The sequence below is a fragment of the Streptomyces sp. NPDC031132 genome (assembly GCF_055570595.1).
In genome coordinates this window covers 110,640-160,500 of record NZ_JBVIGX010000012.1, presented here as the reverse complement: position 1 = coordinate 160,500, position 49,861 = coordinate 110,640, and the positions used below count along the sequence as shown (strand labels likewise).

At 70.1% G+C, this 49,861-nt stretch carries 40 protein-coding genes and 1 tRNA gene (1 of these 41 running past the window's edge); 14 read left to right on the top strand and 27 right to left on the bottom strand.

The features are described from left to right. Positions 1-156: 156 nt before the first annotated feature. Together ACZ49B_RS20190 and ACZ49B_RS20185 are read right to left on the bottom strand one after the other, a co-directional pair. Positions 157-423 carry a protealysin inhibitor emfourin gene (locus tag ACZ49B_RS20190; RefSeq protein WP_468307610.1) on the bottom strand — a complete coding sequence of 89 codons (267 nt, stop codon included), beginning with the start codon at positions 421-423 and terminating at the stop codon, positions 157-159. Positions 424-712: 289 nt separating this feature from the next. Beyond that, positions 713-1,339 (bottom strand): flavodoxin family protein, encoded by a 627-nt coding sequence (locus tag ACZ49B_RS20185; protein ID WP_468307607.1) that lies wholly within the window; start codon positions 1,337-1,339, stop codon positions 713-715. A 257-nt stretch (positions 1,340-1,596) separates the two neighbouring features. On the opposite strand from ACZ49B_RS20185, the gene ACZ49B_RS20180 reads away from it, so the two are divergent. Continuing rightward, entirely contained in the window at positions 1,597-2,781 is a 1,185-nt protein-coding gene (locus ACZ49B_RS20180; protein WP_468307604.1) for a zinc-dependent alcohol dehydrogenase, read from the top strand. Between the two features lie 78 nt (positions 2,782-2,859). Here ACZ49B_RS20180 and ACZ49B_RS20175 read toward each other — a convergent pair whose 3' ends face one another. From ACZ49B_RS20175 to ACZ49B_RS20155, 5 genes are read right to left on the bottom strand one after another with little or no spacing between them, the layout of a single operon-like run. After that, complete coding sequence (locus ACZ49B_RS20175; RefSeq protein WP_468307601.1) at positions 2,860-4,299, bottom strand: MATE family efflux transporter; 1,440 nt, start codon at positions 4,297-4,299, stop codon at positions 2,860-2,862. A 2-nt stretch (positions 4,300-4,301) separates the two neighbouring features. Continuing rightward, positions 4,302-5,330: a cysteine synthase family protein gene (locus tag ACZ49B_RS20170; protein ID WP_468307598.1), complete on the bottom strand. Its 1,029-nt coding sequence runs from the start codon at positions 5,328-5,330 to the stop codon at positions 4,302-4,304. Positions 5,331-5,379: 49 nt separating this feature from the next. Further along, on the bottom strand, positions 5,380-6,744 hold the full coding sequence (locus tag ACZ49B_RS20165; protein WP_468307596.1) for a type III PLP-dependent enzyme domain-containing protein: 1,365 nt from the start codon (positions 6,742-6,744) through the stop codon (positions 5,380-5,382). Continuing rightward, a complete protein-coding gene (locus ACZ49B_RS20160) occupies positions 6,741-7,766 on the bottom strand; it encodes an ornithine cyclodeaminase family protein (protein WP_468307593.1) in 1,026 nt (341 codons plus the stop codon). The genes ACZ49B_RS20165 and ACZ49B_RS20160 overlap by 4 nt, the downstream gene beginning before the upstream one ends. A 33-nt stretch (positions 7,767-7,799) precedes the next feature. Further along, the gene (locus tag ACZ49B_RS20155; RefSeq protein ID WP_468307590.1) at positions 7,800-8,795 is read right to left on the bottom strand and encodes a TauD/TfdA family dioxygenase; all 996 of its coding nucleotides are present in this window, start codon (positions 8,793-8,795) and stop codon (positions 7,800-7,802) included. 383 nt (positions 8,796-9,178) lie between these two features. Between ACZ49B_RS20155 and ACZ49B_RS20150 the strand changes: the two genes are divergently transcribed. The 4 genes from ACZ49B_RS20150 (at position 9,179) to ACZ49B_RS20135 (ending at position 14,101) form a co-directional block, all read left to right on the top strand. Beyond that, entirely contained in the window at positions 9,179-10,735 is a 1,557-nt protein-coding gene (locus ACZ49B_RS20150) for an ABC transporter substrate-binding protein (RefSeq protein ID WP_468307588.1), read from the top strand. Positions 10,736-10,854: 119 nt separating this feature from the next. Then, complete coding sequence (locus ACZ49B_RS20145) at positions 10,855-11,745, top strand: ABC transporter permease (protein WP_468307769.1); 891 nt, start codon at positions 10,855-10,857, stop codon at positions 11,743-11,745. Then, complete coding sequence (locus ACZ49B_RS20140; RefSeq protein WP_468307586.1) at positions 11,742-12,587, top strand: ABC transporter permease; 846 nt, start codon at positions 11,742-11,744, stop codon at positions 12,585-12,587. Before ACZ49B_RS20145 ends, ACZ49B_RS20140 begins: the two co-directional genes overlap by 4 nt. Next, entirely contained in the window at positions 12,584-14,101 is a 1,518-nt protein-coding gene (locus tag ACZ49B_RS20135; protein ID WP_468307583.1) for an ABC transporter ATP-binding protein, read from the top strand. The genes ACZ49B_RS20140 and ACZ49B_RS20135 overlap by 4 nt, the downstream gene beginning before the upstream one ends. Positions 14,102-14,236: 135 nt before the next feature. Here ACZ49B_RS20135 and ACZ49B_RS20130 read toward each other — a convergent pair whose 3' ends face one another. The 3 genes from ACZ49B_RS20130 to ACZ49B_RS20120 all read right to left on the bottom strand — a co-directional run bounded on the left by ACZ49B_RS20130 (position 14,237) and on the right by ACZ49B_RS20120 (position 16,957). After that, positions 14,237-14,731, bottom strand: coding sequence for a hypothetical protein (locus ACZ49B_RS20130; RefSeq protein ID WP_468307580.1), 495 nt, complete (start codon positions 14,729-14,731; stop codon positions 14,237-14,239). 483 nt (positions 14,732-15,214) lie between these two features. Continuing rightward, positions 15,215-15,436, bottom strand: coding sequence for a hypothetical protein (locus tag ACZ49B_RS20125; RefSeq protein ID WP_468307577.1), 222 nt, complete (start codon positions 15,434-15,436; stop codon positions 15,215-15,217). A gap of 465 nt (positions 15,437-15,901) precedes the next feature. Further along, positions 15,902-16,957: a COX15/CtaA family protein gene (locus ACZ49B_RS20120; RefSeq protein ID WP_468307574.1), complete on the bottom strand. Its 1,056-nt coding sequence runs from the start codon at positions 16,955-16,957 to the stop codon at positions 15,902-15,904. 314 nt (positions 16,958-17,271) lie between these two features. On the opposite strand from ACZ49B_RS20120, the gene ACZ49B_RS20115 reads away from it, so the two are divergent. Together ACZ49B_RS20115 and ACZ49B_RS20110 are read left to right on the top strand one after the other, a co-directional pair. After that, entirely contained in the window at positions 17,272-17,772 is a 501-nt protein-coding gene (locus tag ACZ49B_RS20115) for a hypothetical protein (protein ID WP_468307572.1), read from the top strand. 111 nt (positions 17,773-17,883) lie between these two features. Then, positions 17,884-17,960 (top strand) — tRNA-Met (locus tag ACZ49B_RS20110). 160 nt (positions 17,961-18,120) lie between these two features. On the opposite strand, the gene ACZ49B_RS20105 is transcribed toward ACZ49B_RS20110, so the two are convergent. The 5 genes from ACZ49B_RS20105 to ACZ49B_RS20085 form a co-directional block, all read right to left on the bottom strand. Next, a complete protein-coding gene (locus tag ACZ49B_RS20105) occupies positions 18,121-18,729 on the bottom strand; it encodes an RBBP9/YdeN family alpha/beta hydrolase (RefSeq protein ID WP_468307569.1) in 609 nt (202 codons plus the stop codon). Continuing rightward, on the bottom strand, positions 18,726-19,097 hold the full coding sequence (locus tag ACZ49B_RS20100; RefSeq protein WP_468307566.1) for a hypothetical protein: 372 nt from the start codon (positions 19,095-19,097) through the stop codon (positions 18,726-18,728). The genes ACZ49B_RS20105 and ACZ49B_RS20100 overlap by 4 nt, the downstream gene beginning before the upstream one ends. Beyond that, positions 19,097-20,068, bottom strand: a complete 972-nt coding sequence (locus tag ACZ49B_RS20095; RefSeq protein WP_468307564.1) for a quinone oxidoreductase family protein — start codon at positions 20,066-20,068, stop codon at positions 19,097-19,099. Before ACZ49B_RS20095 ends, ACZ49B_RS20100 begins: the two co-directional genes overlap by 1 nt. 69 nt (positions 20,069-20,137) lie before the next feature. Next, positions 20,138-21,196, bottom strand: coding sequence for a beta-keto acid cleavage family enzyme (locus ACZ49B_RS20090; RefSeq protein ID WP_468307561.1), 1,059 nt, complete (start codon positions 21,194-21,196; stop codon positions 20,138-20,140). A 345-nt stretch (positions 21,197-21,541) separates the two neighbouring features. Then, positions 21,542-22,567 carry an AraC family transcriptional regulator gene (locus ACZ49B_RS20085; RefSeq protein ID WP_468307559.1) on the bottom strand — a complete coding sequence of 342 codons (1,026 nt, stop codon included), beginning with the start codon at positions 22,565-22,567 and terminating at the stop codon, positions 21,542-21,544. A gap of 223 nt (positions 22,568-22,790) precedes the next feature. Here ACZ49B_RS20085 and ACZ49B_RS20080 point away from each other — a divergent pair, with 223 nt between their 5' ends. Beyond that, the gene (locus ACZ49B_RS20080) at positions 22,791-24,284 is read left to right on the top strand and encodes a long-chain-fatty-acid--CoA ligase (protein WP_468307557.1); all 1,494 of its coding nucleotides are present in this window, start codon (positions 22,791-22,793) and stop codon (positions 24,282-24,284) included. Positions 24,285-24,697: 413 nt separating this feature from the next. On the opposite strand, the gene ACZ49B_RS20075 is transcribed toward ACZ49B_RS20080, so the two are convergent. The 4 genes from ACZ49B_RS20075 to ACZ49B_RS20060 all read right to left on the bottom strand — a co-directional run bounded on the left by ACZ49B_RS20075 (position 24,698) and on the right by ACZ49B_RS20060 (position 29,790). Next, positions 24,698-25,117 (bottom strand): hypothetical protein, encoded by a 420-nt coding sequence (locus tag ACZ49B_RS20075; RefSeq protein WP_468307554.1) that lies wholly within the window; start codon positions 25,115-25,117, stop codon positions 24,698-24,700. A 10-nt stretch (positions 25,118-25,127) separates the two neighbouring features. After that, positions 25,128-25,589 (bottom strand): MarR family winged helix-turn-helix transcriptional regulator, encoded by a 462-nt coding sequence (locus ACZ49B_RS20070; protein WP_468307551.1) that lies wholly within the window; start codon positions 25,587-25,589, stop codon positions 25,128-25,130. A gap of 138 nt (positions 25,590-25,727) precedes the next feature. Continuing rightward, positions 25,728-26,051 carry a hypothetical protein gene (locus tag ACZ49B_RS20065; RefSeq protein ID WP_468307549.1) on the bottom strand — a complete coding sequence of 108 codons (324 nt, stop codon included), beginning with the start codon at positions 26,049-26,051 and terminating at the stop codon, positions 25,728-25,730. 475 nt (positions 26,052-26,526) lie between these two features. Next, the gene (locus ACZ49B_RS20060) at positions 26,527-29,790 is read right to left on the bottom strand and encodes a bifunctional cytochrome P450/NADPH--P450 reductase (protein ID WP_468307547.1); all 3,264 of its coding nucleotides are present in this window, start codon (positions 29,788-29,790) and stop codon (positions 26,527-26,529) included. A gap of 187 nt (positions 29,791-29,977) precedes the next feature. On the opposite strand from ACZ49B_RS20060, the gene ACZ49B_RS20055 reads away from it, so the two are divergent. Then, a complete protein-coding gene (locus tag ACZ49B_RS20055; protein ID WP_468307543.1) occupies positions 29,978-30,649 on the top strand; it encodes a PAS domain-containing protein in 672 nt (223 codons plus the stop codon). Positions 30,650-30,681: 32 nt separating this feature from the next. On the opposite strand, the gene ACZ49B_RS20050 is transcribed toward ACZ49B_RS20055, so the two are convergent. The 5 genes from ACZ49B_RS20050 to ACZ49B_RS20030 all read right to left on the bottom strand — a co-directional run bounded on the left by ACZ49B_RS20050 (position 30,682) and on the right by ACZ49B_RS20030 (position 38,172). Then, positions 30,682-33,084: a glycoside hydrolase family 65 protein gene (locus tag ACZ49B_RS20050; RefSeq protein WP_468307540.1), complete on the bottom strand. Its 2,403-nt coding sequence runs from the start codon at positions 33,082-33,084 to the stop codon at positions 30,682-30,684. Then, complete coding sequence (locus tag ACZ49B_RS20045) at positions 33,081-33,824, bottom strand: beta-phosphoglucomutase family hydrolase (protein WP_468307538.1); 744 nt, start codon at positions 33,822-33,824, stop codon at positions 33,081-33,083. The genes ACZ49B_RS20050 and ACZ49B_RS20045 overlap by 4 nt, the downstream gene beginning before the upstream one ends. 116 nt (positions 33,825-33,940) lie before the next feature. Next, positions 33,941-35,413: a glucose-6-phosphate dehydrogenase gene (gene zwf / locus ACZ49B_RS20040; protein WP_468307537.1), complete on the bottom strand. Its 1,473-nt coding sequence runs from the start codon at positions 35,411-35,413 to the stop codon at positions 33,941-33,943. An 11-nt stretch (positions 35,414-35,424) separates the two neighbouring features. Continuing rightward, positions 35,425-36,468, bottom strand: a complete 1,044-nt coding sequence (gene gnd, locus ACZ49B_RS20035; RefSeq protein ID WP_468307534.1) for a phosphogluconate dehydrogenase (NAD(+)-dependent, decarboxylating) — start codon at positions 36,466-36,468, stop codon at positions 35,425-35,427. A 537-nt stretch (positions 36,469-37,005) separates the two neighbouring features. After that, positions 37,006-38,172, bottom strand: a complete 1,167-nt coding sequence (locus ACZ49B_RS20030) for a S8/S53 family peptidase (RefSeq protein ID WP_468307533.1) — start codon at positions 38,170-38,172, stop codon at positions 37,006-37,008. A gap of 112 nt (positions 38,173-38,284) precedes the next feature. On the opposite strand from ACZ49B_RS20030, the gene ACZ49B_RS20025 reads away from it, so the two are divergent. Beyond that, on the top strand, positions 38,285-39,238 hold the full coding sequence (locus ACZ49B_RS20025; RefSeq protein WP_468307530.1) for a hypothetical protein: 954 nt from the start codon (positions 38,285-38,287) through the stop codon (positions 39,236-39,238). 393 nt (positions 39,239-39,631) lie between these two features. Continuing rightward, positions 39,632-40,552, top strand: coding sequence for an endonuclease/exonuclease/phosphatase family protein (locus ACZ49B_RS20020; RefSeq protein WP_468307528.1), 921 nt, complete (start codon positions 39,632-39,634; stop codon positions 40,550-40,552). Between the two features lie 383 nt (positions 40,553-40,935). On the opposite strand, the gene ACZ49B_RS20015 is transcribed toward ACZ49B_RS20020, so the two are convergent. From ACZ49B_RS20015 to ACZ49B_RS20005, 3 genes are all read right to left on the bottom strand, one after another. Continuing rightward, positions 40,936-41,496 (bottom strand): GNAT family N-acetyltransferase, encoded by a 561-nt coding sequence (locus tag ACZ49B_RS20015; protein WP_468307526.1) that lies wholly within the window; start codon positions 41,494-41,496, stop codon positions 40,936-40,938. Positions 41,497-41,692: 196 nt separating this feature from the next. Next, positions 41,693-42,055, bottom strand: a complete 363-nt coding sequence (locus ACZ49B_RS20010; RefSeq protein WP_468307523.1) for a hypothetical protein — start codon at positions 42,053-42,055, stop codon at positions 41,693-41,695. Positions 42,056-42,203: 148 nt separating this feature from the next. Beyond that, the gene (locus tag ACZ49B_RS20005) at positions 42,204-43,979 is read right to left on the bottom strand and encodes a BCCT family transporter (protein WP_468307522.1); all 1,776 of its coding nucleotides are present in this window, start codon (positions 43,977-43,979) and stop codon (positions 42,204-42,206) included. A 1,639-nt stretch (positions 43,980-45,618) separates the two neighbouring features. On the opposite strand from ACZ49B_RS20005, the gene ACZ49B_RS20000 reads away from it, so the two are divergent. From ACZ49B_RS20000 to ACZ49B_RS19990, 3 genes are all read left to right on the top strand, one after another. After that, on the top strand, positions 45,619-46,086 hold the full coding sequence (locus ACZ49B_RS20000) for an alpha/beta hydrolase (RefSeq protein ID WP_468307767.1): 468 nt from the start codon (positions 45,619-45,621) through the stop codon (positions 46,084-46,086). A 58-nt stretch (positions 46,087-46,144) separates the two neighbouring features. Continuing rightward, positions 46,145-47,242, top strand: coding sequence for a serine hydrolase domain-containing protein (locus ACZ49B_RS19995; RefSeq protein WP_468307520.1), 1,098 nt, complete (start codon positions 46,145-46,147; stop codon positions 47,240-47,242). Between the two features lie 610 nt (positions 47,243-47,852). After that, positions 47,853-49,861: the 5' portion of an N-acetylmuramoyl-L-alanine amidase gene (locus ACZ49B_RS19990; protein ID WP_468307517.1), read on the top strand. 13 nt of this gene lie beyond the right edge of the window; 2,009 of the gene's 2,022 nt are visible here — the first part of the coding sequence; it begins with the start codon at positions 47,853-47,855; its stop codon lies off the right edge, out of view.

Below are 49,861 nucleotides of genomic sequence, written 5' to 3'. Positions count from 1 at the left end.
ACAGAGGAGGGAAAGAAGACTCCCCCAGGAGGCCAACCCACCTCGTACGGCGCCACCCCGGAAGCTCCCCCCCCCCCCCCCCCGCCCCCCCCCGCCCCCGCCCCGGGACCCCGTCGGGCCGCCACACCGGTGGTCACGGCCGTGCGGGTGGGATGGTCAGGCGCCCTCGCCCAGAACGGTGGCGATCAGCTGCCGTTGTTCCTCGGTGAGGTACGGATCCCGTAATTCCACCAGCTTGCCGTCGACGTGGACGACGTAGCTGAACCCGTCCGGCACGGGTTCCCGGGCCGGGGGGCACTCGCCGCTCAGGGCTCGCTCGGCCAGCCGCTCCAGTTCGGCGCCGTCGCTCCGGTACTCCGTGTCGAGGGAAGCGGTCCGTTCCCTGCCCGCGAAACCGCCGGTACGAGTGACGGTGATCAGCATCGCGAAACCTCCTTGAGTCGAGCGCCGCGTGCGGCCGGCCGGGCCGGCCGGGTCAGGCGGCGCACGGGATGGGCACCCTCTCGCCTGCCCCCGAAAGGCCCACATGTGCCGCTGCGCACGGCATCGGCGAGAGATGTCCGAAAGTGGCCGCCGCCGGACCACCGGGTGTATCGAGTGCAGGACGCTCGGCAGCCCGTAGGAGGCGGAGTCGCCCTCCCCGATCGGGAATCGGGCCTCAACGTTCACTCCGCATCGCGCGACTCGGGGGTCGAACCCGGATGGATCGGTGTCAGGAGGAGGGAGGGTAGGGCGCGGACTTCAGCTGTCGGGCGAGGTGGGCGGTGTTGGCGGCGAGTGTCTTCGTGGTGGCCGCCGTCTTCTCCGGGGTCTTGTCGAGGTCCTGGTAGTCGGTGCCCTGCATGGCCTCGCCGACCCAGTACGTGACGGCGTTCGGCGCGAGGGAGAAGCCGACGTCGCTCAGGCCCTGGAAGAGGTCGGCGCTGACCTTGTGCGCGCCGTCCTCGTTGCCGACCACACAAACCGCCGCGACCTTGCCGTACGTGAGCATGCGGCCCTCGTCGTCGCTCTCGCCGAGCTCGGCGTCCAGACGCTCCAGGACCAGCTGGGCGATGCTGGAGGGGTGGCCGAGCCAGATCGGCGTGGACAGGATGAGGATGTCGGCGCCCAGGATCGTGTCGCGGATCCCGGGCCAAGCGTCGCCGTTGCCCATGTCGGTCTTCACACCCGGCTTCACGTCGTGGTCCGCGATCCGGACGGTGGTGCCGGTGACGCCGTGCTCGGCCAGGGCGGCCAAGGTCTGCTCCGCGAGCAACTGCGAGCTGGAGGGTGCGGGGGAGGGGGACAGGGTGCACACGAGCGCGACAGCGCTCAGCGGGGTCTTCGATGTGGTGTCCATGATCCCCGGCTACCCCCGAGAACCAGCCGCATCCCGTGTTTCGACGGATATGTCCACGGAGCCCAGTTTCCGGATGCGATGGCGGGTAGACGCCGGGCATGGACGACGTCAGACCCCTCGCAAGGGCGACCGGAGCGTCGAGCGGCATCGGGTTCGAAGGGCTGCCGTAGCGCCCTCACCGGGTCCGGTCGGCACGCGGAAGGCAGGCGATACCGAGGCGGACGAAGAGGCAGAGACGAAAAGACGGAGGAGACCTCATGAGGGCACTGACATGGCACGGCAAGAGGGACGTGCGCGTCGACACCGTCCCCGATCCCACCATCCGGGACGGTGACGACGTGATCGTCAAGATCACGACCACCGGTCTGTGTGGCTCCGACCTGCACCTCTACGAGGTCCTCGGTGCTTTCCTCGACCCCGGCGACATCCTGGGCCACGAGCCCATGGGCGTGGTGGAAGAGGTCGGTCCGGACGTCACCGCCCTGAAGCCCGGGGAACGGGTGGTGATCCCCTTCAACATCTCGTGCGGGACCTGCTTCATGTGCAGCCGGGGGCTGCATTCACAGTGTGAGACGACCCAGGTCAAGGAACACGGCACCGGCGCCTCGCTCTTCGGCTACACGAAGCTCTACGGGCAGGTGCCAGGCGGTCAGGCCCAGTTCCTGCGCGTTCCGTTCGGCAACGAGCTGCCCGTCCGCGTCCCGGACGGACCGGCCGACGACCGCTTCGTCTACCTGTCCGACGTGCTGCCCACCGCGTGGCAGGCCGTGGAGTACGCGGCCGTTCCGCCGGGTGGCAGCGTTGTGGTCCTCGGACTCGGGCCGATCGGGGACATGAGTTGCCGCATCGCGGCCCACCGGGGCGCCGGTACGGTCATCGGGATCGACCTCGTCCCCGAGCGCCTGGAGCGCGTCCGCCGACGCGGCATCCACACACTGGACCTCCTCGAGTGCGGCGACGGACTCGTGGACGCCGTGCACGCCCTGACCGGCGGGCGCGGGCCGGACGCCGTCATCGACGCCGTGGGCATGGAAGCCCACGGCAACCGCATCGCCGCCGCCGCGCAGGGCATGACCACACTCCTGCCGGACGCCCTCGCGGCCGCCGTGATGAAACGCGCCGGAGTCGACCGCCTGTCCGCGCTGCACACGGCGATCGAGCTCGTCCGACGCGGCGGCACCGTTTCCGTCTCCGGGGTGTACGGAGGCGCGGCCGACCCACTGCCTCTGCTCACCATGTTCGACAAGCAGCTCCAATTGCGCATGGGCCAGGCCAACGTCCACCGCTGGGTGGGCGACATCCTCCCGCTCCTCACGGACGGCGACCCCCTGGGTGTCGACGGCTTCGCCACGCACCGGCTGCCCCTGGAGGAGGCACCGGCTGCGTACGACATGTTCCAGAAGAAGCGCGACGGCGCCGTCAAAGTGCTCTTCTCGCCCTGAGCCGCGCGGTGGGGCCCACCGCGCATCCGCTCCGGCGAGCCTCGTACCGCCGGCCGCTCCTGCCTTGGGGGGCGGGTGTCAGACGGTGGCGGGGAGGGCTGCGGCTGCTTCGCGTCGGTCGAGGGAGTGGGTGTAGCGGCGCAGGAGGAGGATCGCGGTGGTGGCGAGGCCGGTGAGGAGGCCGAGCCAGATGCCGAGCGTGTCGAGCCCGGCGGCGTAGGCCAGCAGCCAGGAGGCGGGCAGGCCGACGGCCCAGTAGCCGATGAGGGTGATGCGGAAGCCGCTCTTGGTGTCGTCGAGGCCGCGCAGCAGTCCGACGCCGATGTTCTGGGCGCAGTCGAAGAACTGCAGGAACGCGGTGACGATGAGCAGGTGGGTGGCGATGGTGAGGGCCTGGCCGGTGCCCGGGTCGAGGAACGGCGCCAGGACCAGGGCGGGGACGGTGACGTAGAGGACGCCGACCACGGCCATGACCACGGCCGCGCAGGCGAGCGCGGTGTTCTTGATGCGGCGGGCGTCGTCGTGGTTGCCGAGGGTGAGTTCGCGGCTGACGTTGATGGACGCGGCGTGGGAGAGGCCGACGGCGACCTGGAAGACGATGTAGACGAGCTGGTTGACCGCCGTGTGGGCGGCGAGCGCGTCGGGGCCGAACGAACCGGCCATCAGGGCGGTCAGGGAGAAGAAGCCGGCCTCGGATCCGTAGGTCGCGGCGATCGGGATGCCGAGGGCGATCAGGCGCTTGACCACGGCGGGATCGACCTTGGCCATGTTGAGGGAGAGCAGCGGTGCGAGCTCCTTGTCCTTCTTCGCGGAGAGGTAGAGCGCGAAGAAGGTCAGGAGGTGGACGGTGGAGGTGGCGATGCCGACGCCGGTCAGGCCGAGCCGGGGCAGGCCGAATGCGCCGTGGATGAGGATCCAGTTCAGGCCCGCGTTGACGACGACCGAGGCGATGGTGATCTGCAGGAGGGCCTGGGGGCGCCGCATGCCGACGGTGAACTGGCGGACGGCCTGGAACCACAGGCAGGGCAGCAGTCCGGGGGCGAGGGCGTAGAGGACGTTCTGCGCGAGGTCGGCGACGGCCTCGTCCTGGCCGAGCAGGGACAGGGCCCGGCCTATGAGGATCATGAGGACGGCGCCGACGATGCCGGCGAGGGTGGCCACGGCCATGCTCGCCCGGACGATCGCCCGGACTTCCTCGTGCGCTGAAGCCCCTTCTGAGTCGACGCCCGTGCCGGCAGCGTCCTGGTTCTGGTCCTCGTCCCTGTCGGTCCGCTGTTCGGCGCGGGCCGCGGCGGCGGCAATCTGGTTGCCGACGGACGTGACCAGGCCGACGCCCATGGTGCGGAGCTGGTTGAAGATGACGATGGCCAGTCCGCCGGCGGCGAGCTCGGTGGTGCCGAGGAAGCCCATCATGATCGTGTCGGTGGTGGTGAGGGCGACCTGGGCGAGCTGGGTCAGGATCAGGGGGACGGCCAGGGCTGCGAGGGCGCGGCTGTCGCGGAGGAGGATGGTCAGCATGGTTACCGGTTCCCCCGGAGTTTGGTGAGGAGTTCGTCCACTTCCCGCTCGGTGTCGGGCCTCAACAGGTCGCGTTCGCGCATCCATTCGTCGTTGAAGACGGTGTCCATGTACTTCTCGCCACCGTCGTTGACGAGAGCGACCATGGTGCTGCCCGGCGGGAGCGAGCCGAGGCGGGTCAGAGCTTCGTAGACGACGCCACCGGCCGAGCCCCCGATCAGCAGGCCGGTGCGGGCGACCGCCCGGCAGGTGGCGAAGGCCTCGACGTCTCCGACCTTGACGCCTTCGTCGAGGAGGTCGAAGTCGACCAGGGCGCCGAGTTCGGCGCCCTCCGGGGTACCGGTGCCGGACTGGTGGTAGTCGTGGGCGGGGCCGCCGAAGGCGATGGAGCCCTTCGGCTCGACGCCGACGACGCTGAACCCGTCGATGAGTTTGCCGAGCTCGCGGGCGGTGCCGAACAGGGCTCCGCCCGTGCCGACGGCGGCGACGAGGACGTCGATCTTCCCGTCGAGGGCTTCGACGAGTTCGTGGGCCACGGGGAAGTAGCCGACGCCGTTGGCGGGGTTGTTGTGCTGCTCGGTGAAGACGGTGTTGTCCTGGCCCCGGGCCATCTGCGCGGCGAGTTCCTCGCGGGCGGCGGTCGCGAGTTCCTCCGTGCCGTCGTCGACGACGTAGACCAGCTCGGTACCGAGCGCCTTCATCCCGCGGAGCTTGTCGACGCAGGCGTGGTTGTCGACGACGGCCGTGAAGGTGTAGCCGCGCTCCGCGGCGATGACCGCGAGGCCGAGGCCCGTGTTGCCCGAGGTGGACTCGATGATCCGGCCGCCGGGGCGCAGTTCGCGGGCTTCCTCGGCGGCGGTGACCATGGCACGGGCCATGCGGATCTTCGCGGTGCCGGTCGGGTTGAACATCTCCAGTTTGAGAAGCAGTCGGCTGCCGGTTTCGGAGGTGGCCAGTTCCAGCAGGGGCGTGAACCCGATGAGGTCGGATACGCGGGAGACCACGGCGGGCCGCTGCAGGGCTCCGGACATCGATGACTCCAGGAAATCGTGGGGACGGCGTGGAGGTGCGCTTGCGCGCTCAGGTGAAGTGGCGGTCCAGGCGCCAGCGCGGCCGGTCGCCCTCCGTGCGGTCGATGACGACCTTGGGAGGGAGGGCCAAGTCGTGGAAGGGGGACTCGTTGGAGTCCATCTGGTAGCCGGCCGTGTTCGGATAGACCAGCAGGTCGCCCACGCGGGGGCGGCGGGGGAAGCCGACCTTGCGCCAGGTGAGCATGTCCGATTCCAGGCAGGTCGCCGCTCCCACGCTGGCCGGATACAGGCCCGCCGGCGCATCGGCGTCTTGGGAGACGAGGCGGGGGTCGGGCAGGTACTCGCTGTTGAACCACTGCTCGGACAGGCTCAGGCTGGTCCCGTCCACGGTCAGGAGCTGGTAGCCGTCGCGGTCCTTGACGCCCTGGATGGTGAACACGCTCGCGCCGGCCCGGTCCAGCAGGGCCCGGCCCGGTTCCAGGAGCAGGGTGACACCGGCGTCCTTGAGGATGTCCGCGAGAGCGTGCTCGCGCCCGTCCGGCCGGGCGGCGAGGAGGGCTGCCAGGGCCTGGGCGCCGGGCCTGGGGCAGTGGTAGGGGTAGAAGTCGGAGGTGTGGAAGGCCTTGCCCGCGTGGTAGTGGCGCTTGTCGTGCCCTTCCAGGAAGGCGTGCCAGCTGTCGGCGTCGGTGTAGCTGATCGGCAGGCCGCCGCCGATGCTGACCCGCCCGGCCTCGAGTCCCTGGACGCGGGCCTTGAGGCACAGGTCCGCCAGGTGCGCGGCGAGGTCGGCGCGGGGCTGGATCGCGTAGCCGGACAGGTGGAAGCTGAAGCCCTCCATCCGTACGGCGTCACCGGCCTGGACGCAGCGTTCCAGGGCGGTGGTGAGCTCGGCGTCGTTCATGCCGAACCGGCTGTGCGGCTGCTCGGGCGGCAGTACGCGCAGCAGGATCCGGGCCGGACGGACCCGGCCGCACAGGACACCGGTGAGGAGGGTGTCGAGTTCGTCGAGGGCGTCGATGGCGATGAGCGCGCCGTGCTGAACGGCGAGCCGCAGCAGGGCGGGATCCTTGGCCGGCCCGGTGAGCACGAGGTGCTCACCGCGGACACCGTGGCCGAGGGCCTCGCACAGTTCGGCGGCGGAGGCCACGTCCACACCGGCCCCTGCGGCGGCGGCCCGTTCGACGAACACGGCCGCCTTGTTCGCCTTCTTCGCGAAGTACACGAAGCCGTCCACCCCCGCCACGGCCAGCGATTGGCGCATGGCGGCGAGATTGGAGTCGAAGGCGTCGGGGAGCAGGAAGTGGAACGGACCGCCGAAGGCATGCGCCAGCTCCGGCAGCAGCCCGGACTCCAGTACCCGGTCGGCCGCCGGGTCCGGGTGGACCGGCAAGGTGGGCCAAGCCGTCGGGTTCACTGCCACAGCGGTACCTCGGTGCCCAGGTTCTGGGCGAGGGCGAGCTGGGCGAAACGGTGCCCGAGTGCGATGTCGGTGACGACGAGGCCGCTGTTGTAGGCGAAGATTCGTTCCTGCGCGCTGTGCCGCCCGGCCGTCAGTCCGGCGACGATGGGCGGGAACTCGTCGTCCACGGCCGGGAGTTTGCCTTCGGCGTCCGCCATGTCGGTGCCGGTCACGTTCATCTGCGCCTCGCTGGTGGCGATGATGCGGTCGGCGCGGTGCAGGGTGGAGGGAGCCAGCCCGTGACCGACGAGGATCGTCAGCGCGCCGGGCTTGAGCCAAGTCGACTCGACGGCGGCGGGGGTGTGCCCGCCGGCGGTGGCGACGATGACGTCCGCGTCGCCCGCGGCGGCCCGCAGGTCGGTGACGACCTCCACGTCACGGTCGGGGAAGTGCGTACGCAGCTGCTCGCGGACGGCGGCGATGCCCTCGGAGTGCGTGCCGAAGAGCATGAGGCGGTCCAGGTCCGGGAGCGTCGTGAGCAGGAACGGCAGCGCGAGCCGTCCCTGAGTCCCCGTCCCGATGACCAGAGCGGACCGGGTGCCGGGGGGCGCGCACTCGCGGGCCAGGAGGGCCGAGACGGCCGGTGTGCGCAGCGAGCCGATCCGGGAGCAGTCCATCATCGCGACCGGCAGGCCTGTGACGTCGTCGTACAGGGTGAGCGAGGTGTAGTAGTGCTGATCGGCACGGCCCTTGTCCAGGCCGTGCTTGTAACTGGTCTTGATGGCAACGACGTTGCGGGTGCCGTCGCGGCCGAGCATGGCGTAGGAGACCGAGTGTCCGTCCTGCGGTTTGACGGTCAGTTTCCGGGGGTTGTCGGACTGGCCGGCGTGCAGGGTGCGGTAGGCGCCCTCCACGGTGTCCACCACGTCGGCCAGGGATATGTCGATCCCTGCGAGGTCGGAGGTGGACAGGATGCGCAGGTGGGTGTCGTCGCCCGATAACGGGGTGCCGATGGGGGCGGCCGTCGTGTCGGTCATGAGAGGTGACTCCTCCGGTGCGGGGGCGGGTGTTCAGCTCGCGTGCGCTTCGAGAGCGGCCTGACCGTAGCCGTGCTCGGCGGCCTCGGCGAGAGGGCGCGTACGGCGCCCGGGGACACGGACGGAGGCGCGCTTGAGCCAGCGGTCGGTGCCGTCGTAGCGGGCCTGGAAGGGGACGCGGCCGTGGACGACGAGGTCGTTGTCGACGACCAGGATCTCGCCCGGGCTCAGGGACACGGCGACCGAAACGTGGGCCAGTTCGGCGGAAAGCCGGTGGTAGGCGGCCCGGTAGTCGTCGCCGGCGTCGTAGAGGGGGGTGTAGGCGGGGTCGAAGCGCAGGGTCATGCCCTCGTCGGCGGCGAACAGGGCGGGTACCGGCGGCGGGGCCTGGTCGGCGAAGCCCTGGGCCGCTTCGTAGGCGTCGTCGGGGAGGATCGGCAGGACCGGCTGGGACAGGAGGTCCACGTCCGCGTCGGCGAGGCGGGCCTTGCGGATGCTGGCTGCGGTGGTGGCGATGTTGTCGTGGTTGCGCATGCAGCCGAGCATCAGCAGGTGGGCGCGGCCGGGGTGGAAGGCGTCCTCGGTGTGGGGGCTGAGGAGCACTGTGCTGGAGGCGCCGGTCTGTTCGGTCTCGTGGCCGGGGGAGGGGAGGATGTTGTGGACGAAACGCCCGTCCTGCTGGCCCTCCCAGGCGATGGGGTTGCCCATGACCGTGGCCAGGAGCAGCAGTGCGATGTCGTACAAGGCGCCGCTGTCTCCGGCGGTGGCCCAGCTGGAGGGGGTGGGGCCGACCGCTTCGTCGTCCAGGGGCAGACCGCGCAGGACGAACAGCCCGTCCGCGGTGTCTACGGGCCGGCAGTGCTCGCGCAGGGCGTCGCTGAGTTCGCCTGCCCGCTCGGCGACCCGTTCCAGCAGCGCGGGCGACGTCGCTGACGTGCCTAATTCGGCGAGGATCTTGTCCGCCTCCCGGCAGAGTTCGTCCACGCTGCGGGCGTCGAGCTGACGGACGGGGGCGGTTGCCGTGCTCATGGCAAGATTCCGTTTCCGTGGGAGGGCAGGGGGAGATCGGCTGGGTGGGCCGGGTTCATCAGGCGCGCCCAACGGGCCGCGAGAACATGACGGGCGGGACTGATCGGCCGCGCACTGAGGGCGGCGTCGAGCTGCTTCCACCGGCGAACGCTCCGAACGCTAGCACTAAAATTAGGTAAGGCAAACCTTACTAAATGGTCACCCTTGGAGCTGACGGAGTGTCAATAGCCGCGTGTCGCCATGCAATTCAAAACCAGCTGATGCGGCGTTGAAATTCAGACATCCGTTCCATCCCGCCCGCACCTCTTGCGGCCATGGTTGTCATTAGGGTAGGCAAACCTAAGCAACTTCCAGTGTGCTCTGAACGTGGATCGAGGACGTACGTGAACTTAAACAGGCGCCATGTGCTGTGGGCCGGCGGAGCGATGAGCGCGGCCGCCCTGCTGGCGGCATGCTCGGGCGGCGGTTCCGGTACTTCGTCCAAGCCCGCCGCCGCTGACGACGCCAAGCCCAAGCCGGGCGGCACGCTCCGCATCGGCGCTCTCGGCCGCGCAGGGGCCATCACCCGGGATCCGCACGGTACTCAGAGCAACGAGAGCGACTACCTCGTCATCGCCCTCGTCTACGACACCCTCACCGTGCCCGGCGCCAAGCCGAACACCGCCCCGCGCCTGGCCGCCTCGTGGGAGCCGTCGGCGGACCTGAAGACCTGGAAGTTCAAGATCGCCAAGGGTGCGGCCTTCCACGACGGAAGCCCGGTCACCGCCGAGGACGTCGTCTGGTCCCTGCGCCGGCTGCGCAACACCCCCTCGGGCGCCGCCCGCCTGCCCGGCATCGAGGCGGAGAGCATCACGGCCGAGGGGACCGACACCGTCGTCCTCGTGTCCGACTACGCCAACGCCGAACTCCCGCTCCTCACCCGCCTGACGACCTTCGTCCTGAAGAAGGACACGGCGGACAGCGCGCTGGAGAAGGCCCCGGGCACCGGCCCCTTCAAGCTCGACTGGTACCGCGGCGGCAACGCCCGTCTGGTCAAGAACGACAAGTGGTACGGCGGCACCGTGAACCTCGACGCCATCGAGGTCACCATGTTCGAGACCCCCCAAGCCATGGCCAACGCCCTGCTGAGCGGACAGATCGACGTCGCCTCCAACGTCGGCGCCGTGGCCGCCCGCACCGCACAGACGCGCAAGGACGTCCAGGTCCTGCGCCGCCCCAACGACATGGCGATGCCGATCATCATGCGCACCGCGACCGGCAGCCCCTTCGCCGACGTCCGGGTCCGCGAGGCCATGCGCCTGGTCGTCGACCGCGGCGCCATGGTCAAGCAGGTCCTCTCCGGCTACGGCACCGTCGCCAACGACGTCATGGGCACCGGCGACCCCGACCTCGCCAAGGACATCCCGCAGCGCAAGCGGGACCTCGAGAAGGCCAAGAAGCTCCTGGCCGAGGCCGACTTCGACCTCTCCAAGACCTATGACCTCGTGACCACCGAGGACATCCCAGGCCTCGCCGAATCGGCCACGCTGTTCGCGAACCAGGCCCGCGAGGCCGGGATCAAGATCAACGTGGTCAAGCAGGAGTCGGGCGCGTTCTGGGACAAGACCTGGAAGGCGGGCGACTTCTACACCACCTACTGGGGCACCAACGACTCGGTGGTGTTCTTCGCCTCCAAGACCATGGTCAGCGAGGCCGGACAGAACGAGGCGGGCTGGGCGGATGCGGCCTTCGACGCCGCCTACCGCAAGGTCATCGGCACCGCCGACGAGGCGCAGCGCGCCCAGGCGCTGAAGGAGCTGCAGCAGATCGAGTTCGACAAGTCCGGCTACCTGCTGTGGGGCATGGCGGACGGCATCGACCTGGCGGCCGCGAAGGTGAAGAACCTGCCCAAGCTCGCCGGCTACGGCCGCGTCCAGCTCGAGAACGTGTGGCTGGCTTGAGCCACAAGGACGAAAGCACGGCGGCCGTCCCCACCCCAGGTGCGGGGGCGGCCACCACGCCGCGCCGAGGCCTCGCCACCGCGACGCACGTGCTCGGCGCTCTCGCGCGCCGTGTTCTGATGCTGGCCGTCCTCCTGGGTCTGGTCTTCGCGGCGGTGGAACTGCTGCCGGGAGACGCCGCGAGCGCGAGCTCCGAACGCGGGGACAGCGCGGCCGACGTCGAGGCCCGGCGTCACCTGCTGGGTCTGGACCGGCCCGTGTGGGAACGCTTCTGGGACTGGACGACGGCCCTGCCCACCGGTGACCTCGGCACGTCGGCCCGCGGACAGGAGGTCACCGACCTGCTCACCGACCCCTTCCCCAACACCCTGGCGCTGGGCGCGGCCGCCTTCGTCCTGACCGTGCTCGCCTCCCTGGCCCTCGGCTGCTGGGCGGCCTCCCGTCCCGGAAGCCTCGCCGACCGGGTCATCGGTCACACCGCGACGGCCGCCTTCGCCGTCCCCGAGTTCGTGGTCGCGGTCGGCCTGCTCCTGGTGCTGTCACTGTGGACGGGCTGGCTGCCCGCCGTCACTCTCACCGGTGCCGACGGATCCCCCGCCGACTGGACCATGCTCGTCATGCCGGTCCTGGCCCTGGTCATCCCGCAGACCGGCTGGAACACCCGCATCGTGCGAGGGGCGCTGGCCGACCAGGCCCGTACGCCCCACGTGGAGGCCGCCCACCTCGACGGACTCCCGGTTCACCGGGTGGTGCTGCGCCACGCCCTGCCCGGCGCCGTACCTGCCATCGCCACCGGCATGGCGACATCCACCGGCATGCTCCTCGGAGGTGCCGTGGTGGTGGAGACGCTCTTCAACTACCCCGGAATCGGCAGTGTCCTGGCCGGCGCCGTCGCCTCCCGCGACACCCCGCTCATCGCCGGAGTCGTCGTCTGCGCCGGCGCCGCCATCAGCCTCGTCCTGCTCGCCGCCGACCTCGTACGCGCCCGCACCCTGGGAGACCGCCCATGACCGCCGGCACCCTTGCAGACGCACCCGCCAAGGCCGGCACCCGCCGCTTCCGGCCCGCCCTCGTCCCCGCCCTGGTACTGATCGCCCTCGCGGTGGCCGGACCCCTGCTCGCCGCCCACCCCCTCGACGCCCCCGTGTACGCCCCGTACGCCACCGCGGGCGACGACGGCCCGCTCGGCGGCGACCAGCTCGGACGCGATGTCCTGTCCCGGCTCCTGCACGGCGGCACCATACTGATCGGCAGTGCCGCCCTCGTGTCCGTACTGGTGACCCTGGCCGGCGTGGTCATCGGCTGCTTCGCCGTCCTGCACCCCGTCCTCGGCCGCACCGTGGAACGCGCCGCCGACGTCTCGATCCTCCTGCCGCCCGTCCTCGGCATCATGCTCATCGCCCTCGCCTGGCCCGGCGGCGGGCGCTGGGCCGTCACAGGCGCCGCCATCGTCCTCGGCACCCCCTACGCCGTACGCATCGTCGCCGCGTCCGCGGCCCCGCTGGCCGGCGCCGGATACGTGGAAGCAGCCCTCGCCCGTGGGGAAAGCCTGCGCCACATCGCGCTGCGGGAGATCCTGCCCAACCTGCGCTCCACCGTCGCCGCGCTGTTCGGCCTGCGCTTCGTAGAAGCCGTGTACGTCATCTCCATGGCCGCCTTCCTCCAGATCGGCCCCCAACCCCCGGCCGCGGACTGGGCGTTGATGATCCGCGAGAATGCCCCGGGCATCCTCCTCAACCCCTGGGCCGTCATCGCCCCCAGCCTGGCCATCGCCGCCCTCGCCATCAGCGTCAACCTCGCCTGTACCTCCCTCGCGCCCCGCTCCGTACGCAAGGCGGTCACCACCTCATGAACACCCCCGCACAGCAGGCCGCCACTGCCGGAACCGGCGAGGCCACCGGTGTGCACACACGGCTGGCCGCCGCCACCGGGCTCGAAATCCGCATCCCCGCCGGGCCTGTCCTGCTGCGGGCGGCCACCCTGACGGTCACGGCGGGCCGGATCACCGCCCTCACCGGCACCTCGGGCTCCGGCAAGACCACCCTGTTGCGCGCCCTGACCGGACACCTCCCCGACGGCGCCTGCGTCACCGGCGGCACGCTCACCGTCCTCGGACACGACCCGACGGCCCTGACCGCCGAGGAACTGCGCCTGCTGCGCCGCACCCGCCTCGCCTACGTCGGCCAGGACCCCGGCTCCGCCCTCAACCCCCGGATGAAGGTGCGCGACCTCGTCGCCGAGACGGCACCCGGCCGCCTCGACCGCAAGGCCGTCCTGGAACTCCTGCGCGAAGTCCGGCTCCCCGTCGACGACGGCCTGCCCGACCGGCGGCCCACCGCACTGTCCGGCGGGCAGCAACGCCGTGTCGCGCTCGCCCGCGCGCTGGCCCGTAGCCCGGAGATCCTGCTGCTGGACGAGCCCACCGCCGGTCTCGACTCGGCGCTGCGCGACGAGATGGCCGGGCTCTTGCGCCATCTCGCCTCCGGCCACGGCCTGGCCATCGTGATGGCGTGCCACGACCCCGAACTCGTCGCCGCCTGCGCGGACGACACGGCATCGCTCAGCGCACCCTCCGTCCCCCGTCCTCGCAGGCCCCGCGACACCGGCGACGAGAACGAGGGCAGGCCCGACCCGCAGTCGGCGCCGGCGGCCGCAGGCCTCACCGCGCACGCCGTCGACGTCGCCTTCCGCAGCCGCGCAGGTGTCCAGCAGGCACTGTCCGGAGTCGACTTCACCGCAGAGCCGGGGAGCCGCACCGCGATCGTGGGCCCCTCGGGCTCGGGCAAGACCACCCTGCTGCGGGTCCTGGCCGGACTGCACCGGGCCGACCGCGCCACCCTCACCCTTGACGGAGACCCGCTGGCCCCACACGCACGCAAGCGCCACCGCGCCCAGCAGCGCCGCATCCAACTCGTTCCCCAGAACCCCCTCGACGCGCTGAACCCCTCACGCACCGTCCGCGCCCAACTCGATCGCCCCCTGCGCCTGCACACCGACCTCACCGCAGCCGGCCGCACCGCCCGGATCGCGGAACTCCTCGAACAGGTGGGGCTGCCGACCGGCTTCCAGGCCCGCCATCCGACGGAACTCTCCGGCGGCCAGCGCCAGCGCGTCTCCATCGCCCGCGCCCTGGCCACCGCGCCCGACGTCCTGCTGTGCGACGAGATCACCTCGGCACTCGACCCCGGGACGGCGACGTCCGTGATGGACCTCTTGACCCGCTTGAACACAGAGCAGCGGATGACGGTCGTGCTCGTCTCCCACGAACTGCACCTGGTCGCCGCCTACACCGACACGGTCCACCTGCTCCACGGAGGCCGCCTCACCGCGTACGGCCCCACCCGCGAGCTGTTGCCGACAGCCTGACCCTGGTCAGGGCGCCCTGCTCCGGGCGACTTCGGTCCTGGTGTGCAGGGCGTCGGCCCGGCCGGCAGGACGCACCCGGCGGTGACGAGCAGGCCGCCGCGGAGGGCGCGGGAGGGCACAGGGCGTCCGACCCGGTCAGCGGTTGGTGTTGAGGAACCCGATCGCGACGGCGCCCCACCAGCAGGCTTGGGACAGGAGCGCCGTGGCGCCACCCCAGGCCATCAGCCCGCGACCGACCGGCCCGGTGGCTTCGGCGAGGCGGCGGCCGAGAAGGCCCGCCTGGAGACCGTTGAGGGTGAGCAGGCCCACCAGCGCGATCTTCGCCTGGGTCAGCAGGGAATGGAGGTCCGGGTGGAGCATGAGCCCGCTCACGACCAGGCCGCCCAGTCCGGCCCAGATCGGGACGTGGAGCCGGGACGTGGCGGAGATGACCTCGTCGAGTGAGCAGCGGCCGGTGGCCCACAGCAGGCCGTGGTAGTCGGCGGCGAGCACCGCGCCGAAGCCGAGTATCAGCGAGGCGAGGTGGACGAAGAGCACGGTGGTGTGCAGTGTCTGGTCGGTGCGCACGTGGACGGAGAACCACAACCCTGCCGTCAGAACCAACATCGCCACCAGGCCGGCTGCTGCCACGGTCCACCACGAGTCGTACAGACCCAGGGGACGGGAAGGCGTTCTGGCAGGCACCGAGGCGGCAGCGGGCGACAGCATGGGAGGACTCCGAGGGCGGGTATGACGGTGGGCTTGCACAAACCCACGTAGAGGCGAGGTAAGGCTTACCTAAATCTCGCCTGGCGTCAATGCGGGCTCACAGCTCGGACACGGACGGCCCCGGACCCTGCGCAAGCGCGCAGCCACGCAGGCCCACTCCGAAGCACACTGGCCGGCGACCTGCACGCCGCCCCCGATCCTCCGGCTCCCGGCTGGGGCGGGATGCGGCTTACATCTGCCTCATCCCTGGATGTCCGGCTTTCGCGGCAGTACGCTTCCGCGCCCGTATCCGAGTTGTCTGTCCGATGCCCGCTGAGCGTTGATCGAGCCCGGGCAGAGGGAGGACCCGGAACTGCGGGTCGCGGGAGCGAGACCGGCGCAGGCGGCGACGTGGCCGGCGGTGACTCAGGCGTAGCTGAGGACCACCAGCAGCGCCGTGCACTCCGCGAGGAGCTGCGCGGCGAGCGCGACCTGTCGTACGCGCAGAGCGGGCGCCGCCAAGGCGACCACGAACATCACGGCGCCGATGCCGACGCCCCAAGCGAACACCCACCCGGGCAGCCCCTCGGCGCACTGCTCCCCGGACGTCGCGCAGCCCGACGGCCGATAGAACGTCAGGGTCACCATGACTGCCGCCAAGACAGCTGGGATGAAGAGTGCGGCCGACAAGCCGGCCCAGAAGCGAGAACGGTCTCTACTTGTGGCCATCGCCTGGGCCGGGGTCGTCGCAGAAGGAGAGGCTGGGTTCATGCCCTGATCCAACACGGTCAGCAGGTCTGTCACACCCGTCTGCCTACTCACCGGCAGGTGCGCACCGTACTCAGACCCCGGGCTCCAGGGCGTCGTCGCGCTGGTGGACCGGCAGGTGGTCTGAGGGACAGGCCGGCTGCCGCTCCCTGCTCGCAGCCCCAACCCGGTTGCCCCCGATCTGCACGCAACGACCGGGCTCCCGCGCGCTGGTGTCGTCCCGTCACCTCGTTCGTGGATTCGGGCACCCGAGGCGTACGTCGGCACTTCGGTGTGCCGCACGTCGCGGCACGGACGGAAGCGGGACGGGCGGAAGCGGGACGGGAGATGCCTTCCCGCGGTGCATCAGGCGTGCGTCGCGGCGCCCCGCACACGCGGCAGCGCCGCACCGTCCAGCGGACCCGAATGACCCGAAGAGGCCCTCTTGACCGTGAAGTGCACCTGAAGTACGCCCGTCCACACGAGCGCCGAACCCAGCAGGTGGAGCATCACGACCAGCGAGGGCAGGGCCGTCAGCGACTGCACGATCCCCACGAGGCCCTGACCCAGGAGCACGGCGAGGAAAACGGCGGCCTTGCGGCGCGCGGCACCAAAGCCGTCCCGGCGCAGCGCGGACAGCAGCACTGCGGCCAGGGTCAGGACCGCCCCGGCCAGCACGCTGTGGACGACCGTCACGGCCGTCCAGTTGAACGGCATGCGCGCCACGTCGGAGGAGTCACCCGCGTGCGGTCCGGAACCGGTGGCGAGCGTACCCACGACGACCAGCAGGGACGTCACCGCGACCAGGGCCGCCGACAGCGACCGGATCCGCGCCGCGGGCCGCGGCGCGAGCGGGGCCGGCACGCAGGGCCGGCCGCTCTCGCCGCCCTGGCTGCTCTCGTCACCTTCGCCCACCGCGCCACCCTCAGCACCGCCGGCACCGGCATCGGCGTACGCCGCGTGCCACGTGTACACCGCGGCGGTGAGCAGCAGTGTGGCGGCGAGGAAGTGCGCGGCGACGATGTACGGGCTCAGTCGCATCCATACGGTCACTCCGCCGACGACCGCGTTCAGCACGACGATCCAGAACTGCGCCCAGCCTCCGCGCAGCACCGCGGGCATCGGCTTTTCCTGGAGGCGTGCGGTGACGATGACCCAGCCCACCACCGCGCACAGCGCCCCGGTCAGGAGCCGGTTCCCGAATTCGATGGCGCCGTGCACTCCCATTTCCGCAGTGGGGGCCAGCGTCTCTCCCGTACACATGGGCCAATCGGTGCAGCCGAGACCGGAGCCGGTGACGCGGACGATTCCACCGGTCACGATGATCGCGATACTCGCCACGACCGAACCCAGGGCGGCCAGTCTGACGCTTCTCGCGCCGAGCGAGTACCTGTCGGCAAGCCAGGAGAGGGGAGTTCGCACGATCGGCCTTCCTGTATTTCGCTTTTACGTGCCGTGGCGCGGAACCCCAGCCTACGCCGCGCGTTCACCCCGGCCTGACGGGGCGTCGCACGATAGGGAGCGGAAGAACGGGCGGAAACCCCGCGCGAGGCGGCGCGGGTGGAGGAGGGCTTCGCCGCCGCGCTCGTGTTCGCAGACCGTGTTCGGCCGGATCCGGCCACGGTTCGCGAAGATCCAGCGAGGTGTTCCGGTGGCCGGTAATTTCGGTCTGGCGTGAGACTTCCGATCAGCCGTTCGAGAAGTGCGACTTCATCATGCGCGGAGTGCGAGGATCGATGGTGTTGACGGCGGTCTCGGGATCGGCCTCGGGGCATGACCCCGGAATCCTGCTCTTTGTCATCCTGTTCGGCTTCATCGCCCTCGCCGTTTGCGGCGGGTACCTCGTCGTCGCAACCACCCGGCGCGGCAACCGGGCCGGCACGGCCTGGGGCCAGTGGCGGGACGTGGCCCTGGTCTGCGGGTGCGGAGCTCTCGCCTTCTACCTGTGGGGATGCCTGCACCTCTTGTTCCTGGACGAGACACGCCAGTTCGATGCCTGCCTGGAAGCGGGCGGGCCGCAGAAAGTGGCGCGCGTGGACGCGTTCGAGGGGGACTTCGTCCCCTTGCGCCTGCTGTGCCGCATCGACGAGGGCGGCAGCTACTCCGCGGGCGTACCGGGCTATGTCAATCCACTCGTCGCCGTCCTGTCCATCGGCGCCGTGGCCACGGGCGCTCTCGCCACGGTCCAACGTACTCAGCTCAAGAAGAAGCCCTCGATGACGGAAAGTGGGCGCTGAGCCGGGCCTATCGCGTGGTTCCGTCCCCGGGGGAAGGACGTGGCGCTACTGGGTGAAACTGGGGCTGTGTAACGGGTGAGGCGCTGCGTGACGTAGTCTGGGGCTCATCGACGCGGGGTGGAGCAGCTCGGTAGCTCGCTGGGCTCATAACCCAGAGGTCGCAGGTTCAAATCCTGTCCCCGCTACCAACGCACCGGCCCCCTCGGCATCACGCCGAGGGGGCCGGAAGCATGTGGGCGTAGGTGAGGGAGTCGCCGGCCCCAGCCCATCCGCCGTAGAGCGGCCGCGAAGTCCGGTACCTCGTGGTGCAGTTGCCGGGCGCGGCGCGGTGTGCGGGAGTGCTGCGGGCTACGAGGGGGGCCGCGGAGCCGTGGGGCACCAGCCGCGTTCGAGTGCCTCCACGAGTTCCTCGGCGCGGGGCCACGGACCGTGTCCGGAGGCGGGGTTGAGGTGTCCGACGGGGCCGAGTTCCACCAGGCGGCTCCCCCATTCCCGCGCGGGTGCGGCGACGCGCCCGGCGGATCCCAAGGGATCGTTCGAGCTGGCCGCGACGATGCTGGGGAAGGGCAGCGGTTTCCGGGGCACCGGTGTCCAGCCGTGCATCGCCAGCTCGTCGGGGGAGGGGTAGCCGTCCGGCAGCGGCGTCCCGAAATCCGGGGGAGTGGCCAGCAGGGCGCCCCGGACGTCCGCGTCGTGCCACTGGGCCCACTGCACCGTGGTCATGACGCCCGCACTGTGGGCGACGATGATCACGGGCCCGGTGGCCTGCACCATCACCTCGACCACGTTGGCGACGTGGGCGTCGCGGCTGAGCCGGTTGTGCACCAGCGGGGGAACGGTGCGGACGGTGCGGCCCGCATCGCCGAGCCGCTTGGCCAGAACGGTCTGCCAGTGGTCCTGGACGTGTTCCCGCATGCCGGGAACGATCACGATCGTCGCCGCCCTGGTCCCGGTCATGAAGACGCCTCCGGTTCCTCGGCCTCCGCCGTCGCGGCGGGCGCGGTGAGGCGGTCGAGATCGTGTGCGTACCGGCGGCGGCCGATCAGGAAGGCCGCGGTGGCCGCGATCGCCGCGAGCGGGACGAGTCGGAGCGCGCCGAGCAGACCGAGCCGGTCCGCGAGCATGCCGGTGACGGCGGGGCCGGGGGCCAGTCCGAGCAGGCTCTGGGCCAGTGTGAGCGTGGCGAATGCCGTCGCGGCAACGGCCGCGGGAGTCAGGTTCGCCACCATGGCGGCTCCGGGCCCGGCCGTACCCGCGCACAGCAGGGCTCCCAGCGCCAGCACCAGCAGCTGCACCGGGCCGGCGGGCAGGCGGAACGCGGTCATCAGCAGTACGAGGGAGCCCACGCTGCAGCAGATGGCGACGGACCACTCGCGCATCGGGTCGCGCCGGCTGAACCGGTCCGAGGCGAGATCTCGATCGTGATGCGTCCGGAGGCGACGTGACCGAACAGTTCACCTGCAAGGGCGTCGCGCTCCGCCGGTTCGGCGATGTAGTCGGCCAGCGCCGGACGGGTGACGAAGAGCGAACCGTTCACGGCGAGCTGCATGGCGTTGATCGGTGGCACCGGACCGGAGGCCGTGCCGAAGCAGACCAGCAGTCCGCGGCGCGACAGCGAAGCCAGCGAGCCGGCGAAGGTGTCCTTGCCGACACTGTCGAAGACGACCGGCACACCGGCGCCGTCGGTCAGTTCGCGCACCCGCTCGGCCACGTCCTCGCGCCGGTAGTGGATGATGTGCTCGCAGCCGTGTGCGCGTGCGAGCTCCGCCTTCTCCTCGCTGGACACCGTTCCGATCACGGTGACGCCGAGGAGCCTGGCCCACTGGCTGACGATCAGGCCGACACCGCCCGCCGCCGCGTGGAGCAGTACGGTGTCACCGGCCTTCAAGGGGTGGATCCGGCGCATCAGATACGCCGAGGTGAGGCCGCGCATGGTCATGGCGGCGGCGGTCTCGAAGCCGATCTCGTCCGGCAGCTTGATCAGGTGCGAGGCGGGCATGACCCGCTCCGTGCTGTACGCCCCCAGCGGGCTGCCGGTGTAGGTGACACGATCGCCTTCGGCGACGTGGGTGACGCCCTCGCCGACGGCCTCGACCACTCCTGAGGCCTCGACGCCGATGCCGTCGGGCAGCCGGACCGGGTAGAGACCCGTACGGAAGTACGTGTCGGCGAAATTGAGGCCGACGGCGACGTGCCGGAGGCGCACTTCGCCCGGACCCGGGTCACCGACGGTGGCCCTTTCCCAGGTCAGGACGTCGGGTCCACCGGTTTCGTAGAAGCGGACGGCGTGGGGCACGGGGTTGCTCCGATTGCTCGTGTGTGGGGGCTCGTGCGCGGCGGGCGCGGCGACGGGGGCCGGGGCAGGTCAGCTCTTGAGGTCGCGCAGCATGAAGCCGCGCTGCCCGGGCCTGCGGTTCGGGACCATGCCGAGCCGGTCGATGGTCTCGTCGGCGTCGGGGTAGTACTCGCCGATCTTGTAGATCTTCTTGGCCTCCGGGCCGGTCGCGATGTCGCGTCCGAGGGTGTTCGCGATCCGGACCATCTGCTCGACCTGCTCGACGGAGGACATCCGCTCGCCCTTGCGCCGCCACAGGTTGTCCTCGTTGCCCACGCGGACGTGCACGCCGAGGGCGATGGCGATCGCGTTCATCGGCGCCACGGCGCGCATGGAGCTCTCGATGGTGAGGACCGCGCCGTCCGGTACGCGGCGGATGAACTCGATCAGGTCGGAGGGGTGCCGCCCGGCGAAACCGCCGCCGATCGCGACGTAGTTGAGGACCAGGGGGCCGGTGTACATGCCGGCGCGGATGAGCCGCTCGACGGTCTCGAGCTGGGCGATGGTGGCGAGCTGGAAGTGCGGCTGGACGCCGTTCGCGTGCAGGCGCTTCAGGTGCTCGAGGTAGAACTCGGGACCGGCCTCGACGACCATGTCCCGGTAGGCCCGGTAGTACTCCGGCTTCGCGATCGAGGTGCCCTCCAGGTCCTCGTCGGTCATGATCTCGACGATGTTCATCTGGCTGGTGTTGATCGCGATGGTCACCTGGTCCGGCGCCGGCGTGAGGTCGGCCAAGAGGTGCCGGGTGTCGTAGGAGAGCCACTTGGCGTCGCCGCCCTCGCCCTCGGGGGCGAAGGAGATCGAGCCGCCGATCTGCAGGACCATGTCCGGCACTGCCTCGCGCAGTCGGCCCATCAGCTCGTTGAACATGGACATCCGCTTGGAGCCCTTGCCGTCGAGTTCGCGCACGTGGATGTGGAGCACCGTGGCGCCGGCGTCGTAGCAGTCGACGGCCGCCTGGACGTGCTCGTCCATGGTCAGGGGCAGGTCGTCGGCGTCGCCGGGCAGCCACTCCGGCCCGTACGGGGCGGCCTGGATGACGAGCTTCTCCTGGTTCTCGGGGAAGAGCGAGTCGTCGTGAAAATGCACGGTCCTTCTCCTTCGCGTACGGGTGATCACCGGCCCTGGCAGTCGGTACCTGCGGAGTCGGAGCTTCTGGACGGCAGGGACCGGCGCGGGGGCGGGTCGGGGAGAACATCGGGCGCGGGGGCCCGGGTGTGTTCGGCTGGTCCGGAGGCGAGCGAGCCGTAGGGGAACGGCCCGTCTCACCTCCGGCAGCCGACCGCCTTGAGCGGTGCAGCCAAGGTAGGACCGGGTGGGTACGGCTGCTTGACCCGTGGTGACGGGCGACTTGTCATTTGGGGACAGGAGTCGTTCGGGGACAAGCGTGAGCGGCGGTCGAGGCGCCTTTCGCGCTGCGTGCTGCCCTGGGCGTCAGCCCAGGCCCCCGTGCTGCTCCTGGCCCCTTTCCTTGCGCCACTGCCTCGGACTGCACCCGAACTGTTCGTGGAACCACCGGGAGAACGCGCTCAGGGAGGAGAAGCCCAGGAGGTCGGAGATCTCCGTCAGCGAGCGGCGGGGATGGGCCACGAACTGCTCCGCGAGCCGCATCCGCGTGGCGTTGAGCAGCGAGGAGAACGTCTCTCCCGAGTGGGCAAGATGACGGTGGACGGTGCGCCGGTCGACGCCGAGGCTGCGGGCGACCTGTTCGATCGAGCATCGGCCGGTGGGCAGCAGGGCCTCGATGAGTTCGCGCACCCGGTCCGCCACCGAGGTGTCCCTGGGAGTGGCGGCGATGGCGTCGAAGTACTGCCGGGCGTAGTTCCGGAGCTGCGGGTCCGCCATGGCGTTGGGGGCGTCGAGGTCGTCGGCGTAGAAGACGATGCCGTTGAACTCGCGGTCGAACTCGATCCCGGGGCCGAACAGGCTGCGGTGCCTGCGGGAGTCCGCCGGAGGGCCGTGGGTGAACCACACCGAGAGGGGCTGCCACCGCGTGTCGAGGAATCCTCGCAGGATGCGGGAGAAGGCACCCACAACCAGTTCCGTGGCCTGTCGGGCCGGCACCGCCTCGCCGACCCTGAGGTCCACCTTGATGGTGGCCAGGCCGTTCCCCTCGGACAGGCGCGTGTGCAGGAGCTCGTTGTACATGTGCTCGTGGCGCAGCAGCAGCGCCAGCGCACTGCGTACGTCGGGTTCCTCGCGGACGACCAGGCTGATGGGGCCGAGGTTGGAGAAGCGGCGCAGCTCGGCCATGCGCAAGCCGAAGTCGTCGTGGTGCGAGCAGGCCGCGGAGAGCTCCAGGAGGCGGACGGCGGCCGGGCCGGAGATCCACCGGTCCTGGACGGCGAGGTCCGCGGTGTCCAGACCCACGCTCTTCATCAGCGCGCGCGGGTCGACGCCGAGGGAGCGGCTCAGCTCGACGTAGCCGTTCAGCGCTGCGGTGCGGACGAGGGGCCTCATCGGAATGCTCCAGGTGTTCGGTCCCCAGAAGTTAAGTTTCTCGTCCCCGCACGTCAAGCATCGGGACCGTGCCCGCCCTAGCATCCCCTCAGCGCGGCCTTCCGGCGAACGGTGTACGGAGCCCCCGGAGCACTGGCGTCCGGACGGGAGTGCACGCGCCTGCCCGGAGTTCGAGGACGCCTACAACGGATGAGACCAACAGAAGGAAAGGGAGACTGCCGGCATGACCAACCTCGCCGCATTTCTGGTGAACTCCGCGGCGGCCCGCCGCCACCAGGTCGCCGTACGCCACGACGACACCCTCCTCACCTACGCCGAACTGGACGACGCGAGTGCCAGGTTCGCCGCGGTGCTGCAGGGCCGCGGCGTGCGGCCGGGTGACCGCGTGGCGATGACCGTGCCCAACGTGCCGCTGTTCCCGGTCGTCTATTACGGGATCCTGCGGGCCGGGGGTGTGGTCGTGCCGATGAACCCCCTGCTCAAGTCCCGGGAGGTGGCGTACGTCCTGCGTGACTCCGGGGCCCGCCTCGCAGTGGCGTTCCCGCTGTTCGCGCAGGAGGTCGCGAGCGCCGCCGCCGAGCTGGGGACCGAGTGCCTGGTGATGGAGCCCCCGGCGTTCCACGACCTGCTCACGGCCGCCGAACCGCTGTCCGGCATCGTCGACCGGGAGGACGGGGACCCTGCGCTGATCCTCTACACCTCGGGCACCACCGGCACGCCCAAGGGAGCCGAGCTGACGCACGGCAACCTGGTCTCGAACACGGCGACCACCGCCGAGACCCTGATCCAAGTCGGCCCCGACGACACCCTGTTCGGCGGCCTGCCGCTGTTCCACGCGTTCGGGCAGACCTGTGCCCTCAACGCGTCCGTGGCCGCGGGGGCGACGCTGACCCTGCTGCCGCGGTTCGATCCGCAGAGGGCGCTGGAGGTCATGCACCGTGACGGGGTCACCGTGTTCCTCGGCGTACCCACGATGTACTCGGCGCTCCTCCACGCCGAACTCCCCGACGGCTTCGACGCCTCCCGGCTGCGCCTCGCCGTCTCGGGCGGTGCCGCGATTCCCGTCGAGGTGCTGCAAGGATTCGAGCGGCGCTTCGACGCCACGGTGCTGGAGGGCTACGGCCTCTCCGAGACGTCGCCGGTGGCCTCCTTCAACCACCCGGACCGCCCGCGCAAGGCCGGCTCCATCGGGGTTCCGATCCGCGGGGTCGAGATGAAGCTCGTCGCCGACGACGGCTCCGAGGCAGGCCCGGGCGAGGTCGGCGAGATCGCGATCCGCGGCGAGAACGTGATGAACGGCTACTTCAACCGCCCGAAGGAGACCGCGGAGGCCGTACACGACGGTTGGTTCCACACCGGCGACCTGGCCCGCGTCGACGAGGAGGGGTTCTACTTCATCGTCGACCGCAAGAAGGACCTGATCATCCGTGCCGGCTACAACGTGTACCCGCGGGAGGTCGAGGAAGTCCTGTACGAGCACCCCGCCGTGGCCGAGGCCGCAGTGGTCGGCGTGCCGCACGAGGTGCACGGGGAGGAGGTCGCCGCGGTGATCGCCCTGCGCGAGGGCGCCGACGCGACGGCCGAGGAGATCCGAACGTACGTCAAGGAGCGGGTGGCGGCGTACAAGTACCCGCGGATCGTCACCTTCACGGCCGAACTCCCCAAGGGCCCCACGGGGAAGATCCTCAAGCGCGAGATCGTCGTCACGCCCTCCTGAGGAGGCGCAGCACGTGCTCCACAACCTTCCGGACCAGGGCCCGGACGCCCACTCGGTTCAAAGCCCCGACAACGCGGCGAGGTGCGGCACCAGACGCCGCGGGCCAGGCAGGACCACCGCGATCGTCAACGGCCGTGCTCAGGCAGGGGCCTCGACGCATGCGCCCGCTACCTCGGAGCTCTCCACGACCGCGACATCGCCATGGACGCCGTCCTCGACGCGCTGCGTTCAGACCAACCTGACCTTCCCGACGTCGACGAGAAGACAGGCCGCTTCATCACCCTGGCCCGCGAGGTCCACCTAGCCTGAGCCACATCCCTCGAAAGGCCGGCACCCCTCGCGGATGTCGCGGAACGCGTTCACGCTCCAGCCCCCAGACCGTTGAGCTGATGCAGGTCGAAGTCGGGCCGGGCTCAGGCGCCGGTTTCGAGGATGCGCTTGAGGGTGGCGAGTTCGGTGTCGACGAGGGCGGTCTGCTCGTCGAAGAAGGCGTCGGTGAAGGCTGGCGGCTGGAAGAAGGTGATCATGAATTCGGCGCCGGTGCCGTTCGCGACGACACGGGCGGGGACCTGCCAGGATGCCTGCTTCTCGACGTAGTCGTGGTCGAGGACGCCCAGTTCGGCGTTGCCGCGGATGCGGAGTCTGGCGGGTCCGTGTGGGGTGGTCATGAGCCACCAGTCCGGCTCGTCGGTGGGCTCGATCGCGTTGACGTTGACGATCGCCCAGGCCGGCCAGTTGGCCGCGTCGGCGAGGAAGGCGAAGACGTCGGCGACGGGACGCTCGATGGTGACGGTCTTGGTGACCGAGCGGGCGGTGGCGGGGGTGGTGCTCATGGTGGCGCCTTCAGGGGGTTGGGGGCGGAGTGGGATGGGGGTGGGCTTCACCGAGCAGGCGGCGCATCCACTCCTCCAGCTGGTGGCGCTGGGCCGCGTCGAGGCCGCCGAAGAAGTGGGCATCGTTGTGGTCGGCGATCTCGGCCAGTCGGGGGGTCAGGTCGCGGCCGGCGTCGGTGAGTGTCAGTCGCAGCGTCCTGCGGGATGTGGGGTCCGGCTCGCGGGTCATCAGCCCCTTGGCTGCCAGACGGTCGACGAGACGGGAGACCGCGCCGGCATCGATGTCCAGATATCTGGCCACCTCTCGGGTGGTGGCGGCGTCACCGCGATGCACGGTGATGAGGACCGCCCACTGGGAGACGGTCACGCCGTGCTCGGCGAGTTCTCGTTCGAAGCGGCCGTGGACCTCGTCGGAGAGCCGGCGGAGCCAGTAACCGAGATGATCACGCAGGCCACTACTGGAAGCTGTCACCTTTCCAGCTTGCATGTCGCGACAAATGTTGTCAAGACAACACTATGCCGCGGGCCGCGGGCCGCGTCCTGTACCGCTTCGTGCCGCGGACGATCGTGGCGCTCCCCTCGTGGCGCGTGGCAGACCGTGCCATCCTGATCAGTTTTTCAGGCAATCCAGCTCCGCGCACGGCGTGCGGTAGGAGGCTCCCCACGTGCTCTCGTCGACGTTGACGTTTGCGGAAGCCGGATCGGTGATCCCGACGCCGGACTTCTCGACCGTACGGACCAGCTTCTTCACGGTCCTGGGCTTCCTGGTGAGGTACTTGACGGTGCGCGGGCTGTCGGCGTCGGTGTCGGTGGTGATGCTTGCGGTTGTCGTGGTGGGAGCGGCGAAAGCGGTGGAGGAGAGCGAGACGGCTCCGCCGGCCAGGAGGGCGGCGATGAGCAGGGGGGCGACACGTCGGGTCCGGGTGGCGGTCATGGGGAACGGCTCCTCAGGAGAGGTCGTGGAGTTCGGAGGGACGGGTTGCCCACCTGGCGGCGTTGGCTGTGACTCCATTGCGCCCCACACAGGGCCTGCGGTCACGGCACGGAAAGTCGGGGCTTGACACACCGGCCCACCCGGTAGTCACTCGTCGGGGGCGGTCGCCTGCGCTTCCCCCGCGTTCGTAGCACGCGGGGAAGCGCAGGCCGCGCCGGGCCGGCCCGTGTACACCTGGAGGGACGCGCCCGGACCGCGGGCGGGCGGGCACCTCACCCGGCTCCTCGACGCGGGGATCTGCGTGACGGCGCGGCATGGGCGGCACGGCTACGGGCGCATCGCCGACGCCGCCACTGCCCGCTTCGTGGACGGACTGGCCTCCTCCGCCGCCCCGGGTCGGGACGCGGCGCACACCCTGCCGGTGGTCGCCGCGCCCGCACAGCGCCCGGTGGACGCCGCTCCAGCAGCCGCCCCGTCAGCCGCCCACGTAGACGTCCTCCACGTAGCGGCCGTCCGCCACCAGCCCCCGGAGCCACTCCGAGGCCGTCGACCCGTCCTTCCCGCTGTACCGGACGTACAGCTGCCGGAAGGCCTCGCGGACGCCCGGCGCCATGCGGGAGCCGTCCCCGCAGACGTGGATGCGGGCGCCCGCCTCGGTCAGCCGCCAGACCTCCTCACCCTCCGCCTCGATCCGGTGCTGCACGAAGCGGACCTCGCCTTCGGGCGCCAGCGAGAAGGCGGGGCGCATGGACACGGCGCCCTCGCGGTCGGCGTCCTCCAGCTCCGCCCGGTGGAGGTAGTCCACATCCGGGTGGTCGCAGCCGAAGTAGCACAGCGCGGGAGCCAGCTCGGCTCCCGACGCACGCAGCGCGCGACGGTCGGCGATGGCCCCCCGGAAGGGCGCGAGGCCGGTACCCGCGCCGATCATGATGACCGGCGTCCGCTCGTCATGCGGAATGCGGAAGGCCTCCCGGCACGGCTGTACGCGGGCGAGGATCGTGTCCCCGGGACGTACCCGGTGCAGGTACGAAGAGCCCACTCCGCGGAACACGCCGTCCCGGCTGGAGCGGTGGGGGGCTTCCAGGAGCGAGATCATCAGGTCGGCCTGCTCCGGACCTGCCGACGGGGACGAGGAGATGGAGTAGTGGCGGGGCCGCATCGGCTCCAGCAGTTCCAGCAGTACGGGCCACGGCAGCCGGCCCTGGAGCGCGGGGTGCTCCTCGAGGAGGTCCAGGAGGCTGCCCGGGCGGGCTCCGTCGGCCCCCGCGGCCCCTGCCGCGATCCGTTCCAGCGCGGCCTTCTCCGGCGGGCACGGGTGGTGCGCCGCGAGGACGGCCGCCTGCTCGGCCGTCACCGGGGCCTGGAGCTCGACGTACCGGGCGAGCAGTTCCCGTACGGTGACGGGGCGGTCGAGCGGCAGGGTGCCCCGGCCGGCCCGGCGGGTCCGGATGTTCAGCACGGAGCCCAGGTCGACACCCAGCACCCGGGCTGCCCGCTCCACCTGGTCGGGGTCGTTGGCGGGGAGGACGGCGAGGTGGTCGGCGGTGCGGTAGGGGACCCCTTCGGGAAGCCTGACGCGCAGGAAGCGCTTCGACCTGCCCGCCGGGTGGCCGAGGTCGGCGAGGTCCCCGGTGTGCGTCACCGTCATCGGCCGGAGGTCGTGTCGCCGGGCCAGTGCGTCGAGCGGCCCACCCGTGATCTCGACGACGTCGTACGCCGGGCCGCCGGGCGACTCGGACTCCCGGGAGGGGGCCACGGACGCCGGGTCGCCGTAGCGCTCCAGCAGCGTACGGCGCAGGGCGGCGGTGAAACCGCGCACCGCTCCCGCGAGGTCCCCGGAGGCGTCGGCCTCGGCACGGTCCAGCAGCCGGGCCGCACCCGCCGAGGCGAGGCGGCCGTCGATGAGCGCGGGTACCTGCTGGTAGGTGGCGGCCCAGTTGCGGTCCCCGACGCCCAGGACGGCATAGTGCACGCCTTCCGCGGCGCCGGGGCCCGCCTGCGTCAGCCAGGAGACGAATCCGGCCGCGTCGTCGGTGGGCCGGCCGTTGTACGACGCGGCGACGACGACCAGCGGCCCGTCCGTCGGCAGCCCGCCGTCACGGTGGTCGTCGAGTGGCGCGACACGGGTCTCGAAGCCCAGGCCCGCTGCCATCTCGGCCAGGTCTTCCGCGTACGTGCGGCACGTGCCGAAGTTGGAACCGTGCAGCAGCGTCAGCGTCGTACCGGGAACGGCCCGGGTGGGGGAGGCCCCCGTGGCCGGCGCCTCCGTGTCTTCCCCCCGGCCGGCCGGGAGGACCGCCCCGAGGGCCGCACGGTTGCGGGCCCGGTCGGCCGGGGTGCGCCGGCCCAGGGCCAGCGTGAACCCGTCGGGCTTGAGCGTGAGCGTCTCCTTGATGCGCAGCTCGTAACGCCCCTGGTCGATGAAGCGATAGCGGTGCACCAGCATGCCCAGCAGCATCGTCGCCTCGTGGAGGGCGAACTGCCGCCCGATGCAGGCGCGTTCTCCCGTCCCGAACGGCTTGTACGCGTGGGGGGAACGGGCCGCCTCCGCCTCGGCGGCGAACCGGTCCGGGTCGAACTCCTCCACGTTGTCGCCCCACACCGGGTCGCGGTGCAGCATCGGCGTCAGCACCAGCATCCGCTGCCCGGCCTTGACCGGGTAGCGGCCGCCGATCACGGTGTCGGCGCGCGCCTCACGTGCGAACGCGGCGGCGGTCGGCCACAGCCGCAGCGTCTCGCCCAGGACCTGGCGTACGTAGCGCAGCCTGCCGATGTCCTCGAAGGCGGGCTCGGGGTCCGGGTCCTCGCCCCACAGCGCGTCGGTCTCGGCCTGGGCCAGGTGCAGCACCGCCGGGTTCTTCAGGAGGTGGTACAGCGCGAACGAAAGGGCGCCCGAAGTCGTCTCGTGGCCCGCGATCAGGAACGTGATCACCTGGTTCCTGATGTTCTCCTCGTCGAGCACCTCGCCGGAGCCGGGGTGCGGGGAACCCAGCATCAGGCCCAGCAGATCGTCGGTCGAGGTGTCCCCGGAGGCCTTGCGCTGCTCGATCACCTCGTCGACGACCCGGGCCAGGTAGGCGGCGTCCGCGGCGAACGCCGCGTCCTCGGCGGTGTGGTCCGCGCCGGGCACCCGGCCGAGTTTGGCCTGGCTGTGGGCGAGGGCCCGGACGAGTGCCTGCACGAACGGGTGCGCCTGTTCACGCTCGAACGACGCGAAGTCGTAGCCGAAGCCGGACAGTCCGATGGTGTCCAGGGTCATCCGGGTCATGTCCTCGGCGACGTCCACCGGGGCCGACACGTCGGCGCCCGCGGCGAACCGCGCGTCCCAAGAACCGATGAGCCGCTTGGCGACCCGCAGCATGTGCGGGTGGTAGGTGCGCATCGAGGTGAGGGCGAAGGCCGGGAGCAGGATGTCGTGCGCCTTGGCCCAGTTGGGCTCGTCGTTGTACGCGGTGAACAGTCCGTCGGCGGCGACCTCGCGCACGTTCTCCAGCGCCGGGCCTATGCCCTTGACGAAGCGCTGCTCGTCGGAGAGTTCTTCCACCAGCGCCGCCGCGCTCACGAACACGGTCTCCCGGTCGTGGAAGCGCTGGACGAAGACCGGGCCGAGCCGGCGCGCGTGCCCCATGGCCGTCTGCAGGGGCGTGCTCGTCATCCCCGAGTCGCTCACGTCGACGACCGGCGGGTGCGCAGCGTCGTCTTCGAGGGGTCCGGTGCCGGTGGTGTGCGATTCACTCATGGCGTCTGCCTCTTCTGGTCACGTCATTGCCTGGACCCGTGCACCCGTCCACTGACCGGATGCCGTGTCGTGTCCACGGTGACGCGGCCGCCGGGGCGATCGCGTACGACGACTACCTATTCTTGTAGTGGTGTTTTCCGTTCCGGGCCTTGATCGGGGGCAGTTGGCCGTGGCAGAGGGAGAGTGCGTGACACAGCCGTCGGGGCATGCGTTGGACGAGGTGGCGGCGGCCTGGCGGTCACGTTTCGTCAGCCTGTTCGACAGGGCGCCCGTGGCACTGGCGATCAGCGATGCATACGGACTGATCCTCGGCGCGAACCCCGCGTTCGCCTCAGCATGGCAGCTCCAACCGGGAAAACTGGAAGGCCGCCGACTCCTCGACATCCTCACTCCGACCAACGAGCGGCAGCTGCGCAGACTGGACGAGGCCCTCCGCTCGCGCCGCAGGTCCCGCTACCCGGTCGAGGTGAGCTGGCGGGTCCGGGGAACGGCCCGCCACGGCCGGGTCACCGTCGAACCGGTCTCCGACCCGCAGGACGACATCCCCCGCCTGCTGGTCTCGCTGACCGAGGAAACGAGCGGAGGCCGCCCCGAGCTGCCACCGGAGGACCCGGCCGACGGCCTGAGCCCCCAGGAGGCGCGCATCCTGCCGCTCGTCGCGGCGGGGGCGTCGGGATCGGCCGTCGCCCGCGAGGTGGGCCTCACCGTCGACGGGGTCAACTACCACGTGACCCGCCTCTGCCGACGGCTCGGCGTACCCAACCGGCCCGCTCTGATCGCCCGCGCCTACGTCCTGGGCCTGCTGGACCCCACGGCGTGGCCTCCGCGGGTGGCGGCGGCCGGACCGGAGCGGCCCTGAGGCAGTGTTCCCGTACCCTGCCGCCGTGCACCTCAGGTGCCGGGGGCGCGGCCCTTGGGCTGGCGGGGTTCGGGGGAGTCGGGCGCGGGTGGGACGGGGAGTTCCGCCGGCGTGTCCACGGCGAGTGCGACCCGGTCGCCGTGGTGCGTCACGGTGAGGGGCCCTCCGGACAGGAGCGTGTAGCGGGCCGTCGACGGGCCGATGTCGATGCGGATCAGCCGCTCCTGGACACGGACGTTGAAGGCCAGCCGGGTCAGCGAGGGCGGCAGACGCGGCGCGAAGCGCACGGGGGCCGGCGGTTCCTCGGCCTGCGGGATCCCGGACGGCTGGTCCTGCGGGTGTGCGGCCGGAGCCTGATGGATGCGGCGCAGCCCACCGAAGCCCTGGACCAGGGCGATCCAGGTGCCGGCGAGCGAGGCCATGTGGAGGCCGTCCCGCGTGTTGTGTTCGAGGTCGTCCAGGTCCATCAGCGCCGCCTCGCGGGAATAGGCCCAGGCGAGGCGCAGGTGGCCGGTCTCGGCGGCGAGCACGGCCTGGCAGCAGGCGGAGAGGGAGGAGTCCCTGACCGTCAGCGGCTCGTAGTAGGCGAAGTTGCGGACCTTCTCCTCGGCGGTGAACTCGTCCGGGCACGTGAACATGGCCAGGACCAGATCCGCCTGCTTGACGACCTGCTTGCGGTACAGGTCGAAGTACGGGAAGTGCAGCAGCAGCGGGTACTGGTCCTCGGAGGTGCCGTCGAAGTCCCAGGGTTCCTGGTCGGTGAAGCCGTCGGCCTGCTCGTGCACCTGGAGCCGCGGGTTGTAGGGGAGGGACATCTGCGCGGCGGTGTTGCGCCAGTCCGCGATCTCCTCGGTGCCGACGCCGAGGTCCGGCGCCCGGTCCGGGTGGCGGGAGACGGCGTCCGCCGCGGCGAGGAGGTTCCGCCGGGCCATGGCGTTGGTGTAGAGGTTGTCCCGCGCGATGGCGCTGTACTCGTCGGGGCCGGTGACCCCGTCGATGTGGAAGACGCCGTCCGCGTCGAAGTGGCCGAGCGAGCGCCAGAGCCTGGCGGTGTGCACCAGCAGGTCGAGTCCGGGCCCGCGGTAGAACTCCCGGTCGCCGGTGGAGAACACGTACCGTTCGACGGCCGCGGCGATGTCGGCGTTGACGTGGAAGGCGACGGTCCCGGCGGGCCAGTAGCCGGAGCATTCGGCGCCGTTGATCGTACGCCAGGGGAAGGCCGCCCCCTCCAGGCCGAGTTGACGGGCGCGTTCCAGTGCGCGGGGAAGCGTGGAATGCCGCCATGCGAGTGCGGAGGCGACGGTGTACGGCGCGGTGTGCGTGAGGACGGGCAGGACGAAGGACTCGGTGTCCCAGAAGGCATGGCCGTCGTAGCCGGTGCCGGTGAGGCCCTTGGCCGGGATGGGGCGCCGCTCGCCGCGCGCGGAGGCCTGGTAGAGGTGGAAGAGGGCGAACCGAACGGCCTGCTGGACCTCTTCGTCGCCCTCCACCTCGACGTCGGCACAGGACCAGAACTCGTCCAGGCAGGCCCGCTGTGCGTCGAGCAACCCCTGCCAGCCGGTGGTGCGGGCCCCTGCCAGCCCGCCCTCCACCTGGTCGCGTACGGCGGGCAGGGAGCGCTGTGCCGACCAGCCGTAGGCCACGAACTTGACGAGTTCGAGCCGTTGCCCTGGTTCGAGGGTGGCGGTCACGGTCAGACGGGCGACGTTCGGTTCGCTCTCGGCGGCCCACGCGGTGCCGGCGGGGCCTTCCACGATGTGGTCGGCCGCCACCGCGACGCGCTGCCCGCTGGTGGCCGTGCAGTGGACGAGGCGCAGCCGGGTGTCGTGCGCGTAGTGCTCCTCGGGGAGCAGCGGGCAGTCGATGGCGGCGGCCATGCGCGGGTCGTCGGAGGCCGTGGGCAACTGCTCGTTGGCGACGAGCTCGGACTGCACGGCGATGGTGGCCGGACCGTCGACGGTCTCGACGCTGTACGAGATCACCGCGACGGCCCGCTGCGTGAGGGAGACCATGCGATGCGAGGTCAGGCGTACGGTCCGGCCGGAGGGCGTGACCCACTCCACGGACCGGCTCAGGACGCCGGTACGGAAGTCCAGTACGCGTTCGTGCGAGAGGAGTTCGCCGTAGCGCAGGTCGAAGGGGTGGTCGTCGACGAGCAGCCGGATGACCTTGCCGTCGGTGACGTTGATGATGGTCTGCCCGGACTCCGGATACCCGTACCCGGCTTCGGCGTAGGGCAGTGGGCGGCTCGCGTAGACGCTGTTGAGGTAGGAGCCCGGCAGGCCGTGGGGCTCGCCCTCGTCGAGGTTGCCGCGCCAGCCGAGATGGCCGTTGGACTGGGCGAACACGGATTCGCTCTGCGCGAGCACGTCGAGGTCGAGAGCCGTCTCCCGCAGCTGCCAGGACTCGGTCGCGAAGTTCTCGTGAGTGATCATCCGCGGTCCAGCAGCTCGGAGAGATCGGTGACGACGACATCGGCCCCGTGCGCCCGAAGTTCGGCGGCCTGACCGGTGCGGTCGACGCCGACGACGAAACCGAAGCCGCCCGCCTTGCCGGCGGCCACCCCGGCCAGCGCGTCCTCGAACACCGCGGCATCGCGCGGGTCGGCGGCGAAGAGGCGGGCGGCCGCCAGGTAGCTGTCGGGGGCGGGCTTGCCGCGCAAGCCCTGTTCGGCGATGGTGATGCCGTCGACACGGTCTTCGAACAGGTCCTCGATGCCGGCCGCCACCAGCACGTCGCGGCAGTTGGCACTGGAGGAGACGACGGCGCGGCGCAGGCCCGCGTCGCGTACGGCGCGCACGTAGGCCACGGAGCCCTCGTAGGACTCCACGCCCTGCTCGCGGATCGCCCGGAGCACCAGGTCGTTCTTGCGGGTGCCCAGGCCGTGGACCGTCTCCTGGTCGGGTCCGTCACTCCCCGTGCCCTCGGGCAGCGTGATGTCACGGGAGGCGAGGAAGGTGCGTACGCCGTCCTCGCGGGGGCGGCCGTCCACGTACTCGTCGTAGTCGTGCACGGCGTCGAAGGGCACGAACGGCGCGCCGTCGCGGTCGGCCCGCGCCCGCAGGTAGTCGTCGAACATCTCTTTCCAGGCGGCCGCGTGGACCTTCGCGGTCCGGGTGAGCACGCCGTCGAGGTCGAAGAGGCAGGCGCTGACGTGGTCGGGGAGTCCCAGCATGCCGTCGAGGCTAGGAGGATGCGGCGGCCGGCGGGCAGCGCGGCGCCCGTAGGACGGGCGGGGTGACCCGTGCGGCTGAGGGGGTGTGGCGTTCGGAGCAACGCGCGCCCGCCGCTTCACCGCCCGCCGGGCCGGTGTCGTTCGGGCAGGTGCCACCGGTAGGGGGCGACGAGGGAGGTGATGGCCTCGGGCCCCCAGGATCCGGAGGCGTACGGGACGACGGGCGGAGGCGCGTCCAGCAGCGGAGCGGAGACCTCCCACAGGCGTTCGATGCCGTCGGAGCGGGTGAAGAGGGACTGGTCGCCGAGCATGGCCTGGAGGATGAGGTGCTCGTACGCCTCCAGGGAGTTCTCGGTGGTGAAGGAGTTCTGGTAGCCGAAGACCATGTCGGCTTCCGCGAGCTGCATGGTGGGGCCGGGTTCCTTGGCGAGGAAGCGGGCGGTGATGGTGCCGGGGTCGGCGAAGTCGATGACGAGCTCGTTGGCGCGGCCGTCCGCCGCCTCCCGGGCGTCCAGGGGGAACATGGCCAGCACGGGCTCGCGCAGGCCGAGGGTGACGACGTGCCTGCCCTCGGCCAGCGCCTTGCCCGAGCGCAGGTGGAAGGGCACACCGGCCCAACGCCAGTTGTCGATGTCGACGCGCAGTGCGACGAAGGTCTCGGTGTCGGAGGCCGGATCCACCCCCGGCTCGGCGCGATAGCCGGTGTACTGGCCGCGTACGACGTGGGCCGGGTCCAGGGGCCGCATGCTGTGGAAGACCTTGACCTGCTCGTCCCGGAGCGACTGCGCCTCGAGGGAGACCGGCGGTTCCATCGCCACGAACCCGAGGAGCTGGAACAGGTGCGTGACGACCATGTCGCGGAAGGTTCCGGTGCCCTCGAAGAAGTGGGCGCGGCCCTGGATGTCGATCTGCTCGGGCACGTCGATCTGCACGTGGCTGATGTGCTCGCGGTTCCAGAGCGGCTCGACGAGACCGTTGGCGAACCGCAGGGCGAGGATGTTGTCCACCGCCTCCTTGCCGAGGAAATGGTCGATGCGGAACACCCGGGACTCGTCGAATACGGCGTGGACGGCCGCGTTGAGCGCGCGGGCGGACGCGAGGTCCGTCCCGAAGGGCTTCTCTACGATGACACGCGCGTCCTGCGCCAGCCCCGTGGCCCCGAGCAACCCGATGACGGAAGTGAACGCCACGGGCGGGACGGCCAGGTGGAACAACCGCCGCGGAGCGCCGCCGACGGCCCGCTCGGCCTCGCCCACCGCCGTCACCAGCGGCTCGGTCGCGTCCGTGTCGGCCGAGCCGAAGGACAGGGCGGCCTCGAACTCCTGCCACGCGGGGCCCTCGGGGCGCGAGCGGCCGAACTCCGCCACGGCCTTGCGCGCGTGGGCGCGGAACTGCTCGTCGCTCAGGGCCTCGGCCGCCGGGGCCGAGCCGACGATGCGGTAGCGCTGCGGCAGGAGCCCCGCCTTGGCGAGGTGGAAGAGGCCCGGCAGCAGTTTGCGCCTGGCCAGGTCACCCGTCGCGCCGAAGAGTACGACGACGTGGTCCGCGGGGCGCGGCCGGGGCTGCGAGGTGCCGGAATCCCTGTCCACGGCGAGCGCCCTCACGCGTCCGCGCCGGGGCGCTTCTCGGCATGGCCGCCGAACTCGCTGCGCATGGCGGACAGCACCTTGGCGGTGAACTCGCCGAGCCCCCTGGACTCGTAGCGCTCGTAGAGGGAGGCGCTGATCACCGGGGCGGGCACGCTCTCCTCGATGGCCGCCAGCACGGTCCAGCGCCCTTCGCCGGAGTCCGACACGCGGCCCGAGAAGTCGTCCAGCTGCGGCGAGCGGGCCAGGGCGTCGGCGGTGAGGTCGACCAGCCACGAGCCGACGACCGACCCGCGGCGCCACACCTCGGCGACTTCGGCCACGTCGATCTCGTACTGGTAGGCCTCGGGATGGGACAGGGGTGCGGTCTCGGCGTCGGCGGTGCGCGAGCTCAGACCGGCGTCGGCGTGCTTGATGATGGCGAGGCCCTCGGCGATGGCGGCCATCATCCCGTACTCCACGCCGTTGTGGACCATCTTCACGAAGTGACCGGCGCCGCTGGGCCCGCAGTGGAGGTAGCCGTGCGACGCGGTGCCGTCGGTCCGGGTCCGGCTGGGGGTGGGCTCGGCGCTGCCGGTGCCGGGCGCGATCGTCCGGAAGACGGGGCCGAGCCGCTCCACGGGGCCCTGCTCGCCGCCGATCATGAGGCAGTAGCCGCGTTCCAGGCCCCAGACACCGCCCGAGGTGCCGCAGTCGACGTAGTGGATGCCGTGCTCGGTGAGGGCCCGGGCCCGGCTGATGTCGTCCCGGTAGTAGGAGTTGCCGCCGTCGATGACCGTGTCGCCGGGCTCCAGGAGCCCGACCAGCCGGTCCAGGGTCTCCTGGACCACGCCCGCCGGCACCATGAGCCACACGGCGCGGGGCCGTTCCAGCCGCTCGACGAGCTCCTCCAGCGAGAAGGCCGGCGTCGCGCCCTCCCCCTCCAGCGCCCGTACGGCGTCGGGGCTGACGTCGTTGACGACGCACCGGTGGCCGTCCCGCATGAGCCGGCGCACCAGATTGGCGCCCATCCGGCCGAGTCCGACCATCCCGAGCTGCATGGGGGCGTCCGATGTCATCGCCGTGCTCCCGTTCTCCCGCTTCCTGGCCGCGAGCCCGCGTCACGCAGGACACGTCGTCCCGCGTGCGCGGCACCGCCCGCGCCGCCTTCCCCCCTCCGCGCCCACTGTGCCCGTCCACCACACCCCCGGCACCCGGAACTCCGCCACTCGGCCCTGTCGGCCGTCTCGAGGCACGGCCTGCTGTGCTCCATGCGGGGTACGGCCGGTTGCCGTCCGGGGCGGGCCCTTGCCGCCTCGCAGACGACTGCGCCGGTGGGCGGTGGGGGAGGAGCCGAGGCATCGCTCGCCTGTGGCGACGGAGACGCCGCGTCGAGCACTCCGGGGAGGACACGCACGTTGTCGACGTAGAGACACAGCGCACCGTCCTCGGGGCACCCCAAGCCGACCGAGATGCCCCGTACCGCCACCACGTCCACCAATTCCTGGACTGGTCGTGCACGGCGTCGTAGTCCGTGATCCAGACCGCTGCCTGTGCGGCTCTGCCTGTCCGCCCCCCGGCGATGCGCTCACTCCGACGAGGGGGAGGATCGTGGGCTATTGAAGGTATGCGCCCGAGATGGCAGCGGCCGCGAAGGAGGTGCCCCAGATTTTTGCGTCGGGCCCGGTGGGTCCGTTTCTGATCTTCAGGCGGGTCAGGTCGCCCAGCGGGTCGAGCTCGTGTCCGCCGTATGCCGTTTCGATAATTGAATTGGGAGGCGGCGTGGAGTTGTAGGCTGCGTGCTGCGAGTTCTGGTCCAGGGCAAGGGCGACGATGACACCATGAAGTCGAGCCGGATAGCCGCTCGGAGCACCGGTGTCGTTGCCCGCCGCAGCCACGAGGATGGGCAGCTTCCCCCAGGTGTCGCGACCGTAAGCGAGCAGGTAGTCGATGCTCTTGCCCAGTGCGGAGTCGCACGATCCCGAAACCGGGCTGGACAGGCTGGCATTGATCAGGTCGTACTCGCCGGAGAACAGGGCCCAGATCAGTGCGGAGAGCACCTCGTAGGAATGGCCTTCGCAGTTTTCATTCAAAACCCGGATGGGGTGGACAGCGGCACTGCCGTTGACGGCTTGAATGGCGAGCGCCACTGCCGTGCCATGTCCGTGGCGGTCTTCCGATGCGATGGGGAGCGCAGCTCTCTGATCGCAGCCAAGGAAGTCGATCATGTCGACCTCGGCGCCGAGCATCCCGGTGTCCAGCACCGCGGCCCGGGATCCGGCCGCCTTCCTGTCGTCAGGAACACGCGGGACACTGTCCGCTAGTTGTTGCAGTTTATGCGGTTCGAAGGCGTATTTCTGTCTTTTGGAAATGAAGCTCCTGAGTCTCTCGAGAAGTTTATCGGGATCGGAGTCAGGATTGTCGCCGCCCGGTACCTGGGGAACGCCCCCGGCGGCTGTAGTAAAGAGGTATCCAGGCTCCCACATGAGCTGCGGTAGCGCGAGAATGCCCCGTATCCTGCTCCCTGCCATCAGTTCGGATTGCAGGGCGGCCGTAACGTGGATCCCCATGCGTTTCCGGTGGTATGCGACGGCGATCGCCGGAATTTTCGGATTACTGAACAGGTCGCCGGCGTCAGGGCTGATGTGGCCGAACTCGACGAGATTGGGGCGGCTGACATCCAGCCTGCGCGGCGCCTCCAGTCTCTCCCAGTTTTCCATCAGTTCCGTCACCGCCCAGAGCGGTCCGACCACCGTTGAGTACTCCGCACTGTCATCACACATGAGTGCCTCCTCGCTGCCACGGTAGGACGGCCTCCGGAACCGGGCGCGGCCGCATCTGCCAGTTGGACGAGCAACGCTGGTCGATAGTGCGGGCCGGCTCGAGACTGGGGCCATGACAGAGGTGTCGTATGTGCCGGGCAAGTACATGGTCACTGACGCGGAGCTGGTCGGCTGGGCCGTTGTTCCCCTTGATGGTGAGGGAATTGCTGCGATTGAAGGACCGTGCCCGCGCTGCGGCCACACCACGCGGCAGAACGTGGTGCAAACGAGGCTTTCCAGGGGTGCTGCGGGAAGCGGGCGGGCGCTCCCGCCGAAGGAGCGGCTGACGGTAGCATGCGAATGTGTCTGCGGTCATGGTCATTCCGATGAAGCAGATCCCTCCAACCGCTGGAAGAGCTGTGGAAGGGAGTGGCTGGCCACCATTCGCCTGAGTCCTGATGGTGACGGACAGCGCATTTTTGCTGCCTCGGACGAATCAATGCTGGCGGCTGCTCAGGCGGCGAGGCAGGCAATGGCGAACGACGAGACGACCATTCGCTCCGCAGCAGAGAAATGGATCGGGGCGGTCACGGCGCTGTTCGGGCTGTTCGGCCTGGCAGGACTCGTAACGGGCAAGGACAGCTTCTCAGGGCTGCCCCAGGAAGCCCTCATGGTGCTAGCAGGCGCAGCAGCTGTGGCAGTATTCGCTGCCGCCTGGGCCATCGTCGCGGCCTACCGTGCAGCCTATGGCTGGCCGGTGGTAGTCGACATCGGCAATGACGAGGCTCAGGAGAGATGGTACGTCAACCGGCGAAGCCTCGTGGAGAATGCGTCACGAAATCTCCGCACCGCTGTCCTCCTCGCTCTGCTGTCGCTGGCCGCCCTGACAGTGATCGTTGGCTGCGTCGCGTTCTGGCCACGGGGAATTCCCGTCCAAATCACCCGGCTTGATGGTTCCGGGGTATGCGGAACGCTTATCGACACCAAAACACCCACCGAGCTGCGCATCAAACGACCCAATGGTGACGTCATGCCAGTACGTGCAGTAGACATCAAGTCGATCGTGGCGACTTCCGGCTGCTCATGAACGGCCCGCACAACCAGCCAGAACGCAGCGCGGAGCGCCACGCCGGTTTCAATCTTTCGCCGCGCAGGTCGCTGCGACTGACAGCGCGGCCGGATGTCCCGCCCCGCACCACCCTGCAGCGACCACATCGCCCGCCACAGTAGGTCTCCGTGGGCAGGGCACGCGCCGTCCGCAAGTTCAAAACGTCATCAACAAGGTTGGTCAGGGCCGCCTCCCACACGCGCTGACGAGCGCTTCGCTCGCTCACCGACATATCCACCGCCCGGCAGCCACACTGCCGGGCGGCGGCCAGCCCTCTGCCCGGGCTGCCGTTCGGCCGTCCTCGGGCGTTGCGTAGAGTCTGGATCTTTGTCGGTGGGATCGGCCGGACAGGCCGGGTTACGGGGAGCAGTCATGCGGAAGTTCTTGGGGTTGGCGGCGGGGGCCGCGCTGGTGGTGCTCGGGGTGGGGCCGGGGGCGAGTGTGGCGGCGACTCCGCCGGCCGGGACCAATCTGCAGGTCCTGAGCTGGAACATGTGCGACGTCGTGCGGTGGGGCGGGTGCGGGGAGCGGCAGACCGACGCGAAGGTCGCGCTGCTGAAGCAGCAGGTCCAGCAGCGTTACGTGCAGGCCATGCTGCTGCAGGAGGTCTGCCAGAGCACCCTGCGGAAGCTGACCGCGGAGCTCGGCCCGGCGTGGAGCGTCAGCTTCCAGCCCTACCACTGGTCGCAGAAGGGTGTGATCACCACGGTCAGCCCGTGCGAGACCAAGCCGGGCACCAGCGAGCCGCTGGATCCGAACGACGACGTCGGCACCGCCGTCGTGGTCAAGGCAGGCCTGTCGGCCCCGCTCAAGTACCCGATGGTGCAGCCGAGCACGGCGCTGGTCCCGCCCTTCCACTGTGCGACCGCCGACTACTTCGAGGTCCGGCTGTGTGCCGTGCACAGCCCGCGCGAGCTGAGCGAGGAGGACCCGGACTATCCCGGCCTCGACTACCGCGACGACTACCAGCTCGCGGTCTCCGACATCGTCGAGGACTCGCCCAAGGTGGTGTTCGGCGGCGACTTCAACACCCTGCCGCCCGACGCCGGCGAGAAGTACGCAAAGGTGTGGAAGCCCGCAGACCTGTACTCCGCGTACAAGGAGTGCGACCAGAAGAACTTCCCGGGCCGCACCGGCACCGCCACCCACTCGAGCAACACCAAGCTCGACTACCTCTTCAGCAGCCTGAAGCCCCGGTCCTGCTTCGTGGAGCCGACGGCCCCGGAGGGCCAGAAGAACCTCTCCGACCACCGGTTCCTCGTCTACAGCGTGGAGGTCGCGCCCTCCGCGTGAGGTCGGACCCGGACCGCCCTGCCGCCCGAGTGCCGTATGGCATAAGACTTTCGGCAACGCAAGTCATGCGCACGAGGTCGGTATGGGCACTCCGGTGGTACTCGGCATCCTGGCCCGCCAGGCCTCGGGGAACGCCGACCAGGACTACTCGGGCGATGCTGTGATGCGCAGATACCCTGCGGTCATGACGACGGACCAGTTACCGGAGCAAGGTTGTGCTCACTGCGGACACCAGCGTGGGCACCACTCGTCCCTGCTCGGAGGCGTGCCGTCGAAGCCGGACAAGTATCCCCGTGCCGCCCAGCTCCGCTGCTGAATCGGACGACCCCGCCGAGCCTCCCTGCGACAAGTGCATGGATGACCTGGCCTCGCGGGGGTCAGAGTCAGACCGTCAGGTCCCCAGAGTGGAGTTGGGCGAACTCACCGGCGAGCATGCCCATCATGACGACATCGTTGTGCCGACCGGAGAGATAGACGAGCTCACGCAGTCGGCCTTCCTCCACGAAGCCGAGCCGACGGTGGAGAGCCAGCGATGCTTCGTTGTGTGCGAAAATACGGACCTGGCACTTGTGGTATCGGTTCTCATCGAACATGAAACGAAGCAGCAACACCGCAGCCTCTGCCGCGTATCCCTTGCGGCGATGCTCGGCACCGATCGTGATGCCGTACTCGAACCAGCCCATACGCGCGTCAGCTTGATGCGAGCCAACGGCGCCGACCATCTCCCCTGTACCGATGGCTTCGACCGCTAGATGGAAGCGGTCGGCATCAGGCTTGGCAGTCGCCTGGGCGCCGGCCCAGACACGGTATCCTTCGGCGGACTTGGGTGGGCCGATCAGGTCGCCCAGACCCTCCTCGTCTTCCGTGAAACGCATGAACGCAGCCGCATCACCGGGCTCGATACCGCGCAGACGTACACGCTCGCCTACCCAAAACGAAGTCATCCCCTATTGGATCATTTCCGGTTCCTCGAGTCCAGACCTCCAAGGTGCCAACTAGCGCTGTGACCTGGACTTTTGGCGCTACCGAACACTCACTCGGCGCCGAGCCAGCCTCCACCGCGGCCGGGTGGAAACGGCAGCGGCGTCGGCTCTCACCGCGCAGTGCGCATATGCCCTGATCCCACTGGCCGCTCACGGCTCACCGGCGGGGCCGCCCAGTCTGCGGAGCATCATGGAGATCCGCCAGCGCGACGCAGGCTCCCACCAGTTCGTGGAGCTCGTACGCCGCCTCCATGACGCGGTCCGCCGCCTGCCCCTCGTACAGCCCCGCGTTGGCCTCGGTGGCGGGAAAGACGTCGACCAGCACGTTCACCCCGACCCGCGGGATGGTGTCGCGCTCCGCCCAGGTCTGCGCGCAGCCACGTAGTGCCTGCACGAGGCGGTCGTACGCCTTCTGCTCGAAACCGCTTCCGGAGCGGAGTCCTTCGTCAAAGGAGAGCCACGCATCGATCATCTCCCCGAGCGCGTCACCAACGTGCGGCCCCGGCTGCTGTTCGTTCACCTCGCCGATCCTACGGTCGCTGAGGACGTCCAGCCCGTCTGCAGGCGCGTGACGGCTGGGGCGGGGTGCTGTCCAAGCCCAGGTCGAGCGGGCAGGGCTGCGTGCAGCGTCTTCCGGCGCGCGGAAACCGAGCAGCCGCGTGTGTCTGTCAGGAGGTCGGGGGCGGGGCTCCTGGCTCCTCCTGGCCGTCGCGGTCGTCCCTCGCTTTCCCGGGTCTCTCGTCCTGTGCCGGGCCGATGCGGATCTCGAACTCGCCCGCGTACTTTTCGTGGCCCGCGATCACGGCTTCCTCCACCGCCTCCTCGGCGAGTTGGCCCCGGACGATCAGCGGGTCGCTGCGGAGGTCCCGCAAGAGGGCCCAGCACATGCCGATCATCACCAGGACGAACGGAGCCGCGACGAGGATCGTCAAGTGCTGCAGTCCCGCAAGGGCGTCGCCCTTGCCCTCACCGACGAGGAGCATGACGGCCGCCACCCCGCCGGTCACCACTCCCCAGAAGACGACGATGAACCGGTCGGGTTCGAAGCTGCCCTTCTGCGAGAGGGTGCCCATCACGATCGACGCCGCGTCGGCGCCGGAGACGAAGAAGATGCCGACCAAGACCATCACCAGCAGGCTCATCACGCCGGCGATAGGGAACTCCTGCAGCACGCCGAAGAGCTGTGCCTCGGGCGTGGTCGCGGCGCCGAGGCTTCCCTGCTCCTTCAGGCGCATGGCCGTACCGCCGAAGATCGCGAACCAGACCAGGCTCACGGTGCTGGGCACCAGGATGACGCCGCCGACGAACTGACGGATCGTACGGCCCCGGCTGATGCGGGCGATGAACATGCCGACGAACGGCGTCCAGGAGATCCACCAGGCCCAGTAGAAGACCGTCCAGCTGCTCAGCCAGTCGGCGACGTCGCCGCCGCCGGTGGACGCCTCGGTGCGGCCCATCAGCTGCGGCAGCTCCTCGAAGTACGCGGCGAGGGAAGTGGGGATCAGGTCGAGGACCAGGATGGTGGGGCCGACGACGAACACGAAGACCGCGAGGATGACGGCCAACACCATGTTGATGTTGGAGAGCCACTGGATGCCCTTCTCCACGCCGGAGACGGCGGAGAAGACGAAGCAGACGGTCAGCACGCCGATGATGGCGACGAGCAGCCCCGTCCCGGCCTTGTTCAGCCAGCCCACCTCGTGCATGCCGCTGCCGATCTGGAGCGCGCCGAGTCCCAGGGACGTGGCGGAGCCGAACAGGGTGGCGAAGATCGCCAGGATGTCGATCACCCGGCCGGGGGCGCCCTCGGCGCGCTCCTTCCCGAGGAGCGGGACGAAGACGGCGCTGATCGTCTGTCGCCTGCGGCGCCGGAAGGTGCTGTACGCGATGGCCAGGCCGACCACCGCGTAGATGGCCCACGGGTGCAGCGTCCAGTGGAACAGCGTGGTGGCGAGTGCCGTCTGCATGGCGTCCGCAGAGTCGGCGGGGTCGGTGCCCGGCGGGGGAGTGGTGAAGTGCGCGAGGGGTTCGCTGACGCCGTAGAACATCAGGCCGATGCCCATGCCGGCGCTGAACATCATGGCGACCCAGGAGACGGTGCTGAACTCCGGCTCCTCGTGCTCCTGGCCCAGCTCGATCCGTCCGTACCGGCTGATGGCGAGCCAGAGCGCGAACACGACGAACCCCGAGGCGGCCAGGACGAACGCCCAGCCGCCGTTGTGCATCAGGCCGTTCAGCAGGGTGTCGGAGACGCTCTCCAGCGTGCTGGTGGCCGTGACGCCCCAGATCACGAAGCCCAGGGTCAGTACGGCCGTCACGCCGAAGACCACCCTGTCGGTGACGGGCGCCTTGTCCTCCTGCGGATGACGGCCGGGCAGGGCCGCCTTCACGGGCAGCCGCAGCCGCTGCCGCCGTTTACGTTGCTCCTGAGACACAGGCGGCACCCTTCGCGATCACGGCCCGAATCGGCTTCTGGTATCCCGTACCACGGCGCGGCCGCCCCGTCGTGCGTGACTCGCCCGGCCTGCGCCGTCCCAGGAAGGTGGTGTCTTCGGGCCCGGCAGCGGCGAGCAGCGCCACGGCATGTGCCGTTCGTGCAGAAATCCGTTGGCACGAACGGGGTTTGGGGGTCGCATTCGGGGACACACGCGTCAGTGACGGTGGCACGTCTCTCCAGGCCGGCGACCATCGCGGCCGGTGACCGTGGGCGGCACCCTCTCTACCGGGGTGCCGCCCACGGGCCGCCGACACGGTCATGCTCCTCCGTCCCGTCGCACGGCACAGCCCGCGGCCGCGTCCATGCCTCCCCGCAGACCCGGCCGGGCCAAGCCCCCGGCGCCCGCTGACCACACAGCGGCCCCCGGGCCGCCGACGGGACGGCGACCGCGCTTCCTGGACCGCGTCCAGGTGGACCGCACTGCGCGGCGGCCAGGTCGTCGGCCGTTGGCGCCGCGGACAGCCGGGCCGCTCACCTCCGCCCAGGGCGGAGACGTGCGCCTGCCGGCCTCCGACCCCCACCTGCCGGCCCGCGCCGGACGCCTCCCGGACGAGCTGGTGCGAGCAGCGGAGCCAGCCGCCTCGTCGGGTCATGCCGGTCAGAGAGCGGCGGCACACGGCCGAGCAGCGCCGGGTGCCGGTGGTCGTCGACCGCCCATGTGCACGTACTCGGACCACCCAGTAGCGTTGATTGCGTGCGTTCCGCCGCACCGCCGAATGCCGGTACCACCGATATCACCGGGCCCGGCAAGGCCGCCGCGTCACGCTTCGTGCCGGGGCCCTTCCTCCTCCGTCCGACCGCGCCCGACAGCTCCGAGGCGGCCTGAAGTGGGAACCGTTCACGTCACCCGTGGGAACCGTTCACGATCACCCCGAAGTGACCGGAGGGCAGATGGCACGCCCACACGTACGGCGGTTGCGCACCGGATCGGCCGCAGCGGCGGCCGGAATCCTCGTCACCGGCCTGCTCGCGGTGCCCGCGAGTGCGCAGGAGGAGACGCCCGCGGGAGCGAGCACGTCGATGCGACGAAGGCCTGCCGCGAGAAGCTGGCGGCCACCGGGGCCGACCTCAGTGCCTACAACGACATCCAGAGCGCCGCCGACTACGCGGACCTGCGCACCATGCTGGGCCTCAAGTAGTGGAACGTCTTCGGCATCTCCTACGGAACCGACCTGGCACTCACGTACTCGCGCCTGCACCCCGAAAGCGTTCGGTCGGTCGGCATCGACGGCATCCTGCCACCGTCCACGGCCGGAGCGGCGGCGACGCGGAGCAGCGCCCGGCAGGGCTCGACGGCCCGTTCAAAGCCTGCGCGGAGAAGCCGGCATGCAACCGCCGCTACCCGAACCTGTCCGCCACCTTCGAGCGCCTGGTCCGCGACCTGGAGGCCAAGCCGATCACCACCACCGTGACGCTCCCCGACAGCCCGAAGCCGGTGAAGGTGGTCCTGGACGGCGGAGCGCTGGTCAACTGGCTGACCTCCGCCACCCACGTGGCCCCCGGCGTCCCCCGTTCCCTCGACGAGCTGGCCCACGGCAACCCGCAGCGCGTCGCCGAACAATGGGCGGGCGCCAAGACCAACCCGCATTGCTTCGGCCGGATCTCCCACCGCCTCGCCTACGGCGTCTTCTGCAGCGCGTGGGTGCCGTACGAAACAGAGGCCCAGGCCCTCCGGGCCGCCCAGGAAGCGTTCCCGCCCTTCCCCGCCTCGGTGCGGGCCCAGGCACCGCAGCTGCCCTTCCTCCGACCGGACTGCGAGGCCTGGAACATCCCGGCGGCCCCCCCGCTCGATCCGGGACGTCACGCGCAGCGACATCCCGACCCTCGTCCTCTCAGGTGGCTTCGACGCCCAGACCCGCGCCGAGAACGGTCAGTACGTCGCCCGCACCCTGAGCCGCGCCACGGTCGTCCCGGTCCCTCACGCGCCCCCCGTGGTGTTCGCCGACTCGAAGTGCGCCCAAGGCATCACCGCCTCCTACTTCGACACCCCGACTGCCCCGAACACCGCCTGCCTCAAGGACCTCAAGCCCCCGAAGTTCGAGATCGCTCCTTGAGACCTTCCAGCATGGATCGCGTCGTAGCTTCTGGAATTCAAGCAAGAAGGTGGTGTCCATGAATCGGATGGTGTCGTTGTGCACGGTCGGGGGCGCCCTGGTTGCGGTTGCGCTGGCGGGTGTCGCGAACCCGCAGGCATACGCCACCGGTGACGACCGCGAGAAGCGCAGCGCAACCGTTCTCCAGGAACTGGTGCCTTCCGCCGATGGCCCGGGCTGTGCGGCAGCGGTCGGCAAACGGGGAAGCGTCGCCTGGGAGGCGGGGAGAGGGAAAGCCGATCTGAAGACCGGGCGCGCCATCACCTCGAAGACCGTCTTCGACATGGCCTCCAACTCCAAGCAATTCACCGCAGACGCGGTCCTTTTGCTTGCAGGACGGCACCAACTCGCTCTGGACGACCCCCTGTCCGATTTCCTCGACAACCCGCCCGCCTGGACGAAGAAGGTCACGCTGGGCGACCTGATCCGTCACACCAGCGGCATCACCGACTACCAGGACCTGCTGGAGGCCAAGGGCATCAAGCTGACGGATCCGGCCGGCCAGAAGGAAGCGATCGCGGCCATCCTCGCCTCGCAGCCGGAAGAACCGCCAGGCAAGCGCTTCTCCTACTCCAACTCCAACTACGTCCTCCTGGCCCATGTCGTCGAAAGGGTCACCGGCACACCCTTCCCGACCTTCCTCCAACAGGAATTCTTCACCCCGCTGCACCTGCGCATGACTCTGTCCCCGGCGGTGGATCTTCCCGGCAAGGCAAAGTCGTACGACGAGAAGGACGGCTCCTTCACTCCCAACTCCTCCCCCTGGAATCAGTACGGAGACGGATCCGTGCAGACCACCCCTGGGGAATTGGTCCGCTGGGCCGACAACTACCGCACCGGTCGCATCGGTGGAACGCAGCTGCTCACCGGAGTCACGGAGGGGGCGGTGAGCGTGGGTGACGTCCTGCGTCAGCGAGGCATCGAAGAAGGGCGGTACGGGGCCGGAATCCTCCTTCTCCCCGACAAGAGCCTGGTGCATCGCGGCGACTGGGAGGGGTTCCACAGCACGTTCAAGGTGAGGCCGGACCGCAACACTGCCGTAGCCGTCGCGTGCAACGTGGATTCACCCGACAACTTCCGTGCGGCCAATCAACTGCTGGAGATCTGGGCCAAATGACGGGTGGATGTCACTGCCGCGTGACCTGACGTAACACGCCCGGGCCCCAAGGCCGACGCCGCCAGGACGATAGGCGTCGTCGTAGGCCCGCCCGGCGCGCCGGGCCCGGATCCTGTGCGAAGGGCGGTCCCTTCGACACCGGTAGCCCCTGATCAACGGCCCTCCACTCTCCGTACGAAATCGATTTCACGGGTGACCCCGCGGTCGGCGTCCGTTACCTCTGGGGCATCCGAAACGCCTGCCGAGGGAGCATCGCCGTCGGCGAGGCCCTCGTCAACCCCTGGGATGCACGAAGAATCCGTCAACTAGGGTGCTCAGAAATGAACTTGCGCACGCGAGTTGACGTGCTCATGACAGCTCTGTACGTTGCGCCTGAAATCGATTTCAGCCCCTCACGGAACGCCGCGGCGTACGTCTCCGCCCCGGTCGCTGATTTCCGATGGCCGACGGCTGCCGCGCCATGCCCGGGTCCCCGCCGGACCACCCCTCGCGCCGCCGTGCTCACACGCTCCGTCCACCAGATCGGGAGAAGATGTCCAGCATCCGAACACGATGGAGAGGGACGCGCCTCGCTGTATTCAGCGGCGCGCTCGTCACCTCGCTCGCCCTCATGGGTCTGCCCGCCGACGCCGCGCCGGCCGATCCCTCGCCGCCGGCCACCGGCACGCTCAACCAGGCATTCACCCACGCGAACTCCGCGTACCAGGTTCCCCGGGACCTCCTCACTGCGGTCGCGTACGCAGAGACCCACCTCGACGACCACGACGGCGAGCCCAGCCACGCGGGTGGCTACGGCGTGATGCACCTCGTCAGCAACCCGCAGCGCACCACCCTGGAACTCGCCTCCGAGCTCACCGGCGAACCGGCCAGTGCACTGCGTGCCGACACTTCGGCCAACATCCATGGCGGCGCCGCCGTCCTGCGTCACTACGCCGACGAGCTGAGGCTCGACTCCGAGGACCGCCGGAACGTCGACAAGTGGTACTCGGTGATCGCCCGCTACAGCGGTGCCGAGGACGACCGGACGGCCAAGCTCTACGCCGACACGGTGTACGAAATCCTGGCCCAGGGCGTACGGACCAGAACGGACGCAGGCGAAGCCGTCAGCGTGGAGCGCAGGCCGGTGGCGCCGGAACGGGGCAGATACGCCAACGTCCGCTCCCTCGACGACTCCACCGGCGACTCCACCACCCAGCGCGAGGCGGGCACCCTCAGCGCCGACTACCCCTCCGCGCGCTGGGTGGCCGCACACCCGGCGAACTACTCGACGGGCCGATCGTCCGCGATCACCAAGGTGGTCATACACGTCACCCAGGGGTCGTACGCCGGCACCGTCAACTGGTTCCAGAACCCGTCCGCAGGGGTGAGCGCCCACTACGTGGTCCGCTCCTCCGACGGCCAGGTGACCCAGATGGTCCGCGACGGAGACACCGCGTACCACGCGCGGTCCGCCAACTCCTATGCGGTGGGTATCGAACACGAGGGCTATGTCGACAACCCGTCGTGGTTCACCGACGCCATGTACCGGTCATCGGCGGATCTCACCCGGCATCTGGCGAACCGCTACGGCATCCCCAAGACCCGGGCGTACATCGTCGGCCACAGCGAGGTGCCGGGCAACGACCACACCGACCCGGGCCCGAACTGGAACTGGAACTACTACATGCAGCTGGTCAACGGCGGCAGCCAGCCGATGCTCGGCGGCTCGCCGGCGGACTTCAACGGTGACGGCAAGGACGACGTGGTGACGTTCACCCACGGGTCGTTGGCGGACGTGTACGTGGCGACGGCGACCGGTTCGTCCTTCTCGGGAACGTCGGTCAAGTGGAACGACTACTTCGGGCTGACCGGTGAGACGCCGCTGACCGGGGATTTCAACGGCGACCGGAAGGACGACATCGTCACGTTCACCCACGGCCCGAACAACGACGTGTACGTGGGGCTGTCGAACGGCACCTCGTTCGGTGGGGGCCAGAAGTGGAGCGACTTCTTCTCGCTGAGTGGTGAGGTGCCGGCGACCGGGGACTTCAACGGCGACGGGAAGGACGACATCGTCACCTTCACCCACAACGCGACGGCGGACGTCCACGTGGCCCTGTCGAACGGCTCGTCGTTCGGCGGAGGCCAGAAATGGCACGACTTCTTCGCTCCGGCCGGCGAGTTCCCGGCGGTCGGAGACGTCAACGGTGACGGGAAGGACGACATCATCACGTTCACCCAGGGCAGCAACGCCGACGTGTACGTGGCCTTGTCGACGGGCTCGTCCTTCGCTCCGTCGAGGAAGGTGCACGACTTCTTCGCACCGGGAACGGAGCAGCCTCGCGTGGGGGACGTGAACGGTGACGGCAAGGACGACATCATCACGTTCACCCAGGGCAGCAACGCCGATGTGTACGTGGCCTTCTCCGACGGTTCGAACTTCACGGGCGGGGGCAAGGCCAACGACTTCTTCAGCCTCTCCGGCGAGTACCCGTACCTGGGTGACTACAACGGTGACGGCAAGGACGACATCGTGACGTTCACCCACACCGCTTCCGCGGACGTGTACGTGGGGCTCTCGAACGGCTCGTCGTTCGGCGGCGGCCAGAAGTGGCACGACTACTTCGGACTGCCCGGCGA

Coding starts and splice junctions, on each gene's coding strand:
- ACZ49B_RS20190 (WP_468307610.1), bottom strand. CDS start 423: ATGCTGATCACCGTCACTCGTACCGGCGGTTTCGCGGGCAGGGAACGG.
- ACZ49B_RS20075 (WP_468307554.1), bottom strand. CDS start 25,117: ATGAGCACCACCCCCGCCACCGCCCGCTCGGTCACCAAGACCGTCACC.
- ACZ49B_RS20080 (WP_468307557.1), top strand. CDS start 22,791: ATGACCAACCTCGCCGCATTTCTGGTGAACTCCGCGGCGGCCCGCCGC.
- ACZ49B_RS20175 (WP_468307601.1), bottom strand. CDS start 4,299: ATGCTGACCATCCTCCTCCGCGACAGCCGCGCCCTCGCAGCCCTGGCC.
- ACZ49B_RS20105 (WP_468307569.1), bottom strand. CDS start 18,729: ATGACCGGGACCAGGGCGGCGACGATCGTGATCGTTCCCGGCATGCGG.
- ACZ49B_RS20170 (WP_468307598.1), bottom strand. CDS start 5,330: ATGTCCGGAGCCCTGCAGCGGCCCGCCGTGGTCTCCCGCGTATCCGAC.
- ACZ49B_RS20135 (WP_468307583.1), top strand. CDS start 12,584: ATGAACACCCCCGCACAGCAGGCCGCCACTGCCGGAACCGGCGAGGCC.
- ACZ49B_RS20100 (WP_468307566.1), bottom strand. CDS start 19,097: ATGACCGCGTTCCGCCTGCCCGCCGGCCCGGTGCAGCTGCTGGTGCTG.
- ACZ49B_RS20140 (WP_468307586.1), top strand. CDS start 11,742: ATGACCGCCGGCACCCTTGCAGACGCACCCGCCAAGGCCGGCACCCGC.
- ACZ49B_RS20050 (WP_468307540.1), bottom strand. CDS start 33,084: ATGATCACTCACGAGAACTTCGCGACCGAGTCCTGGCAGCTGCGGGAG.
- ACZ49B_RS20160 (WP_468307593.1), bottom strand. CDS start 7,766: ATGACCGACACGACGGCCGCCCCCATCGGCACCCCGTTATCGGGCGAC.
- ACZ49B_RS20180 (WP_468307604.1), top strand. CDS start 1,597: ATGAGGGCACTGACATGGCACGGCAAGAGGGACGTGCGCGTCGACACC.
- ACZ49B_RS20065 (WP_468307549.1), bottom strand. CDS start 26,051: ATGACCGCCACCCGGACCCGACGTGTCGCCCCCCTGCTCATCGCCGCC.
- gnd (WP_468307534.1), bottom strand. CDS start 36,468: ATGACATCGGACGCCCCCATGCAGCTCGGGATGGTCGGACTCGGCCGG.
- ACZ49B_RS20025 (WP_468307530.1), top strand. CDS start 38,285: ATGACAGAGGTGTCGTATGTGCCGGGCAAGTACATGGTCACTGACGCG.
- ACZ49B_RS20185 (WP_468307607.1), bottom strand. CDS start 1,339: ATGGACACCACATCGAAGACCCCGCTGAGCGCTGTCGCGCTCGTGTGC.
- ACZ49B_RS20115 (WP_468307572.1), top strand. CDS start 17,272: ATGGTGTTGACGGCGGTCTCGGGATCGGCCTCGGGGCATGACCCCGGA.
- ACZ49B_RS20015 (WP_468307526.1), bottom strand. CDS start 41,496: ATGACTTCGTTTTGGGTAGGCGAGCGTGTACGTCTGCGCGGTATCGAG.
- ACZ49B_RS20145 (WP_468307769.1), top strand. CDS start 10,855: ATGCTGGCCGTCCTCCTGGGTCTGGTCTTCGCGGCGGTGGAACTGCTG.
- ACZ49B_RS20155 (WP_468307590.1), bottom strand. CDS start 8,795: ATGAGCACGGCAACCGCCCCCGTCCGTCAGCTCGACGCCCGCAGCGTG.
- ACZ49B_RS20045 (WP_468307538.1), bottom strand. CDS start 33,824: ATGCTGGGACTCCCCGACCACGTCAGCGCCTGCCTCTTCGACCTCGAC.
- ACZ49B_RS20085 (WP_468307559.1), bottom strand. CDS start 22,567: ATGAGGCCCCTCGTCCGCACCGCAGCGCTGAACGGCTACGTCGAGCTG.
- ACZ49B_RS20030 (WP_468307533.1), bottom strand. CDS start 38,172: ATGTGTGATGACAGTGCGGAGTACTCAACGGTGGTCGGACCGCTCTGG.
- ACZ49B_RS20020 (WP_468307528.1), top strand. CDS start 39,632: ATGCGGAAGTTCTTGGGGTTGGCGGCGGGGGCCGCGCTGGTGGTGCTC.
- ACZ49B_RS20125 (WP_468307577.1), bottom strand. CDS start 15,436: ATGGTGACCCTGACGTTCTATCGGCCGTCGGGCTGCGCGACGTCCGGG.
- ACZ49B_RS19995 (WP_468307520.1), top strand. CDS start 46,145: ATGAATCGGATGGTGTCGTTGTGCACGGTCGGGGGCGCCCTGGTTGCG.
- ACZ49B_RS20060 (WP_468307547.1), bottom strand. CDS start 29,790: ATGAGTGAATCGCACACCACCGGCACCGGACCCCTCGAAGACGACGCT.